The organism is Mesorhizobium sp. M0808, from assembly GCF_040320025.1.
Lineage (GTDB): Bacteria > Pseudomonadota > Alphaproteobacteria > Rhizobiales > Rhizobiaceae > Mesorhizobium.
The window spans coordinates 7501-63308 of sequence record NZ_JAMYOX010000003.1 but is presented as its reverse complement, the minus strand read 5'-3'; the positions used below and the strand labels follow the sequence as shown (position 1 = coordinate 63308).

Annotated in this window: 55 protein-coding genes and 1 tRNA gene (2 of these 56 only partly in view); 34 read left to right on the top strand and 22 right to left on the bottom strand. The window is 63.7% G+C overall.

What is annotated here, in order from left to right:
• On the bottom strand, positions 1-478 hold the 5' portion of the coding sequence (gene gluQRS / locus NKI25_RS05965; protein ID WP_352593921.1) for a tRNA glutamyl-Q(34) synthetase GluQRS. 398 nt of this gene lie to the left of the window's left edge; 478 of the gene's 876 nt are visible here — the first part of the coding sequence; the start codon lies at positions 476-478; its stop codon lies off the left edge, out of view.
• Positions 479-600: 122 nt separating this feature from the next.
• On the opposite strand from gluQRS, the gene NKI25_RS05960 reads away from it, so the two are divergent.
• Complete coding sequence (locus tag NKI25_RS05960; protein WP_352634004.1) at positions 601-1242, top strand: DNA-3-methyladenine glycosylase family protein; 642 nt, start codon at positions 601-603, stop codon at positions 1240-1242.
• A gap of 129 nt (positions 1243-1371) precedes the next feature.
• Positions 1372-1929 (top strand): HNH endonuclease, encoded by a 558-nt coding sequence (locus tag NKI25_RS05955; RefSeq protein WP_023677956.1) that lies wholly within the window; start codon positions 1372-1374, stop codon positions 1927-1929.
• A gap of 151 nt (positions 1930-2080) precedes the next feature.
• Here NKI25_RS05955 and NKI25_RS05950 read toward each other — a convergent pair whose 3' ends face one another.
• The gene (locus tag NKI25_RS05950) at positions 2081-2599 is read right to left on the bottom strand and encodes a disulfide bond formation protein B (RefSeq protein WP_023677957.1); all 519 of its coding nucleotides are present in this window, start codon (positions 2597-2599) and stop codon (positions 2081-2083) included.
• Between the two features lie 29 nt (positions 2600-2628).
• Positions 2629-3216 carry a YqaA family protein gene (locus NKI25_RS05945; RefSeq protein WP_023677958.1) on the bottom strand — a complete coding sequence of 196 codons (588 nt, stop codon included), beginning with the start codon at positions 3214-3216 and terminating at the stop codon, positions 2629-2631.
• 373 nt (positions 3217-3589) lie between these two features.
• Between NKI25_RS05945 and NKI25_RS05940 the strand changes: the two genes are divergently transcribed.
• The 4 genes from NKI25_RS05940 (at position 3590) to NKI25_RS05925 (ending at position 6600) form a co-directional block, all read left to right on the top strand.
• On the top strand, positions 3590-5449 hold the full coding sequence (locus NKI25_RS05940) for an ABC transporter ATP-binding protein (protein WP_352634002.1): 1860 nt from the start codon (positions 3590-3592) through the stop codon (positions 5447-5449).
• A 127-nt stretch (positions 5450-5576) separates the two neighbouring features.
• A complete protein-coding gene (locus tag NKI25_RS05935) occupies positions 5577-6083 on the top strand; it encodes a hypothetical protein (RefSeq protein WP_352998254.1) in 507 nt (168 codons plus the stop codon).
• The gene (locus NKI25_RS05930) at positions 6049-6357 is read left to right on the top strand and encodes a CPBP family glutamic-type intramembrane protease (RefSeq protein ID WP_352998253.1); all 309 of its coding nucleotides are present in this window, start codon (positions 6049-6051) and stop codon (positions 6355-6357) included. The genes NKI25_RS05935 and NKI25_RS05930 overlap by 35 nt, the downstream gene beginning before the upstream one ends.
• A gap of 158 nt (positions 6358-6515) precedes the next feature.
• A tRNA-Leu gene (locus NKI25_RS05925) sits at positions 6516-6600 on the top strand.
• A gap of 377 nt (positions 6601-6977) precedes the next feature.
• Here NKI25_RS05925 and NKI25_RS05920 read toward each other — a convergent pair.
• Positions 6978-7409 carry a winged helix-turn-helix transcriptional regulator gene (locus NKI25_RS05920; RefSeq protein WP_352646639.1) on the bottom strand — a complete coding sequence of 144 codons (432 nt, stop codon included), beginning with the start codon at positions 7407-7409 and terminating at the stop codon, positions 6978-6980.
• 150 nt (positions 7410-7559) lie between these two features.
• On the opposite strand from NKI25_RS05920, the gene NKI25_RS05915 reads away from it, so the two are divergent.
• Together NKI25_RS05915 and NKI25_RS05910 are read left to right on the top strand one after the other, a co-directional pair.
• Entirely contained in the window at positions 7560-8378 is an 819-nt protein-coding gene (locus NKI25_RS05915; protein ID WP_352998252.1) for an antibiotic biosynthesis monooxygenase, read from the top strand.
• A 150-nt stretch (positions 8379-8528) separates the two neighbouring features.
• The gene (locus NKI25_RS05910) at positions 8529-9266 is read left to right on the top strand and encodes an SDR family NAD(P)-dependent oxidoreductase (protein ID WP_352998251.1); all 738 of its coding nucleotides are present in this window, start codon (positions 8529-8531) and stop codon (positions 9264-9266) included.
• 94 nt (positions 9267-9360) lie between these two features.
• Here the strand turns inward: NKI25_RS05910 and NKI25_RS05905 are convergent, their stop codons facing one another.
• The 8 genes from NKI25_RS05905 to NKI25_RS05870 form a co-directional block, all read right to left on the bottom strand.
• On the bottom strand, positions 9361-9567 hold the full coding sequence (locus tag NKI25_RS05905; protein ID WP_352998250.1) for a sugar phosphorylase: 207 nt from the start codon (positions 9565-9567) through the stop codon (positions 9361-9363).
• Between the two features lie 182 nt (positions 9568-9749).
• Positions 9750-10226: a hypothetical protein gene (locus tag NKI25_RS05900; RefSeq protein ID WP_352621674.1), complete on the bottom strand. Its 477-nt coding sequence runs from the start codon at positions 10224-10226 to the stop codon at positions 9750-9752.
• Between the two features lie 204 nt (positions 10227-10430).
• Positions 10431-11039: a hypothetical protein gene (locus NKI25_RS05895; protein WP_023677966.1), complete on the bottom strand. Its 609-nt coding sequence runs from the start codon at positions 11037-11039 to the stop codon at positions 10431-10433.
• A gap of 209 nt (positions 11040-11248) precedes the next feature.
• Positions 11249-12529 carry a GNAT family N-acetyltransferase gene (locus NKI25_RS05890; RefSeq protein WP_023677967.1) on the bottom strand — a complete coding sequence of 427 codons (1281 nt, stop codon included), beginning with the start codon at positions 12527-12529 and terminating at the stop codon, positions 11249-11251.
• Positions 12529-13929, bottom strand: coding sequence for a lipopolysaccharide biosynthesis protein (locus NKI25_RS05885; protein ID WP_023677968.1), 1401 nt, complete (start codon positions 13927-13929; stop codon positions 12529-12531). The genes NKI25_RS05890 and NKI25_RS05885 overlap by 1 nt, the downstream gene beginning before the upstream one ends.
• A gap of 397 nt (positions 13930-14326) precedes the next feature.
• Positions 14327-14827 carry a hypothetical protein gene (locus NKI25_RS05880; RefSeq protein WP_352619584.1) on the bottom strand — a complete coding sequence of 167 codons (501 nt, stop codon included), beginning with the start codon at positions 14825-14827 and terminating at the stop codon, positions 14327-14329.
• Between the two features lie 162 nt (positions 14828-14989).
• Positions 14990-15211 (bottom strand): hypothetical protein, encoded by a 222-nt coding sequence (locus NKI25_RS05875; RefSeq protein WP_051406161.1) that lies wholly within the window; start codon positions 15209-15211, stop codon positions 14990-14992.
• Positions 15212-15278: 67 nt separating this feature from the next.
• On the bottom strand, positions 15279-15551 hold the full coding sequence (locus tag NKI25_RS05870) for a DUF4242 domain-containing protein (RefSeq protein WP_023677971.1): 273 nt from the start codon (positions 15549-15551) through the stop codon (positions 15279-15281).
• Positions 15552-15750: 199 nt separating this feature from the next.
• On the opposite strand from NKI25_RS05870, the gene NKI25_RS05865 reads away from it, so the two are divergent.
• Positions 15751-18348, top strand: coding sequence for a helix-turn-helix transcriptional regulator (locus tag NKI25_RS05865; protein ID WP_352998249.1), 2598 nt, complete (start codon positions 15751-15753; stop codon positions 18346-18348).
• A 233-nt stretch (positions 18349-18581) separates the two neighbouring features.
• Here NKI25_RS05865 and secA read toward each other — a convergent pair whose 3' ends face one another.
• Positions 18582-21314 (bottom strand): preprotein translocase subunit SecA, encoded by a 2733-nt coding sequence (secA, locus tag NKI25_RS05860; protein WP_352998248.1) that lies wholly within the window; start codon positions 21312-21314, stop codon positions 18582-18584.
• Between the two features lie 253 nt (positions 21315-21567).
• On the opposite strand from secA, the gene NKI25_RS05855 reads away from it, so the two are divergent.
• The gene (locus NKI25_RS05855; protein WP_352998247.1) at positions 21568-22485 is read left to right on the top strand and encodes a peptidylprolyl isomerase; all 918 of its coding nucleotides are present in this window, start codon (positions 21568-21570) and stop codon (positions 22483-22485) included.
• Between the two features lie 43 nt (positions 22486-22528).
• On the opposite strand, the gene NKI25_RS05850 is transcribed toward NKI25_RS05855, so the two are convergent.
• Positions 22529-23185 carry a TetR/AcrR family transcriptional regulator gene (locus tag NKI25_RS05850; RefSeq protein ID WP_352998246.1) on the bottom strand — a complete coding sequence of 219 codons (657 nt, stop codon included), beginning with the start codon at positions 23183-23185 and terminating at the stop codon, positions 22529-22531.
• 110 nt (positions 23186-23295) lie between these two features.
• Here NKI25_RS05850 and NKI25_RS05845 point away from each other — a divergent pair, with 110 nt between their 5' ends.
• Complete coding sequence (locus NKI25_RS05845; RefSeq protein WP_352998245.1) at positions 23296-23532, top strand: putative antibiotic biosynthesis monooxygenase; 237 nt, start codon at positions 23296-23298, stop codon at positions 23530-23532.
• Between the two features lie 3 nt (positions 23533-23535).
• Here the strand turns inward: NKI25_RS05845 and NKI25_RS05840 are convergent, their stop codons facing one another.
• Positions 23536-24762 carry a caspase family protein gene (locus NKI25_RS05840; RefSeq protein ID WP_352998244.1) on the bottom strand — a complete coding sequence of 409 codons (1227 nt, stop codon included), beginning with the start codon at positions 24760-24762 and terminating at the stop codon, positions 23536-23538.
• A 179-nt stretch (positions 24763-24941) separates the two neighbouring features.
• On the opposite strand from NKI25_RS05840, the gene argJ reads away from it, so the two are divergent.
• The 5 genes from argJ to NKI25_RS05815 all read left to right on the top strand — a co-directional run bounded on the left by argJ (position 24942) and on the right by NKI25_RS05815 (position 28120).
• Entirely contained in the window at positions 24942-26183 is a 1242-nt protein-coding gene (gene argJ / locus NKI25_RS05835) for a bifunctional glutamate N-acetyltransferase/amino-acid acetyltransferase ArgJ (RefSeq protein WP_352998243.1), read from the top strand.
• The gene (locus tag NKI25_RS05830; RefSeq protein WP_352682992.1) at positions 26183-26962 is read left to right on the top strand and encodes a GNAT family N-acetyltransferase; all 780 of its coding nucleotides are present in this window, start codon (positions 26183-26185) and stop codon (positions 26960-26962) included. The genes argJ and NKI25_RS05830 overlap by 1 nt, the downstream gene beginning before the upstream one ends.
• Complete coding sequence (locus tag NKI25_RS05825) at positions 26959-27381, top strand: (deoxy)nucleoside triphosphate pyrophosphohydrolase (RefSeq protein WP_023677979.1); 423 nt, start codon at positions 26959-26961, stop codon at positions 27379-27381. Before NKI25_RS05830 ends, NKI25_RS05825 begins: the two co-directional genes overlap by 4 nt.
• A gap of 127 nt (positions 27382-27508) precedes the next feature.
• The gene (locus tag NKI25_RS05820; RefSeq protein WP_023677980.1) at positions 27509-27814 is read left to right on the top strand and encodes a hypothetical protein; all 306 of its coding nucleotides are present in this window, start codon (positions 27509-27511) and stop codon (positions 27812-27814) included.
• Positions 27815-27940: 126 nt separating this feature from the next.
• Positions 27941-28120 (top strand): Flp family type IVb pilin, encoded by a 180-nt coding sequence (locus NKI25_RS05815; protein WP_023677981.1) that lies wholly within the window; start codon positions 27941-27943, stop codon positions 28118-28120.
• A 50-nt stretch (positions 28121-28170) separates the two neighbouring features.
• On the opposite strand, the gene NKI25_RS05810 is transcribed toward NKI25_RS05815, so the two are convergent.
• Entirely contained in the window at positions 28171-29043 is an 873-nt protein-coding gene (locus tag NKI25_RS05810) for a methyltransferase domain-containing protein (RefSeq protein ID WP_352998242.1), read from the bottom strand.
• Between the two features lie 54 nt (positions 29044-29097).
• On the opposite strand from NKI25_RS05810, the gene NKI25_RS05805 reads away from it, so the two are divergent.
• Genes NKI25_RS05805 through NKI25_RS05785 form a run of 5 tightly spaced genes read left to right on the top strand, consistent with a single transcriptional unit; the run spans position 29098 to position 32355 of the window.
• Positions 29098-29898, top strand: a complete 801-nt coding sequence (locus tag NKI25_RS05805) for a ComF family protein (protein ID WP_352998241.1) — start codon at positions 29098-29100, stop codon at positions 29896-29898.
• A gap of 37 nt (positions 29899-29935) precedes the next feature.
• Positions 29936-30205 carry a glutaredoxin 3 gene (grxC, locus tag NKI25_RS05800; RefSeq protein WP_352577153.1) on the top strand — a complete coding sequence of 90 codons (270 nt, stop codon included), beginning with the start codon at positions 29936-29938 and terminating at the stop codon, positions 30203-30205.
• Between the two features lie 10 nt (positions 30206-30215).
• Positions 30216-31082 carry a carbon-nitrogen hydrolase family protein gene (locus tag NKI25_RS05795; RefSeq protein ID WP_352577151.1) on the top strand — a complete coding sequence of 289 codons (867 nt, stop codon included), beginning with the start codon at positions 30216-30218 and terminating at the stop codon, positions 31080-31082.
• Positions 31079-31504: a DUF1178 family protein gene (locus tag NKI25_RS05790; protein ID WP_352577149.1), complete on the top strand. Its 426-nt coding sequence runs from the start codon at positions 31079-31081 to the stop codon at positions 31502-31504. Before NKI25_RS05795 ends, NKI25_RS05790 begins: the two co-directional genes overlap by 4 nt.
• Positions 31505-31512: 8 nt before the next feature.
• On the top strand, positions 31513-32355 hold the full coding sequence (locus tag NKI25_RS05785) for a hypothetical protein (RefSeq protein ID WP_352998240.1): 843 nt from the start codon (positions 31513-31515) through the stop codon (positions 32353-32355).
• On the opposite strand, the gene NKI25_RS05780 is transcribed toward NKI25_RS05785, so the two are convergent.
• Positions 32287-33087 carry an SDR family NAD(P)-dependent oxidoreductase gene (locus tag NKI25_RS05780; protein ID WP_352577145.1) on the bottom strand — a complete coding sequence of 267 codons (801 nt, stop codon included), beginning with the start codon at positions 33085-33087 and terminating at the stop codon, positions 32287-32289. The genes NKI25_RS05785 and NKI25_RS05780 overlap by 69 nt on opposite strands.
• A 180-nt stretch (positions 33088-33267) precedes the next feature.
• Between NKI25_RS05780 and NKI25_RS05775 the strand changes: the two genes are divergently transcribed.
• Together NKI25_RS05775 and NKI25_RS05770 are read left to right on the top strand one after the other, a co-directional pair.
• Positions 33268-34488, top strand: coding sequence for a helix-turn-helix domain-containing protein (locus NKI25_RS05775; protein ID WP_352998239.1), 1221 nt, complete (start codon positions 33268-33270; stop codon positions 34486-34488).
• 9 nt (positions 34489-34497) lie between these two features.
• On the top strand, positions 34498-35151 hold the full coding sequence (locus NKI25_RS05770; RefSeq protein WP_023675144.1) for a Vgb family protein: 654 nt from the start codon (positions 34498-34500) through the stop codon (positions 35149-35151).
• Positions 35152-35213: 62 nt separating this feature from the next.
• On the opposite strand, the gene NKI25_RS05765 is transcribed toward NKI25_RS05770, so the two are convergent.
• Positions 35214-36707, bottom strand: coding sequence for an FAD-dependent monooxygenase (locus NKI25_RS05765; RefSeq protein ID WP_023675145.1), 1494 nt, complete (start codon positions 36705-36707; stop codon positions 35214-35216).
• A gap of 69 nt (positions 36708-36776) precedes the next feature.
• Positions 36777-37262: a MarR family winged helix-turn-helix transcriptional regulator gene (locus NKI25_RS05760; RefSeq protein ID WP_023675146.1), complete on the bottom strand. Its 486-nt coding sequence runs from the start codon at positions 37260-37262 to the stop codon at positions 36777-36779.
• Between the two features lie 101 nt (positions 37263-37363).
• Here NKI25_RS05760 and NKI25_RS05755 point away from each other — a divergent pair, with 101 nt between their 5' ends.
• Positions 37364-38254, top strand: a complete 891-nt coding sequence (locus tag NKI25_RS05755) for a DMT family transporter (RefSeq protein ID WP_023675147.1) — start codon at positions 37364-37366, stop codon at positions 38252-38254.
• 19 nt (positions 38255-38273) lie between these two features.
• Here the strand turns inward: NKI25_RS05755 and ubiG are convergent, their stop codons facing one another.
• Complete coding sequence (ubiG, locus tag NKI25_RS05750; RefSeq protein WP_254816707.1) at positions 38274-39023, bottom strand: bifunctional 2-polyprenyl-6-hydroxyphenol methylase/3-demethylubiquinol 3-O-methyltransferase UbiG; 750 nt, start codon at positions 39021-39023, stop codon at positions 38274-38276.
• 214 nt (positions 39024-39237) lie between these two features.
• Here ubiG and NKI25_RS05745 point away from each other — a divergent pair, with 214 nt between their 5' ends.
• The 9 genes from NKI25_RS05745 (at position 39238) to NKI25_RS05705 (ending at position 52039) form a co-directional block, all read left to right on the top strand.
• A complete protein-coding gene (locus NKI25_RS05745) occupies positions 39238-39807 on the top strand; it encodes a putative glycolipid-binding domain-containing protein (RefSeq protein ID WP_352594824.1) in 570 nt (189 codons plus the stop codon).
• Between the two features lie 198 nt (positions 39808-40005).
• Positions 40006-41259 (top strand): aspartate kinase, encoded by a 1254-nt coding sequence (locus tag NKI25_RS05740; RefSeq protein WP_352998238.1) that lies wholly within the window; start codon positions 40006-40008, stop codon positions 41257-41259.
• 181 nt (positions 41260-41440) lie between these two features.
• On the top strand, positions 41441-43711 hold the full coding sequence (gene ptsP, locus NKI25_RS05735) for a phosphoenolpyruvate--protein phosphotransferase (protein WP_352594827.1): 2271 nt from the start codon (positions 41441-41443) through the stop codon (positions 43709-43711).
• 8 nt (positions 43712-43719) lie between these two features.
• A complete protein-coding gene (gene prfA / locus NKI25_RS05730) occupies positions 43720-44799 on the top strand; it encodes a peptide chain release factor 1 (protein WP_352594829.1) in 1080 nt (359 codons plus the stop codon).
• Complete coding sequence (prmC, locus tag NKI25_RS05725) at positions 44792-45670, top strand: peptide chain release factor N(5)-glutamine methyltransferase (protein ID WP_352998237.1); 879 nt, start codon at positions 44792-44794, stop codon at positions 45668-45670. The genes prfA and prmC overlap by 8 nt, the downstream gene beginning before the upstream one ends.
• Positions 45671-46001: 331 nt before the next feature.
• Positions 46002-46964 (top strand): DUF4167 domain-containing protein, encoded by a 963-nt coding sequence (locus tag NKI25_RS05720; RefSeq protein ID WP_352570513.1) that lies wholly within the window; start codon positions 46002-46004, stop codon positions 46962-46964.
• Positions 46965-47202: 238 nt separating this feature from the next.
• Entirely contained in the window at positions 47203-49809 is a 2607-nt protein-coding gene (gene clpB / locus NKI25_RS05715; protein WP_352646612.1) for an ATP-dependent chaperone ClpB, read from the top strand.
• Between the two features lie 145 nt (positions 49810-49954).
• On the top strand, positions 49955-50320 hold the full coding sequence (locus NKI25_RS05710; RefSeq protein WP_352998236.1) for an MmcQ/YjbR family DNA-binding protein: 366 nt from the start codon (positions 49955-49957) through the stop codon (positions 50318-50320).
• A 237-nt stretch (positions 50321-50557) separates the two neighbouring features.
• The gene (locus tag NKI25_RS05705) at positions 50558-52039 is read left to right on the top strand and encodes a L,D-transpeptidase family protein (protein ID WP_352577123.1); all 1482 of its coding nucleotides are present in this window, start codon (positions 50558-50560) and stop codon (positions 52037-52039) included.
• A 21-nt stretch (positions 52040-52060) separates the two neighbouring features.
• On the opposite strand, the gene NKI25_RS05700 is transcribed toward NKI25_RS05705, so the two are convergent.
• A complete protein-coding gene (locus NKI25_RS05700; protein ID WP_352998235.1) occupies positions 52061-52693 on the bottom strand; it encodes a TMEM175 family protein in 633 nt (210 codons plus the stop codon).
• Between the two features lie 168 nt (positions 52694-52861).
• On the opposite strand from NKI25_RS05700, the gene NKI25_RS05695 reads away from it, so the two are divergent.
• On the top strand, positions 52862-54427 hold the full coding sequence (locus NKI25_RS05695) for an MFS transporter (RefSeq protein ID WP_352998234.1): 1566 nt from the start codon (positions 52862-52864) through the stop codon (positions 54425-54427).
• Between the two features lie 17 nt (positions 54428-54444).
• On the opposite strand, the gene NKI25_RS05690 is transcribed toward NKI25_RS05695, so the two are convergent.
• Positions 54445-55808, bottom strand: the 3' portion of a protein-coding gene (locus tag NKI25_RS05690; protein ID WP_352998233.1) for a M23 family metallopeptidase. Its footprint extends 595 nt past the window's final position; 1364 of the gene's 1959 nt are visible here — the last part of the coding sequence; its start codon lies beyond the right edge, outside the window; the stop codon is at positions 54445-54447.

The window sequence follows — 55808 nt, the reverse complement described above, 5'->3', positions numbered from 1 at the left end:
CATCGACGTCCAGCCGCCAGGCAAATGGCACATTTTCGGCGACGCGCCGCTTGCGTTCGCTCGCCGTCAACGCCTTGTCGGCGGCGGGATAGAGCGGCACGCCGTCCGGGTCGCGAGGCCAGTCGCGGCCGCGCTTTTCGCTGTCGGCGATGAAGGCGCGGATCTCACTTCTGCTCATGAAGGCCGGATAGACAAGCTCCGCTTCGATCAGCCGCTCGAGCATCGCCCGATATTCGGCAAAATGCTCGGACTGGCGGCGCACCGGTTCCTCCCAGCCAAGCCCCAGCCATTTCAGGTCGCGAAAAATGCCTGCCTCGAATTCCGGCGTGCAGCGCGTCGTGTCGATATCCTCGATGCGCAGCAGCAGGCGTCCGCCCGCCGCCTTTGCCAATTTCTGATTGAGCAGCGCCGAATAGGCATGGCCGAGATGCAGTTCGCCGTTCGGGCTCGGCGCGAAGCGGAATGTCAGCAGTGTCATTGTCCGGCGGCAATCGGGTTGTGTGGCGCTTTCGCCAATTGCTACTTTGCGCCGGTGGCGTCGTGCGTCCAGAGGGACACGTGACGAAGCGTGCGGCACTTTTGATTTTGGAACAAGCAGACATGCAACGCATCGCCAGTCTCGACGACATTGCGCAAGGGCTGGATAGGCTATGCTTACTCGACCCACGCCTGGAAAAAGTGCGCGGCATGGCCGGCGAGGTGCCGCTCAGGCTGTCGGAGCCGGGGTTCAGGAGCCTTGCCTCGATCGTCGTTTCACAACAAGTGTCCCGCGCGAGCGCCGATGCCATCTTCGGCCGGCTGACGAGACTGCTCGATCCGCTGACGCCGCAGGCGATACTTGCCGCCGACGAGGCGATCTTTCGCGAGGCCGGGCTGTCGCGGCCCAAGCAGCGCGGCCTGGTTGCCGTCGCCCGGGCGCTGGCCGAGGGACTCGACCTCGATCACCTGTGCCGGCTCGATGCAAGCGAGGCGATCGCGGCCATGACCAAGGTGCCGGGCATCGGCTCGTGGACGGCTGAAGTCTACCTTTTGTTTGCCGCCGGACACCCAGATATCTTTCCGGCGCGCGACGTTGCATTGCAGAGCGCGGTCGGCCATGCACTCGGCATCGACCCGCGTCCGCCGGAGAAAATGCTGATCCGGCTTGCCGAATCATGGAGCCCGTGGCGCGGCGTCGCATCGCGGCTTTTCTGGGCTTATTATCGCGAATTGAAGGGCAGGGATGCCGCGCCTCCGGCCTGAATCCGCAAAAAAGCATTGAAATCATGCGTTTTTGAGACCCGGCATGATCGACAATCCGCTTCACATCCCTGTCATGTCGGGCTTACAGTATCCGCGTCGACCGGTTCTAGGGTGAAGGAGGTCAACGACGTGACGGTTGCCGTATCTCCGGATGGGCTTCCAGCGCTGGTGCTGAATGCGGATTACCGTCCGCTCAGCTATTACCCCCTGTCGCTCTGGTCCTGGCAGGATGCCATCAAGGCGGTGTTCCTCGAGAGGGTGAACATCGTCGCCGAATACGAACACGCCGTCTCTTCACCGACCTTTTCGATGAAGCTGCCGAGCGTCGTCAGCCTGAAGGCTTACGTGAAGCCGTCGAGGCATCCGGCGTTTACCCGTTTCAACGTCTTCCTGCGTGACCGTTTCCAATGCCAATATTGCGGCACGCCGGACGATCTGACGTTCGACCATGTCATTCCTCGCCATCGCGGCGGCGCCACGACCTGGGAGAATGTCGTCGCTGCCTGCTCGCCCTGCAATCTGAGGAAGGGCGGCATGATGCCGGCCCACGCCAAGATGTGGCCGCTGCAGAAGCCCTACCAGCCGACGGTGCATGATTTGCATAATAACGGCCGGCTGTTCCCGCCCAACCATCTACACGAAAGCTGGATGGATTATCTGTACTGGGATGTCGAACTTGAGCCGTGAGATCATCCGATAATTCGGGAGGCTGGCCGTCTGAAGCGATTGTCTGCGCTTCCGATGCTCACGGACCAATGTCCGCTCCGCTTCGGTTCTCGACAATCACTCCACCCGACTCAGCCTGCCGAATTCTTGGATGATCTCGTGTCGCGCTAAATCAGTCGCGGGCAAAGGCGCCGCGGAAGGCGACGACTGCCAGGACAAAGCTGGCGATGGCGTTCCAGCCGGCCAGCGACAGGCCGAGGATGCGGAGCGCCGCCTTGTCGCAGGAGGGCGGGACGAATTTGTCGAGCGCATCGAGCACGCCCTTGCCGCCGGTGTCCACCGGCCCGGCGGCTGCGGTGCAATCGGTCGGGCCTGGCCACCACGCCCATTCGACGCCGGAGTGATAAACGCCGAGATAGACGCCGTAGAGCATCAGCAGGCCGCCAACAGCCAGCAGGCCACGGCTTACCCAGGCTGGCGCGTGAAGAGCCGACGCAAGCACCGCCAGCAGCATCAAGGGCACGCCGACGTAGTAAGGCGTGCGCTGCTCGAGGCAGAGCTTGCAGGGGATATAGCCGCCGAGATACTGGAAGGCCAGCGCCGAGCCGACCGTGGCGGCCATGGCGACAGCGAGAAACAGGGCGGTGCGCAGCCGCTGGCGTCCGGTATCGGCATTCACGGTCGCTGTCATCGGACTCAGTCCATTCGGTTCGATGTCGTTCAGACGGCGTATTTGACGACGATATAGAGCAAAATCAGGGCAGCGGCGGCGGCGCCTGCAATCTGGCCAAGGCGCTTTTCGATGAAGTGGCGGATCGGCTCGCCATAGCGGCGCAAGAGCCAGGCGAGAAACAGGAAGCGAGCACCGCGCGCCACGATTGCCAGCACGATGAACAGCAGCAAAGGAACACCGATGACGCCCGACAGGATCGTCACAACCTTGATCGGCGGCAGATGGGCGAGGCCGGAGGTGACCAGCATCAGGATGATGAAGCCGACACCCGATGAGACGCGCATCGCTTCGAACTCGTCATATTTGCCATAAAATTCGAGGATCGGCCGCGCCACCGCATCATAGGCATAATGGCCGATGAACCAGCCGGCGATGCCGCCCAGCACCGAGGCGACGGTGGCGACCAGCGCGTAACGATAGGCGCGATCCGGCCGTGACAGCGCCATCGGCAGATAGAGGACGTCGGCCGGCACCAGGAACACCGAGCTCTCGACGAAGGCGATGAAGGCCAGCCACCATTCGGCGGATTTGCTCGCCGCCAGCGACAAGGTCCAGTCGTAAAGTCCGCGAAGCATCGGCACTCCTAATGCACGCCCAAACCAGAAGCGGTCTTGGGATCACGACATGTACAAACAAGACTTGGAAGCGCCCCGCATCAACCTCGTCGGACAAGGTGCGCTTCAATGACATGCGCCGCCTGTCTAGAAAGATTTTCCGCGCTGCACAATGGCAGCTGCTTCACGAAATCGAAAGGCTGAGGCTTGAGCGAGCCCAGATGTCGGGATTTGGCCAGTTGACGAGCAAGCCATGGCGTCGAACACTTGCCCGCTGAAGTGCGTCAAGGCAGTTTCCAATTACATCGTGGGTTTTCCGGTCGAACACGATCCGTGTTTAAATACCGGCGATTCCTGTCGCATCCTCTCTCCCTGCTTCGCCCTTTGCGCCGCCATGTCGTTGTCTGATTTCATTTATCGCCCCTTTGAGAAGCTCATCCGTCCGCTGGATATTCCACCCGCGCCGCTGCCTGCGAGCGGGCCGTTTGCACTGCTCCTGCATTTTGCGCGGATGTTCCGCGGCACCCTTGCGGCCATTACCGTCCTGATGATGGCGGTCGAGGGGATCAACCTTGCGACGATTTGGGGGGCCTCGTTCGTCGTCGATGGGGTGAGCGCGAAGGGCGCGGCGGTTTTCCTGCAGGAGGACTGGCCGACGCTGGTCGTGCTCGGCGTGCTGGTTTTCCCCGTGCTGCCGTTGCTCATCTTCGTGGGCAATGCGCTGAACTCGCAGACGGTGGCCGTATGCATGCCGGCGGCGATGCAGTGGCAGGGCCACAAGGCGGTGGAACGTCAGGATCTTGCCTTCTTCCACGACCTCTTCGCAGGTCAGGTGGCGTCGCGCATTTCGCAAGTCGCATCCGCCGTGCAGCAGCAGATCGTCGTGGCCTTCTACAGAATACCGCTGTTTCTGGTGCAACTCGTCGGGTCGCTCGTTCTGCTTGGCGCGTTGTCCTGGCCGCTGGCGCTTCCGGTTTTCCTCTGGATCTCCGCCAACATCGCCATTGCGGTGGTGGCGGTACCCCAATATTCCGAGCGGTCGCGCCGCTCGGCGCGGGGGCGAAGCCTCGTGGTCGGCGCCATGACCGACCTCTACAGCAACATTCAGATGGTCAAGCTGTTTGCGGCGGAAGACAGCGAGGCGGGCGCGATGCGGACCGTGATGGAAAACGCCATCGAGACCCAGCAGCGCGAAAGGCGCATCTATCTGACGACCGATATGGGCGTCGTCCTGCTCAACGTTGCCCTCTTTCTCACCAACGTTGCCATAGGGCTCTGGGGATTTGTCGCCGGCTTCGTCACGGTTGGTCAGTTCGCCGCTTCGATCGCCATCGTGCAGCGGCTCAATGCCAACTCCCGTGCCTTCCTGCAGATGGGCCAGCAGATTTTCCAGGCGGTGGGCACGATCCGCGACGCAATGCCGGTCGTGACGACGCCGCCGACCATAAAAGACGCGCCGAACGCCAAGCCGCTCGACGTCACGGCCGGCGAAGTCGAGTTCAAGAACATCCAGTTCGAATACCGCGAGGGGCAACGGGTGATCGAAGACCTGTCTCTCACCGTGCGCGCCGGCGAGAAGGTCGGGCTCGTCGGCCTCTCCGGGGCCGGCAAGTCGACCCTTGTCAGCCTGCTCCTGAGGTTCTTCGAGCTGAAGGGCGGCGCGATCCTGATCGATGGGCAGGATCTCCGCAGCGTGACCCAGGCCAGCCTTCGGGAGAGCATCGGCGTCGTCACCCAGGACGTCTCACTGCTGCATCGCTCCGTCGGCGACAACATCCGTTATGGCCGGCCCGATGCCCCGCCGGAGGCGTTGGAGCGCGCCGCGATGCTGGCCGAGGCCGACGGCTTCATCGCCGATCTCAGAGATGGCGAAGGCCGCACCGGCTACGACGCTTTCGTCGGCGACCGCGGGGTGAAACTTTCCGGCGGCCAGCGTCAGCGCGTCGCGATCGCCCGGGTGTTGCTCAAGGACGCGCCAATCCTGGTTCTCGATGAGGCGACGTCCGCATTGGACAGCGAGGCCGAGGCGGCGGTCCAGGACAAGCTCGCTCTTCTGATGGAAGGCAAAACTGTGATCGCCATCGCCCATCGCCTGTCGACGATTGCCAGGATGGACCGGATCGTCGTCCTCGACAAAGGCCGCATCGTCGAGGAGGGAAAACCATCGGCGCTGCTGGAGCGCGACGGGCTCTATGCCCGACTGTGGAAGCTTCAGACCGGCGGCTATATTGCCGACGCCCTCGAGGAGATGTGAGCCGCCCTCGGTGATGATGTTTTTGCTCATGGCCGGCTCGATACATTCTGCTTTCACTCCGGAAACCGGACTTGGCTGAACTCGTTTCCACCATAACGTTCGGAAGCCGATCCCAACTTCATCGATCATGAGCGAAGCCATAATCCCGAACTCCCGTGCCGCCATTCTCGAGCGGCGATCTGCCGGCGCGCTGACATGGTCCGGCCCCGCCCTGATGTTGTTCGCGCGGTCGGCTTTCGCTGTTGCCGCGCAGGGCCTGGTTGCGGCCGTGTACGCTGCGCACGGTTCGGCGACGCCCTGGCGCGACGCAGGGGCTTGGCTGCCGGTATACGGCAGCTTGATCGACGCGGGCTGCCTTGGACTCCTTTGGTGCCTTGCGCGGCGCGAGGGCATCACGTTGCTCGATTTGGTCGGTTTCGATCGCCACCGCTTGGGGCGCGATCTGTTGTTGGGCGTTGCGCTCATCCTCCCGAGCCTCGTTTTCATCTACGTTGGGATCACCGCCAGCAGCCTGTTGGTCTATGGCAACCCTGACGCACCGCAAATATACGGACCTTTGCCGCTCTTGCCTGCGCTCTACGGGGTGCTGATCTCTTCCGTTGGTCTGGGGCATTACGGAGCAGACCACCTATAACGGCTATCTTCTGCCGCGTTTCCAAGTCTTGTCGGGAAGCACGGGATTTGCCGTTGCCGTCGTAGCGTTTTCCTGGTCGTTTCAGCATGCGGTGATGCCGCTGACGTTCGACCCGCATTTCATGCTCTACCGGCTCTTGGCACCCATCGCGCATTCGACATTCATCACCCTCGTGTACCTGCGCGTGCGCCGCATCCTGCCGCTGGCGACGGCGCATTGGCTCATGGATGGGGCGTCGGTATTCATCGGCATTCTGTGGCCGCTGTTGCGGTAGAAGGGTTCAAACGGGACGAGATGCCCGCTATCGATCGAAGCGCCGTATCACGAAAACCGAAAGGCTGGGCTCGAGCTAGATGGGATCTCGGGAATTGGCCAGTTGACGAACAGGCCTCCAACCGTATAGTCCGCGCCCATCCAGGCCGCCCGGCCTGAGCCCCTATGGCGGAATTGGTAGACGCGCTCGACTCAAAATCGAGTTCCGCAAGGAGTGCTGGTTCGATCCCGGCTAGGGGCACCACTTTTTAAATTCCCACCCACTTCTTATTGAACCTAATGGCGTGGATGGGATCGTCCAGCGACGCGCCCGACCGTGGCCGAATGATTGCACCTTGCCTGCTGCCGCGAGCTGCTCGAGCTTCCGCTGAACGGTGCGCGGACCAGCCCCAAGCGCAATTTGGCGTTCCTCACCGCACGCGATCAGGCGTGCCGCGGTCCCGCAAAAAGACGTTGCCGCAAAGTCGATCGCTGCCCGACGGACATGTTTCCTCCCGCGAACTACCCACCAGACCCGGCCCACAGATGCAACCTTGGGAGGTGAGATATGCGGTAACATTATGGCACGATGCGAAACAGCTTCGTCTTGGATCGTGCTGCGGGCCGGAGCCGCCGCCGTGCCTAGCGCAGGGCGGCCACGACGTCGGCGAAGTCGGCCCGCTTGCCATTGCCGGCGCGACGCAATTGCACCTCGACGGGCTTGCCGTCGGATTGGTCGCAGTAGACGATGGGTCCGGGCCGCACCCATTTGTCGCCCCACTCGGTCAGCGCGATAATGACCGTTTTGAATTCCAGCCCCTTCCGGGTCAGGACGTAGTCGGCCTGCTCGCCGGCGGCACCCGGGCGACGGTCCATCAGGCCGGCCTCGACGAAATCCTCGAGGCGCTTGGTCAGGATGTTGGTGGCGATCCCCAGGCTCTTCTGGAATTGCGAAAAGCGCGTGCAGCCGCCGAATATCGCGTCGCGCAGGATCAACAGGCTCCAGCGCTCGCCGACCAGTTCCAGGGCCCGTGAGGCCGAGCAGTTTTGTTTTTCATAGAGACGACCAAGCATGGTGTGAACATACCCTATTGACTTGCATCATGCAAGTATGCATTGTACTTGCATGATGCAAGCGACAGAGGTCGAGAGAGCGTCGCTCCACTTCATCGCCCGAGATTTCGGGTGTCCATCAACCAATCAGATCTAGACAGGAGATATGTTATGAAAAAGGAAGAAGATTACACGACGTCATTCGTCGTTAAGCAAAGCCCCGAAGAGGTTTTTGCCGCGGTTGTCAATCCGCGCGCCTGGTGGTCCGAAGATATCGACGGCGATACCAACAAGCTCGGTGCGATATTCTACTATCATTTCAAGGATATCCCCCGCGGCACGTTCAAGGTCACGGAGCTTGTGCCCGGCAAGAAGGTCGTCTGGCACGTCGTTCTGAACTACTTCAACTTCGTCAAGGATGCGACCGAGTGGACCGGCACGGACGTGGTCTTCGAGATCGCGCCGACCGAAAAGGGGACCGAGCTGCGTTTCACCCATGTCGGGCTGAAGCCGAGTGAAGAATGCTACGATGTCTGCCATGACTCGTGGCGCTTCTATGTCGCGAGTCTTCGCGACCTGATTTCGACGGGCAAGGGGCAACCCAACAAGGGCGAAGACAACGCCAACCCAACGGTCGTGCCGCAAAGCGAGGATACCCGCACCGCCGAGCGCAAGGCGGCAGGCGATGGCGCCGGGATGATCGTCATGACGACGGCAGCGGCGAAGCCCGGCATCGAAAGCAAGGTGCGGAATGCCCTGCGGGACGTGGCGGGGGCGGCCCGCAAGCAAAGCGGTTGCATCGACTATAGCGTCTTTCGCTCGGAGGCCGAGCCCAACGTTACCATCTGCGTCGAGCGCTGGGCATCGAAGCAGGAGCGCGACGCTTTTCTACGCTCGGCGGACGCGAAGAATTTCGTTTCGGCCATAAGCGGCGCCTTCCTGGAGCGGCCTTCGCCGATCTCCTACACGACATTGGAAGTCGGGTCCTAGTTGCAAGGGTTCGCCCGGCGATAGCGCCGGCTGCCCTGGAGCAATGCAACGGGGGAGACGGCGTCCAAGCGTGGGAACAGAAAATCATAGCCTACTTGCATGATGCAAGAACGAATGGCTTGCATTCATGCAAGAGGAGGAGAGATCGCCGTGCCGAAATCGATGGAAGTCACAAACAAAGCCGTTCTCGTGACCGGGGCCAATCGCGGCCTCGGCAAGGCGCTGGTCGAGGAAATATTGAGGCGGGGTGCCAAGCGCGTCTATGCCGGCGCGCGCAAACCGCTCGCCCACGTGGATCGGCGCGTCACGCCGCTGATCCTGGACGTGACCGATGCGGTGCAGATTGGGGCGGCTGTCGAGCGGATCGGGTCTCTCGATATCCTCATCAACAACGCCGGCATCGGGCTCTACGACGATCTTGGCGATCGTGCTGCGCTCGAGCGACACCTCGCCGTCAACCTGCTCGGCTTGCATGGCGTAACCCACGCATTCCTGCCGCTGCTCACGCATTCGCGCGGCGCCGTGGTCAACATCCTGTCGGAAGCGGCTCTCGTTCCGTTCCCGATTATTCCGTCTTACTCACTGTCGAAGGCCGCTGCGTTTTCCATGACGCAATCGCTGCGTGCTCTCGCCGGCGCTCGTGGCGTGAGCGTTCATGCAGTCCTGTCCGGTCCCATAGACACCGACATGAGCAGAGACGCCGATATACCGAAGAGCTCCGCGGAGAGCGTCGCGAAAGGCATCCTGGACGGCATGGCGCGAGGGGAAGAGGAAATCTTCCCTGATCCAAAATCGGCATCCATGGCCGAGAGCTGGCGCGGCAGCGCGTTCAAAGCGCTCGAACGCCAAATGGCGGCTTTCGTCCAAGCCATGCCCACCAAGCCATAGGCGACCGCCGCCATCGATACGCTGCCAGCATTCGCAATTCAGCACCCCACAGTGGGGCGAACATCATGCTGTTGAACGCAACCTTCCCCGGTTTTCACCAGCGGATCACGATGACTTTCTCGGTCCCGTTGGCGAGTTCGACAGCTTCGGTGCCATCTGGTTTGCGGCTTTGGATTCTGGCGCTCCCGACAGCTTCGATGCCAACAACGTTGACTGCAAAGGCTTCATCGATTTCGGCGGCACAGACCAAGGTGTCCGGCGGCAGGTCCTTTACTTGATCCAACAACTCGCGAAGCTTCATGATCGAATCTCCTTGGCGATAGCAGGAATGAGCAGCACGCTTTCGCCGCACATTCGGAACCATGTCCCTTGAGAAAGGTTCCCGATGAGGTGGAGATGCCGCAGAATGGGACGAGCGCGGCGATCCGCCCGTCGCGATGATGTGAACGCGCCGTGCCAAGCATCTGTCTCAAATCCCTGTCCCTAATGCTGCCGGCGCAATTCCTTGTTGATCATGCCGCCCATCGCTAGACCGACCGCCATCACCGCAAAAGTCGCCGCGATAGATCGCTTCGGCAGCACCGTCTCCCAACCTGGCGTCAACCGCTTCGGCACGAAGCCATAATCTGTTGCCGCGGCAATGGCCGCTGCCGCCAACGCATCGCGAAATATCAGAAGCGACGGACGCGGCGGCCTCGAGGCGAGCCATAGTTCGAAGAGGAATGCCCAGAAGATGGAGGAAGCGTGATGCGTGCCATAGCCGACGAGCGTGTGCGCTACGTCACCGCGCCGCACGGACGCGGCCTGTTCGCCGTAGAGCCAGTGGCTGGTCGCATTCGTGGGCTGCAGGGCGCCTTTGCCTTCCCGCCTTGCAAGCAGGGCCAGCGCAGCTGTCGTGGCGAAGCTGACGATCGTACCCGAAACGGCTGCGGACAATCCTGTCTGGATCAGACTTTTCACTTGGTCCTCCGTCGTTTCGCGGTCGGCTCCTTGGAACGCCTTTGTGAATTCGCGGCAGTGTCGTGATTGCCAAAACGGCAAACGAGTCCGAAGTTCCGGGCACGGACTTTTGGTTGGACGTTATCCCAGGAGCGTCCTCCGGGATAACGCCTTTGAGGTCCGGCTGCCTTTCCTGGTAGGCTCGGATCGTAGCCTGAGCCGCTATTACATCGGCCCCGGCACCATCTTGGTCGGCTGCTCAGGCATCGGAAACGGATAGTTGTCGCATTTCACGTCCGGGTTCGTCGGGCTGAACATTCCGAGCGGGTTGTCCTTGAACAGCCAGGCGTGAAGGTCGTAGTGGTGGAATTCCTTCGGGATGAGCGGATAATGCCCCTCCATCGGCCCCTGGAATGTCTGGCCGAAGAGCTTCGGCGGCTCCTTTGTGTCCGGCGTCAAGGGCACGAGCCATTCCGCGCCGACCAGGCGCAATTCGCCGCCGACCGGCTCATAGATCAGCACATTGGGGCGCGTCGGATCCGCCGTCGGGCCGACAGTCGTGACGTTGACGAAATGGATGCCCATCGCGCCCTTCGGGTAGTCCATCGCCCCCTCTACCTTTTCGCCGCTGTAGAAGACGCATCCTACCGTCGATAGATAAAGCTCGCGAATGGCAACCTTGTAGTCTTCATACCTGGACAGCGATTTACGCAGGGCATCGATCTCGGCTTTGTCGGGTTCGGCCGCCCGAGGAGTGGCGGCGTTCAGACACGCGCCAACGAGACCTGCCAAGGTGAGGATACCGACACGCCTGAGGTGAGTTGTTTTCATCATGCATTCCTCCCAGATTTTTTCTTCTGGCCGTGCAGGACCGAGGCGGCAGTGGTGCTGGACGCGCGGCCGTAATTGATCGCCTCATCCCGGTTGGGACTGCGTCGATGCTAATCCTTTCCGCTGATCGGGAGAATTAACCCTGACGACCTAGGCCCGAGCGAGCCGACGGTGCAGAGACGGACGGTCGGGCCCACTTTGGACCCGATACTCTACCGCCGGCGCAGCAGGCTCCTCATCCGGTTGCGCAGCAGGCGCGCCATGTTGCGGGTCTCGCGATAGAGGTGAAGCTGCGAGGCCGCCTGGCGGGCGGGGCGGTCGGCGTCCGGCGTCAGCCCGATCACCAGCGTGCCCATCGGCTTGCGTTCGCTCCACAGCCGGCTCATCACCGGATGGTCGGGCACCGCGCAGGAATCGGTCATCATGATGTTGGGGTCGTCGAGATGCTGCCTGGTCACCTCGATCATCAGCAGCGTGCCCGGCGAATAGGCAGCGAGCGTCTCGTCATAGGCGGTCTTCCAGGTGTAGGCGACGCCCGCCTCGACGAAGACGACCAGGCAGGCGATGGTGCGGCCGTCGAGCGTCAGCGAATGGATGCGGCAGAGATCCTGCTCGGCCAGCCGGTGCACCGCTTCGCGGGCGAAGGCGGCGCGGTAGCGGTCGATCGCCATGGCGGTGCGCTCGCGGCCTTTCCAGCCGGCTGCCTCCAAAGTCAGGAAATTTTCGATGGCATGGCGGATCTCGTCCGGCCCGCGCGCCACGACATGCTCCAGCCGGCCGAGGTCGGCGAGGCGGCGCTTCAGGCGGCGGAACTCGCGATAATGGTGCGCGCGCAGCGAAGCCTTCAGATACTCCTCGCCGTCGAGCTCGCTTTCGAGCACCGGGCGGTCGGCCTTGCCGGTGGTGACCAGCGTCAGGCCGCGCGTCTCGGCGACGCTGGCGAGCAGGCTCGCCACCGGGCCGTCCAGCCTTATGTCGGGCAGCACGAAGACTTTCGGCAGCTTGAGATGCGGCCTGGACAGCATCGCGAAGAAATCCTCGATGACGCCGATCGGATCGTCGCGGTCGACCAGGGGCGTGCCGATCGGGCCGAACGGGCTCGACCAGGTGCGCATGACGGGAACCCCGAGCGGCACCACCGGTCGCTCGACCGAGAACGGCACCAGCAGGCGCAGCCGGTTGCGATACTGGTCACCGTCCCGGATGACGGCCAGCCGCACCTCGCGGTCCTCGAGCCTGGGCATGGCCGGCGCCAGGAAGCGCGGATTGAAGAAGACGTTGGGCTCGATCGTGCGGGTACAGAGATAGTCGAGCTCCTCGACCAGGTCGAAGCCGGCGGAGGCCGGATAGATGGCAAGCTTGCGCTCGGGCCGGTTGTTGGCGAGGATCTCGACATGGGCGGGATCGGCTTCGCGGGCAAGCCCGGCAAGGCCGGACACCATGGCGCCGGCCGGGCCGCCGCTGGTTTCCTCGAGCAAGGGGACGGCAGCCATCAGGCAGCTCCTTTGGCGGGCACGAAAATGACCATGGCGATGCCGAGCTTGCGCCAGACCGTAAAGGACAGCGCGCCGGCCTCGAAGATCATGGCGAAGACAGTGGCCATCGCCGCGCCCCACAGACCGAAGAGCGGGATCAGCACGACGCTAAGCGCGATGTTGAAGGCCAGCGTCATGGCATAGACGGCGGCACAGATGTTCTGGTTGCCGCTCATGGTGAGCAGGCTTTCGCAAGGGCCGACGGCGGCCCGCGCGACGACGCCGAACACCAGCAGGAACAGCAGCGGATAGCCGGCGGAAAATTCCGGGCCGAACAGGGTCAGCATCGGCTCGCCCAGGGCCAGCACGAGCAGCGCCATCGCCAGCGACGGCCAGAAGGTCCACGACACGGTTTCGCGGGCGAAGGCGGCGAGCTTTTGAGGCTCGCCATGGGTGAACTGCGCATAGCGCTGGGCGACGCCGGCCTTGACCGCGAAATAGACGAAATGCACCAGCGCCAGCGTCTTGACGGTGGCGAAATAGACGGCGACGTCGTTGGGATCGAGATAGGCGCCGACCATCAGCACGTCGGCATTGGTGAGCAGGAAGAAGAAGCTCTCGACCAGGAAGATCGGCAGCGAGACGATGAACCATTGGCCGAAATGCAGCTTCATCGGCCCGGCGGGGATTCTTTTGTCGATGCGCGAGGTGACGCCGACGAGCTGACCGAGCGTGGTGGCGTAGGTGGCGGCGATCGCGGCGAAGATCGCCGTTCTGGCGTCCGGCGCGTAGCCCGCCAGCAGCATCAGCGCCATGAACGCCAGGATCAGCAGCGGCCGCACCAGGAATGTCGGCGACAGCGCAAACAGCGCCCAGGAATTGGCCCGCGCCAGCCCTTGCAGCAGGTCGGACATGGCGATCATCGGCAGGCAGATGATGCCGAGGATGAACGGCACGACATAATAGTTCTCGATAAAGGGCGACAGTAGCCAGACGCCGAGCGCGCCGAGGCCGGCGATCACCGTCGAGGCAATCAGCACGAACAGCCGGCTGGCCCGCACGATGCCGCGCAATTCGGCCATCATGCCGCGCTCGCGATATTCGGGAATGAAGCGGATGATCGAGGTGTGGAAGCCGAGGCAGGCGAGATTGCCGACGATGACCATCGTCACCCACACGAGCACGAAAATGCCGTATTCGAACGACCCCATCCAGCGCGCCATCAAAACCTGACTGACGAAGGCGATGACGGCGCTGACGATGCGGACCGAAAAGGCGATCAGCGACATGCGGCCGGCCTCGCCGCGCGCGCCGGCGCTGAACAGGACGGCATCGATCAGGCCAAGCAGCGGCGTGATGCGCAGCGCAAGGCGCTGCGGCAGGAACCGCCCGGCTGTCGTCGCCGCGGAAAAGCGCACCCCGATCACACTCCGTTTTCCGCCATTTTACAGGGGCTTGGTGTAGCGGAGACACATTAAGAAACGGTTGGGTGGGAGTGGAGGCGGGGCGATGGAACGCCGGCCATCGACCTTATCGACGGCGAGACCTGCTGAAGGAGCAGAAGATCGGCGTGCGGGTGAAGATGGTCGAGGAAGTGAGCGTAGATGACGTGGCGTTTGCGGAATTTTAGCTGGTCACGCCGGCGGGACAGCGCCCCCCTCTGGCCTGCCGGCCATCTCCCCCTCAGGTGGGGAGATTGGCTAGTCGCCAAAGACCGGCGCTGCCCTCATCCGGCCCCTCGGGCCACCTTCTCCCCGTAGAACGGAGAGAAGCAAGGCGCATTATTCGGCGCGTCGAACCCGGACCGATCCTCGCCTACATACCCTTCATCGCATCGCAGGACACGTTCGGGTTCATGTCCGCGAACGCGCCGGTCGGGTTGCCCTTCCAGGCCCAGACATGCAGCTCGTAGAACGGGCCGAGGCCATAGCGGTTGGGCGCGCTGTTGAAGTTGAACAGATGTCCATCGAGCGAGGCCGGGCCTTTCGACGTGATGTATTCGACCGCGATCAGTTTTAGCGTGCCGTCGGCCATCGGCTCGTACATGACGGCTTCAGGCTTGGCGACATCGACCGCGTCGTCCTTGAGGTAGCCGGGATTGACGTAGTGGATGCCCATGGCGCCGCCGGTGATGCCGCTGGCGCAAGGAATGGGCGCATAGCCCTCGGCGGTCGCCGCCGCCACATTCTCGAAGCGGCTGTTGGCCGCGCGTACCATGTCGGCCAGCGGATTGCCGTCCTTTGCCTGGGCCGCGGTGGCGGCGATCGACAGGATGGCCAGGGCGGCAAGGCGCCCGGTGCAAAGATTGATGTTCATGTTCTCTCCGGTTGTTTGAGGACGCGCACCGATCGGGTCTGCTCAACGCTGCGGCGTCCGTTGGAATTTTGCGAAACAGGTCGCTCGTCCTGTTTTCATGTCGGCCGCAATGATGCGGCCGGTTGCACGCCTTGTTTCAGCCCGTCCAAACGGCGCGGCGTACTAATGGTCCCACCAATAATATTCCCAGTATTCGCGCCGCTGCTCGCGGTCGGGCAGTCCCATGTCCTGCCTCAGATAATCGTCTTGCGGGGGCAGCCGGCGCCGCCTGCCCAGCAGACGCGAAGGCAGCGCCGCCGCGATCCGCCATAGACGGCCAAGCAGGGAACCGCCGGGGTTTCCCACGACAGGCGCCGGTTCGCCGACCGGCATGCCATCAGGCATGTCGCAATTGCCGCGAAGGGCAGTTTGATGCTCATCCTTTTGTCCGCCACTTGGGGTTTGCCTGCCATCAACGGTAAAAGTAGGGGTCAAGAACCCGCACCTCCGTGATCTTGTCGACAGGCAGCGAATTCTTCTGGGCGGTGCTGCGGATCGCCTCGGGCGAGGGCGCGTCGTAGATGCAGAAGCTGCGCTTCTTGTCCGGCGACACGTAGGACTGCAGCCAGGTAACGCCCTTTTCGGCATTGCGCATGACGACACCGCCCAGCGCGTCGGCGCCGGCTTCGTTCATCGGCACGTTGAGGCCGTCCGGGAATGTGCGTTCAATCAGATAGCGAGGCATCGAAGCCTTCCTTTCTCCAGTGGGTCACGCCCGGTTTGAGCGCGGCTCGACATTGATCACGCCCGGCCAGAGCGCACATCGGAACCTTTCCCCATTTTTGGCGGGACGATTCCCTATGTTGGCAGCGTTATGGACGGGAGATATGTTGGCGGGTCCATCGCGGGTCCGCCTTTTCGGCGAACTCGATCTCCGTGAGCGAATGATGCTTCTGGAACGGCAGACACAGCTGGAGCGACTCGACGGGCTGCTGGCCGATGCCGGGCGCGGCCGTGGCTGCGTCGCGGTGCTTGCTGGCGAGGCCGGGGCCGGCAAGACCGCGCTTGTCGAGGCCTTCATCGACCGGACTGTGCAAGCCACGCGCATATTCCGCAGTGCCTGCGAGGATCTGTCGATACCCGATCCGCTCGGGCCGCTCTACGATCTGGCGCGGGACGCGCAATGGGCGCTGCCGCAGGCGATCGATCATCGGCAAGGACAGAGGCTGCCGCTGTTTTCGGATGCACTCGAAATCTTCGAGACGAAGGCGCAGCCGACCCTGTTGGTGATCGAGGACTTGCACTGGGCCGATGATGCGACGCTCGATTTCGTCCGCTTTCTCGGCCGGCGCATCGCCAGCAGGCATCTCTTGCTGCTGCTGACGGCGCGCACCGATCGCAGCGAGGGACAGATGCGGGTGCGCCGCGCGCTCGGCGAGATACCGGCAGGCAGCGTCGCGCGCATCGACGTGCCGCTGCTCAGCGAGTCGGCGGTGCTGTCGCTGGCCGAGGCGGCGGGGCGTGATGGCGATGCCATCTACCGGGCGACGGCGGGCAACGCCTTTTTCGTCACCGAACTGTTGTGCAGCGGATGCGAGGAAAAAACGGCGCTGCCGGCAAGCGTGCGCGACGCGGTTCTGGCGCGCGCCGAGCGCCTGTCGGCCGGCGCCCGCTCGATGCTCGACGCGGTGTCGGTGTTCCCACGCCGGGCCGACGCCTGGGCGTTGCAAGGCCTGTGCGGCGTCGCCAGTGCCGGCCAGCTTGCCGAATGCGTCGCCAACGGCTTGCTGGAGGATCTGGGCGATGGCTATGCGTTCCGCCACGAGATCGCCCGCCGCGCCATCGAGGCGATGTTGACGACGAGCCACAGGCGGCAGTTCAACCAGCGCGCGCTGGCTGCCCTGCTCGAAAACAGTGAGGTCTCCACCGGCCGCCTCGTGCATCACGCGGTGGAGGCGCACAATCTGCAGGCAGTGCGCGAACTGGCCCCGGTTGCGGCGCGCGAGGCCTCCCGCGTCGGCGCCCATCGCGATGCGGCCGGCTTCTATGAAGCCGTGTTGCGGCAGGCCGACAGCCTGCCGGTGGAGGAGCGCACGGCGCTCTATGAGAAATATGCCTTCGAGTGCCACCTCATCGGCAAGATCGACGAGGCCATCGCCGCGCAGGACCAGGCGCGCCGGCTGCATCAGGCCCAGGGGAATACGGCGAAGGAAGGGGATTGCCTCAGATGGCTGTCGCGCTTTGCCTACCTGCTTGGCGACCGCATGGCTGCCGATGCCCTTGGCGAGCAGGCGGTTCAGCTGCTGGAGACCGCGCCGGCCGGGCCGGAACTCGCCATGGCCTATTCCAACCTCTCGCAACTGGCGATGCTGGCCGAAAGGCTCGACGACACGCTGCGGCTCGGCAACAAGGCGATTGCGCTCGCCGAACAACTGAACCGGCCCGACATCGTCTGCCACGCCCTCAACAATGTCGGCAGCGCCGAGCAGTGGCTGGATCTGGCAAACGGACGGCTGCACCTTGCCCGCAGCCTGGAGATCGCGCTGGAGCAGAATTTTCAGGAACATGCGGCGCGCGCCTTCACCAACAGCGCCTGCAGCGAGATGAACCAGCTCGGCTTCGCTGACGCGCGGTCGTTCCTCGATCGCGGCATCAACTATTGCGTCGAAAACGACCTCGTCACCTGGCGCGACTATATGCGCGGCGTGCTGGCGCAGCTGCTGCTGCGCCGGGGGCAATGGGAAGAGGCTGCCGCCGAGGCACTCGAGGTGATCGCCAACGAGCAGGCGACGATGCTGGTCCGCCATCCCGCCGTGGTGGCGATGGCAAAGCTGCGCGTGCGGCGCGGCGATCCTTCCGCCGAGCCGCTGCTTGCCGAAATGGCGCGGTTCCTCGAAAAGGGATCGGAATTGCAGCGGCTGGCGCCCTATGCGGCACTGATGGCCGAGCGGGCATGGCTTGGCCAGGGCGACCGGGAGGAGGCGTTCGGCCTGATCGCGCTGGCCGAGAGCCTGTCGACGACACGGGCGGTCTTCGGCGAGCTGGCGATGTGGCGGCAGAAGCTGGCGCCGGACTTCGATCCCGGCGACACCATCGGCATGGCTGCGCCCTACCGGCTGTTGCTCGCCGGCGACTGGCAGGCGGCGGCAGAACTATGGGCCGAGATGAACGCGCCCTACGAACGCGGGCTGGCGTTGGCAGAGGGTAACGAGACCGCGCAGCGCCTGGCGCTGGAGATTTTCGAAAGCATCGGCGCCAGGCCGGTCGCCGTTCACCTGCGCGATATCATGCGCCGCAACGGCGTCAACGGCATCGCAAGGGGGCCGCGCCGAACCACGCGCGCCAATCGCGCCGGCCTGACCCGGCGCCAGATGGAGGTGCTGCAACTGATCGAGCGCGGCTTCTCCAACAAGCGGATCGCCGAGCAGCTGACAATTTCGCCGAAGACGGTCGATCACCACGTTTCGGCGGTTCTGGGCAAGCTGGACGCGGTTTCGCGGGGTGAGGCGACGGCCGCGGCACGCGATTCAGGGCTGATTTGAGAAGCGAATAAATCAAAGGCCGGCGACCCTTCGCGCCCCCCTCTGGCCTGCCGGCCATCTCCCCCACGAGGGGGGAGATTGGCAGTTTCGCCGCTTGCGACTTTTTCTTCAACCTTGGTGATTGGCGAAGACCAATGTGACGTCCGATCTCCCCCCAAATGGGGGAGATGTCCGGCAGGACAGAGGGGGGCGCTGTCCCGCAGAGCTACCAAATGAGCCGAAATCGCGGTGCCTTACGCGAACGCCCCATGGCAATGCTTGTATTTCTTGCCCGAACCACAGGGGCAAGCCTCGTTGCGGCCGACCTTGCCCCAGGTCGCCGGGTTCTTCGGGTCACGGTCTTCGGGGGCGACGATGGCGTTGGTCTCCTGGCGGACCAGGACGGCCGTCTCGCCGCCTTCGAAATCGTCCTCGCCGGTGAAGCCGTCGATATGGCTGCCGAACATGTCGGGGGCTTCGGGCGGCGGCGCATCGGCCGCCTGGCGGACCAGCTCGACGCGCATCAGCTGCGCGGTGACGGCCTGGCGCAGATTGCCCAGCATCGCCTGGAACAGTTCGAACGCTTCGCCCTTGTACTCCTGCAGCGGATCGCGCTGCGCATAGCCGCGGAAGCCGACGACCGAGCGCAGATGGTCGAGATTGACGATGTGCTCGCGCCACAGATGGTCGAGCGTCTGCAGCACCACCGAGCGCTCGACATAGGTCATCACGTCGGGGCCGAAGCGCTCGGCGCGTTCCTTGGCGGCGGCCTCGGCGGCCTGGCTGACGCGCTCGCGGATGTCGTCCTCGGCGATGCCTTCTTCCTTGACCCAGTTCTCGACCGGCAGATCGAGATTGAGGAATTCGGCGATCTCGGCCTTGAGGCCGGCGACGTTCCACTGCTCGGCATAGGCGTTTTCGGGAATATTCTTGGCGACGATCTCCTCGATGACGCCTTCGCGCATCTCGGTGATGGTCTCGGACAGGCCCTCGCCGTCCATCAGCTCGATGCGCTGTTCGAACACCACCTTGCGCTGGTCGTTCGAGACGTCGTCATATTTCAACAGGTTCTTGCGGATGTCGAAGTTGCGCGCCTCGACCTTCTTCTGCGCCTTTTCCAGCGCCTTGTTGATCCACGGATGGATGATCGCCTCGTCTTCCTTGAGGCCGAGCTTCTGCAGCATGCCGTCCATGCGCTCGGAACCGAAGATGCGCATCAGATCATCCTGCAGCGACAGGAAGAATTTCGAGCGGCCGGGATCGCCCTGGCGGCCCGAGCGGCCGCGCAACTGATTGTCGATGCGGCGCGATTCATGGCGTTCGGTGGCCAGCACGTAGAGGCCGCCGGCGGCGAGCGCCTTTTCCTTCAGCCGGGCGATGTCGTCGCGGATTTCCTTTTCCCTGGCCCCGCGCTCGGGGCCGGCCGGCATGTCGCCAAGCTCGTCGGCGATGCGCATGTCGGCATTGCCGCCGAGCTGGATGTCGGTGCCGCGGCCGGCCATGTTGGTGGCAATGGTGATGGCGCCGGGCTTGCCGGCCTGGGCGACGATCGCCGCCTCGCGCTCGTGGTGGCGGGCGTTCAGCACCTCGAAATCCTTGAAACCTTCCTTGCGCAGGCGTTCGGCCAGCTGCTCGGACTTCTCGATGGAAGTCGTGCCGACCAGCGTCGGCTGGCTCTTGGCGCGGGCTTCCTTGATCTCCTTGACGATCGCCTTGTATTTCTCCTCGACCGTCCGGTAGACCTCGTCGTCTTCGTCAATGCGGATGACCGGCAGGTTGGTCGGGATCTCGGTGACGTCGAGATTGTAGATGTTGGCGAATTCCTCGGCCTCGGTCAGCGCCGTGCCGGTCATGCCGGCGAGCTTCTTGTAGAGGCGGAAATAGTTCTGGAAGGTGACCGAGGCGAGCGTCTGGTTCTCCGGCTGGATCGCCACATGCTCCTTGGCTTCGAGCGCCTGGTGCAGGCCCTCCGAATAGCGGCGGCCGGGCATCATGCGGCCGGTGAACTCGTCGATGATGACGATCTCGCCGTTGCGCACGATATAGTCCTTGTCCCGCTGGAACAGCCGGTGCGCCTTCAGCGCGTTGTTGACGTGGTGGACGATGGCGACGTTCTCGACGTCGTAGAGCGACTCGCCCTTGAGCAGGCCGGCATCGCGCAGCATGTTCTCCAGCTTCTCGGTGCCTTCCTCGGTGAAGATCGAGGTCTTCTGCTTCTCGTCGATCTCGTAGTCCTGCGGCTGCAGCTGGATGATGAAGGTGTCGATGGTGTTGTACATTTCCGAACGGTCCTCGAGCGGACCGGAAATGATCAGCGGCGTGCGGGCTTCGTCGACCAGGATGGAATCGACCTCGTCGACGATGGCGTAGCTGTGGCCGCGCTGCACCATCTGGGCGCGCTCGTATTTCATGTTGTCGCGCAGATAGTCGAAGCCGAGCTCGTTGTTGGTGGCGTAGGTGACGTCGGCGGCGTAGGCGACGCGGCGCTCCTCGTCGGACAGGCCATGGACGATGACGCCGACCTTGAGGCCGAGGAATTTGTAGACGCGGCCCATCCATTCGGAGTCGCGCGTGGCCAGATAGTCGTTGACGGTGACGACATGCACGCCGTTGCCGGCGAGCGCGTTGAGGTAGACCGGCAACGTCGCCACCAGCGTCTTGCCTTCGCCGGTGCGCATCTCGGCGATGCCGCCATTGTGCAGCACCATGCCGCCGATCAGCTGCACGTCGAACGGCCGCATGCCGAGCACGCGGCGGGCGGCCTCACGCACGGTGGCGAAGGCCGGCACCAGGAGGTCGTCGAGACTGGCGCCGTTGGCGATGTCCTGGCGGAATTTGTCGGTGCGGGCCTGAAGCTCGGCGTCGGAAAGCGCCCGCATCTCGTTTTCCATGGCATTGATCGCCTCGACGCGCGGCCGGGTCGATTTGACCCGACGATCGTTGGAGGAGCCGAAAACCTTACGGGCGAGACCGCCGAGACTGACCATCCAATGGCCCTTTCGATAGCATTCCAAGTCATTGCGACGGGCGCCGGCCGGCCCCCATCAACTCCACGTGAACGCGGACAAACGCAAAAAGCGCCCGGAAAACGGTTCTGGACGCAAAGTCGTTGGACAGATAAGAGGGGGCTCATTCGATGTCAACGCCGCGCTCGCCCTGTCGACCGCGCCAAATTCCGCCACAATCCTGCTGGTCTGGAAGCCATTCCGCTCTAGCTACCCCGCTTTGGAGATAATCGTAATGTCAGTATTGTTCCGCCGCGCGTCGCTCGCCAGCCTTGGTCTGGCATTCGGGCTATCGGCCCTCTCGCTGTCGCCGCTGATGGCGCAGGAAGCCGCCCCTGCCCAGCCGGCGGCACCCGCTCCGGCGGCCAAGCCGGTCGATCCGAACGCCGTGGTCGCCACCATCAACGGCCAGACGCTGACCGAGGCAGACCTTGGGCTTGCCGAGGGCGAGCTGTCGCAGCAGTTCGCGCAGCTTCCGCCGGAGCAGCGCCGCGCCGCGGCGCTTTCGGCGGCGATCGAAATCCGTGTGATGGCGGCTCAGGCGGTGACCACCGGCCTCGACAAGGATCCCGACTTCCAGCGCCGCATGGCCTTCCTGCAGCAGCGCGCGCTGCATGGCGAAATGGTCGAGAAGGGCGTCGTCGACAAGGTTACCGATGCCGAGGTCCGCGCCCGCTACGACCAGGAAATCGCCAACACGCCGCCCAGCAATGAGGTGCACGCCCGTCACATCCTCGTGAAGACGAAGGAAGAGGCAGACGCCATCATCAAGCAGCTCGACGGCGGCGCCGACTTCCAGAAGCTTGCCAACGAGCACACCAGCGATCCGAGCGGCAAGACCAGCGGCGGCGATCTCGGCTGGTTCGGACCTGGCCAGATGGTGCCGGAATTCGACAAGGCGGTGTTTGCGCTGGCGGTCGGCAAATATACCGAGCAGCCGGTGCAGTCGCAGTTCGGCTGGCACGTCATCAAGGTCGAGGACAAGCGCACCAAGCAGCCGCCGGCCTTCGACCAGGTCAAGGACCAGGCGCGCCAGGCGGTCATCCGCGACAAGTATTTCGCGCTGGTCAAGTCGCTGCGCGCCAACGCCAAGGTCGACATTCCCGATGCGAACCTGAAGAAGACGGTCGACGCGCTGGAAAGCGCCAAATAGGCCAGATTGAGCTATGACAGGGCGCGCTGCCGCCCTGTTGCTTCTATTTGGGGGCGCGACCGATGATGCGTCGACGCCGCCGCCGGACCGGCGTGGCGTCGCCGGCATCCTCAGCGACGATGCCTTTCAAGACATAGCCGACCGCCCTGCGCAGCGTCGCTTCGTCCTCGTCCAGGCGGTTCGTCAGAAGATGCGTCCAGGCGAACGAGGCGATCAGGTCGGCGACGACAGTGGCATCGACGTCGGCAGCTATCTCTCCCTTTGCCTTGGCGCGTTCGACCATCTGGCCGGTGTGGACACGACGCCCTCTTGCGTATTCGGCGAGGGCGGCGGCCGCGTTTTCGTCCGACTGCGCCTCGGCAATCAGCGATCGGAACACGCTGCCCGACGATGTGTCGCGCCAGTGCGCGAACAAGCTCTTCAGGAAGCCGACGAGATCCTCCGCAAGGTTCCCGGTATCGGGATTGTCGACGCGCTTTTGCCGCTGGTAAACGTCGAGCAGCAAGGCGGCCTTGCTTGGCCACCAGCGATAGATCGTCGGTTTTCCGGCGCGTGCGCGGCGCGCCACCGCCTCGATCGAGAAGCCGGAATAGCCGGCTTCGACCAGTACCGCCTCGGCGGCATCGAGAATGGCATCGGCGCTTTCGGGGCTGCGCCGTGCGCCGGCCGACTTGCGCCCGGGATCGGTGGTCTCGCCCATCTCTTCTTCCTTACCCGCGGTTTCAGCAGCCATCATATACAACTGTTGACGAAACGGAACGATCCGTTTTTATATGTTACGGAACGTTCCGTAACGATAAGGAGAGTTTGATGCACTCGACCGCCGTGACCCGCTTTTCGCGCCTGCGCTTCGCCCTGCTGGTGCTGCTCGGCGTGTATCCGCTGATCACTGCCATTTTGTACGTGGTTTTTCCGCTGACGCAGGAATGGCAAATCTGGCAGCGTACGCTGGTCATCGCGCCGCTGATGGTCTCGATCATGATCTGGGGACTGATTCCGGGCGTGCAGCGGGCGTTTCGCGGGTTCATCAACCCAGCGGTCCGCTGATGTTCATTCCAGCGCTTGCGACGTTTCCGACGCAACGCGCCACGCGCCATCGGCCAGCACGAGTTCCAGCGTCACCCGCGCCTTGCCGGTCAGGCGCTGCGCCGATTTGTTCTTCGGCACATAGTCGTAGCGCATGGCGAAAACCACGTCGGCACGGTCCTGGCCGTGCGGCGTCACCTCAAGGCTGCCGGGCTCGAGACCGAACGACCACGATGCCCATTGCGCGAACCAGTCGGTCTTGACCTTGACGATCGCCTCGCTGTCGTAACGCGTGCCGTAGATGGTGGCCGACGAACCGTAAAGCCGCTTGACGGTTTCGCGCATTCTCCTGGCGTCAGGCGCCAGATAGTCCTCGCGCAGGAACTTTTCGATGGCGCTCTTGTCGCCGACGGAGCGTTCGAGCGCAGCCACCTGCGAAGCGGGAGCCGGGCTGACGGCCGGTTTCGGTTGCTGGGCAGTGTCTCCGCCCGGCACGAACTCGAAACGCTCGAGCAGCGATCCCTGCTCCCAGGGACGCTGCGCCTCGCGCGTTGCGGAAACGACGTCGCGGCGCACCGCGATCATCATGTCGCTGATGCTCTGTCCGGGCTCGGCCATATGCCGCAAAAGTGCCGCCGCAAAGGGCGAGTTGCGCCCCGTCCCGTCCATTGCGACAGCGCCGGGCGCCGTCGAGAAGGCGATGAACGAGCCGCGCGTCGACTCGAACTGGGCAAGGCCGGCGAGAGCCGTCGCCGAGCGCGTCGTGGCGCTGCGGCTGAGACTTCGGGCAAACGGGTTGTTGCGGCAGGCATCGAGGAAGACCAGGCTGACCTTGGTCTGCTGCTCCATGATGTCGAGAACCTCGTCGATCGGCACCGCCTCGAGCCGCAGCTTGACCGGCATGTCCAGCCTGGCGTCGACCGGCACGATGAAGTTGCGCCCGTCGACCTGCAGGCCGTGGCCGGCATAGTAGAACAGCCCGGCACCGGCGCCTTGCAGCGCATCGGAGAATTCGCCGATCTTGCGTTCGAGCTCGCGCTTGCCGAGATCGTTGCCTTCGATCACCTCGAAGCCGATGGCGCGCAGCTTGTCGGCGATGTCGAGCGCATCGTTGACGGGATTGGCCAGCGTGCCGGCTTCGGCGTAGCTGCCGTTGCCGACCACAAGCGCCACGCGCCGCGCCGTCTGCGCATCGGCCCGCAGCAGCAGAAAGCCCAGAAACGCCAGTGCCAAGACCACAAGCCTGCCCATGGGGCAGGATCATAGTGCTATCGGTCGCAGCGACGCCAACAAATTTGCAACAGCCTGCTTGCGGCCGCGGCAGGTGTCAGGCTTCCGGCACCCGTAACGGCTGTGAAACGCCTTGCGCCGGCGCATGCTATCGGGCAAACCGGCGTTCCTTTCGCGATTTTTCCCGCCCGGGGTCTTCCATGTCCACACAGGTTTCGCCGCTCGCGCCGAAGAAATATGCCAAGATGCCGGCCATCGAGGGTGTGCGCATCGCCACCGCCGAGGCCGGCATAAAATACAAGAACCGCACCGACCTGCTGGCCATGGTGTTCGACGCCGGCACCACCGTCGCCGGCGTGTTCACCAAGTCGAAATGCCCGTCGGCGCCGGTCGACTTCTGCCGGCAGAACCTCACGGCGGGCAAGGCGCGCGTGCTGGTCGTCAATTCCGGCAACGCCAATGCCTTTACCGGCCAGAAGGGCCGCGCCTCGACCGCACTCACGGGCGAGGTGGCGGCGAAGGCGGCCGACTGCACAGCGGGCGAGGTGTTCCTGGCCTCGACCGGCGTGATCGGCGAACCGCTCGACGCCGGCAAGTTCAGCCATCTGCTGGCCGGTCTGGTCAAGGACGGCAAGCCGGAATTGTGGACCGAAGCCGCCAAGGCGATCATGACCACCGACACCTATCCCAAACTGGCGACCGCGACGGTCAAGCTCGGCGATGCCGACGTCACCATCAACGGTATCGCCAAGGGCGCCGGGATGATCGCGCCCGACATGGCGACGATGCTTTCCTTCATCGCCACCGATGCGCCGATCGCAGCACCCGTGCTGCAGGACCTCCTGTCGCGCGGTACGGCCAAGACCTTCAACGCGGTTACCGTCGATAGTGACACCTCGACCAGCGACACGCTGCTGATGTTCGCCACGGGTGCTGCCGCCAGGCGCGGCGCGCCGGCAATTTCCGACCCCAAGGATGCGCGCCTCGGCGCCTTCCGCCGTGCCCTCGGCAAGGTGCTGAAATCGCTGGCACTGCAGGTGGTGCGCGACGGCGAGGGCGCCCGCAAGCAGGTCGAGGTCACCGTCACCGGGGCCAAATCGGCCCGCTCGGCCAAGCGCATCGCGCTGTCGATCGCCAATTCGCCGCTGGTCAAGACGGCAGTCGCCGGCGAGGACGCCAATTGGGGCCGCGTCGTCATGGCCGTCGGCAAGGCCGGCGAACCGGCCGACCGCGACCTTCTGTCGATCTGGTTCGGCGACAACCGCCTGGCCTATCAGGGCGAGCGCGACGCCGCCTATTCCGAGGAGGCGACTTCGGCGTATATGAAGCGCGACGAGATCCGCATCCGCGCCGATATCGGCATCGGCCGCGGCAAGGCGACGGTGTGGACCTGCGATCTCACCAAGGAATATGTCGCCATAAACGGCGATTATCGGAGCTGATGGCGTTGGCTTCCAGACATCCGGCAAGCGTGTTGGCGATCGTGCGCCGCTATGAGGCGGCCGGCTTTCGCGCCTGGCCGGCGGCCGCCGTCCATTATGACGGCACCTGGGTGGTTCGGCTGACGGCCGGCCACCCGGCCAAGCGGCTGAACTCGGTCAATCCGCTCGATCCGGGCGACATCCAGCACATTGCCGAGCGCATCGGCCGTGCCAGCCGCCGCTTCGACGCCTATGGCAGGCCGCTGACCTTTCGCATCTCGCCGCTGTCGGGGCCGGATCTTTCGAAGTACCTCGACGGCGAAGGCTGGAGCATATTCGCGGAGTCGCTGGTCATGCGGCTGCCGCTGGCGGACGCCGCGCTCGACGACGCCATGGACCAGATTCCGTTGAAGGACATCAGCCGTTTCATCGGCGCGGCGCTCAAGGTGAGCGGCTCGGATGTGTCGCTGCGGCCGGGCCTGTCGGAGATCATCGGCGCCATCCAGCCGGAGGCCGGGCTGTTTGCGCTGGAGGCCGGCAGCGAACCGCTGGCAACGTTGATCTGCGTGCATGACGGCGACCTTGCCGGCCTGTTCGAGATCGCCACCGACAGGTCGGTGCGCAACCAGGGCCATGGCCGCCATCTCATCCGGTCGGCGCTGAAATGGGCGCGGCTGCGCGGGGCGCGGGAAGCCTGGCTGCAGGTCGAGGCGGACAACGCGCCGGCGCTGGCGCTCTACCGTTCGCTCGGATTCGACGAAGTCTATCGCTATCGCTATCGCCGGCCACCCGGCGCATGAGCGGCTTGGATACGATCGGCAAACGCCTGCTCCTGGTCGCGGCCTGCGCGCTGGTCGATGCCGACGGGCGCGTGCTTTTGGCGCAGCGGCCCGAAGGCAAGCAACTCGCCGGCCTGTGGGAGTTTCCGGGCGGCAAGGTCGAGCCCGGTGAGACGCCGGAACAATGCCTGATCCGCGAATTGTACGAGGAGATCGGCATCGAAACCGACATCCCTTGCCTGGCGCCACTCACCTTCGCCAGCCATTCCTACGATGATTTTCACCTGCTGATGCCGCTATTCGTCTGCCGTCGATTCCGCGGCATTGCCCAGCCGAAGGAAGGCCAGGTGCTGAAATGGGTGCGGCCGCGCCAGATGCGCGATTTTCCAATGCCGCCGGCCGATGCCCCGCTGATCCAGTTCCTCATCGATCTGCTGTAACGGCCGACCTGCCGTAAATCGGGCAGCGCTGCAACGCGCTGGCAGCAGCGTTAATGAAAGATTTATCTGACCGTGAAAAATTGACGCTAGGCGGTTACGCCGATTCCACCGCTGGGGAGCGATTTGCATGAGCCTTGAAAAGGACTGGGACTCGCCTTGGCCCGACCGCCTTCCTGGCGCCGCCAATGCCGGCATGGGAATATTGCGCATCGCCCTCTTGTTCGGCTCGGCCGCGGTGGCTCTGGCCTTGATCGCGACGCCCTACCTCGACAGCCGGACCCGCTCGCAGTTTGCCCGCGACGGGCTTGATACGATGAGCACCGGCTCGATCGGCCAGCGCGATAGCTATACGCTACGCAAGAGCGTGCTGCAGCCGCTGCCCAGTTCGGTCTGCGTTATACGGGCCGATGGCAGAAGCAGCGGCGACTGCTGACTCCTCAACAGATCTCTAGGATTCGGCTGTTTCCTAGAATGCAGCTGGTTCACCGCGCGTTAAGCCTGTCGCATTAACCTTTCTTAACGGGTCGGCGCTAGGTTCGGGCAAGAGGGATAGGCGCCCATGAAAATGTTGCTGCAACGATTTTTAGAAGACGAGAGGGGTGCGACGGCTATCGAATATGGTTTGATCGTCGCCGTTCTGTCGCTTGCCATTGTCGCTGGTATTGGCCAGGCTGCCGGCGCCATCCAGTGGTTGTTCAGCGACAACAGCAGCAAGCTTGCCAACGCTTTTGCACAGTGACCCGCTTAGCTTTTGCGTGGGATACGCTTAGCTTTTGCGCAAGGATCCGCTCAGGGGCCGCCGGGGTTTTCCAGGATTGTCTTCAGCGATATTTTTGCGGAGCCCGGCTTCAGCGGCTTTTGCTGAGAGGCATCGGGCGCCCAGCCTGACATCCAGACCACCGAGAAACTCGCCCTGACGCGGCCATCGGAATCCGAAAACCGCTCCGCATAGATTTCGGCGGCGCGCGCGAACAGCGCTCGCGTGCCCGGCCGCCTGCTGCGGTCGACAAGCGCGCTGGTCTCGCCCATGGCGCGCAGGTCGGCGACCAGGCCAAATAGCGAATCGTAGCGCACCGTGATCGTGTCGACGTCGGCAACCGGCAGTGCCAGGCCGGCGCGTTGCAGCAGCGCGCCGGCGTCGCGGACGTCGGTGAACGGGATCACACGCGGGCTGGCGCCGCAATAGAGCTCGGTCTCGGCGGCAAGCAGGCTTTCGCGCAGTTCGGAGAGCGTGCCTGTGCCGGCGAAGGCGCCGAGGAAAAGCCCGTCCGGCTTTAGCGCCCGGCGGACCTGCACCAGCATGCCAGGAATGTCGTTCATCGCCTGCAGCGACAGCAGCGAGACTGCGAGGTCGAGGCTTTCCGGCTCGAATGGCACGGTTTCCAACGGTGCCAACAGTCCTGGCTGGCCACCCAGGAAAGCGGCGTCGGCCTCGACGCGCACGTTTTCCGTCACCTTGCCGCTTTCGGCGAGCACCTCTGCTGCTGCCGGCGTCTGGCAAAACAATGAGGCCGCCTTGCCGAACCTGCGTTCGACGGCGCCGAGCCGGTCGGCAAGATCCTCGGCCGCCCGCCGCATGAGGAAATCCGCGCCGGCGATGGGATGGGCCATTGCCCGGCGCTTGCGCGCCAGCCAGAGCGAGGTGTCAATTACAGGCTGCAATGGGCAGGTCCTTGTGCTTCGCTCTCTGATATAGTGATGCGGAGGACCAACCACGTGGCCGATCCCATGCCAGAGATCAAGCGTATTGCGATCAAGAGCATTGCCCGCAAGGCATTGGGCTGGCCAGCGCGCCTCTTGTTCCCGCCGGTCTGTGCCGGCTGCCGCCGCCATGTCTCGCAGCCCGGCGTGTTGTGCGGCGCCTGCTGGCCGAAACTCAGGCTGCTGGAACGGCCATGGTGCCCGGTGATGGGCACGCCGTTCACCCACAATATGGGTGAAGGGTTCCTTTCGGCGGAGGCGATAGCCGACCCGCCGCCGTTCGAGCGCGCGCGGGCGGCGGTCGCCTATTCCGGCGTTGCCCGCCAGATGGTGCAAGGGTTGAAATACCAGGACCGCACCGATCTGGCGCCGTGGATGGCGCGCTGGATGCTTCGCGCCGGTGCCGAGCTCATCGCCGAGGCCGACGTGGTCGTGCCGGTGCCGCTGCACTGGCGGCGTTTCTTCAGGCGGCAGTTCAACCAGTCGGCGGAACTGGCGCGGGCGGTGGCGCAGCTCGGGGAGCGGCCCTTCGCGCCATCAGCCATCAGGCGCGTCAAACTCACGCGCCAGCAGGTCGGGCTTGAGCGGCGGGAACGCGAGGAAAATGTTCGCGCCGCATTCAAAGTGCCTGATGAGGCGGAGATCGAAATCGCCGGCCGCCGGGTGCTGTTGATCGACGATGTCTACACCACCGGCGCCACCGTCCGCGCGGTCGCCAGGGCATTGAAGAAGGGCGGTGCCGGCGCGGTCGACGTACTGACCTTCGCGCGTGTGCTGCCGGGGGACTTTCGGGCCGACGAATCGGCGCCTATATAGCCTAGATGACAGCGGAACGAGGCAGGGTTGCTGACCGATGGTCGATGTGACGATCTACACGCGGATGATGTGCGGCTATTGCACCGCGGCCAAGCGGCTGCTCGACAGGAAGGGTGTCGCCTATACCGAGCACGACGCCTCCTTCTCGCCGGAACTGCGCCGGGAAATGATTTCCCGGGCCCACGGCCGTTCCACCTTTCCGCAGATATTCATCGGCGACACGCATGTCGGCGGCTCCGACGATCTCCACGAATTGGAGGCGGAAGGACGGCTGGACAGATTGCTCGCCAACGGCTCGACCAGATAAGGACATGACGATGGGTGCTTTCAAGGCGGCGGCGATCCAGATGCGTTCGGGAACCAGCCCGGAGCGCAATGCGGTCGATCTGGAACGGCTGGTGCGCGAGGCGGCAGGCCTTGGCGCGAGCTACATCCAGACCCCGGAAATGACCGGCGCGCTGATCCGCGACAGCCAGGCGCGAGCCGCTTCCTTCACCTCCGAAGACAAGGACATCGTCGTCTCGACGTCACGGAGGCTGGCCAAGGAGCTCGGCATCTTCCTGCATATCGGCTCGACCGCCATTCTGCGCGCCGACGGCAAGCTTGCCAACCGCGCCCTTCTGTTCGGGCCGGACGGCGCCACGATTGCCACCTACGACAAGATCCACATGTTCGACGTCGATCTCGACGAAGGCGAGAGCTGGCGCGAATCCGCCGCCTATGAGCCAGGCACCGAGGCTGTCGTCACCGAAATCGAGGGCGCGAAGCTAGGCTTTGCCGTCTGCTACGATCTACGCTTTCCGCGGCTGTTCCGTGCCGAGGCGCTGGCCGGCGCCGATCTGCTTTCGGTGCCCGCAGCCTTCACCCGCCAGACCGGAGAAGCGCACTGGCACGTGCTGCTCAGGGCGCGTGCCATCGAGAACGGCGCCTATGTCGTTGCCGCCGCGCAAGGCGGCGTGCACGAAGACGGCCGCGAAACCTATGGCCATTCGCTGATCGTCGATCCCTGGGGCCGCGTCATCGCCGAGGCGGCGCATGACGAGCCGGCGGTGATCGTCGCCGAGATCGACCCGGCGCAGTCCGTCGCCGCGCGCAAGAAGATACCGAACCTCAAGAACGCACGCGATTTTGCGGTAAACGCCGGTTCGGCGGAGGCAATGCCGCTCAGGGGTGCGGCCTCTTGATCCGCTTTTCCCTGATCTGCGAGCACGAGCACGAATTCGAGGCCTGGTTCCGCAGCAACGACGATTTCGACACACAGAAGAGGCGCGGTTTCGTCGATTGCCCGGCCTGCGGCTCGCACAAGGTCGAGAAGGCGCTGATGGCGCCTGCCGTCTCCACCGGGCGCAAGCGCGAAAGCATCGCGCTGGCCATGGGCGAGGCGCAGAAGCAGGCGCTGGCGCAGCTCAAGGCCATGGCCGACAAGGTGCGCGAGAATGCCGACTATGTCGGCGACAAATTCGCCGAGGAAGCGCGCAAGATCCATTTCGGTGAAAGCGATCCGCGCGGCATCTATGGCGAGGCGACGCTGGACGAGGCCAAGAGCCTGGCCGAAGACGGCGTCGAGTTCATGCCTATTCCAAGTTTCCCCGACGACCGCAACTGAGGAAAGTCTTGCCCCATCCGGAGAAGACTGAAAAGCGGCGTGGTTCAGAGATAGTGATCCGTGTTTTCAGCTGGTTGGCTATAAGGTCGATCGACAAGAGAACGATCGATGGGTTGCCAGTTTTCTATAATGGCGAGAGCGGTGGGAAAGATGCCGATAAGGTTGCCGCCGCGCTGCGATTGATTCAAGAATTTGACCCTGTTCGATACAGCCGTCTGGTCCGCGATCTCAAACGGATCTGGATCACAATCAATCCAGGTGCCGCTGCGCAATTTGTGAAATCGACTTCGACTTGCGAGCTTGATCGGCGATTTGTTCTAGGCGAGCACACGCTGACCGACCAGATCGCCAGCGCGATAGTGCATGAGGCGACGCATGCGCGTCTCCATCAGCGAGGCATTGGCTATGAGGAGGAATTGCGCCACCGGGTGGAGTGGGTTTGCATGAGACGTGAACTGGCTTTTGCGGCGAAACTGCCGGACGGGGCGAGTATTCGTCAATGGGTCGAAGCTCGACAAACGGAACCCTCGGATTTTTCCAATGTAGCGATGAATGGTAGGCAAATTGATAGCGCGCGTGATGCCTTGCTCCATCTCAATGCTCCAGGTTGGCTGGCAGACTTGATCGTCTTTTTCGCACGGGGCGATATCAGAGGCGTATCAGGCGACGAGAAGCTGAAGCGCATTTCGACAAGCGAAAATGATGCTCCGTTGTCGCTTGTGGGGAATTCGCTTCCGCCCAGAGCGGCGATGCCGCCGCCCCCTGCACAAGCGTCCGCAATTTCAGGCCGAGCAGCAAGGATGGGCCTCGCGGGCAATCGTTTCGCTGCTTCTCTCATGCCCACTGCCTGACGGGCTTGCTTCACTTGACGGGCTTGCTTCCGCATAGGCTGCAAACTGGCGTTCAAGCGCCTTGACTGCACTGCTGCGCCAGCCTTCCGCCAGGGATTCCGACATGGGATCGGGGAAGATTTCCTCTTCGCCGTTCTCCACTCCGTCCAGGATCGCCCGCGCGACAGACTCCGGAGAGGCCTTCGCGATGTCCAGGCCCCGTGTCATGTCCGTGTCCACCGGGCCGGGAAGGACCCTGTGGACGCTGACACCCCGTCCGGCCAAAAGGGTGCGCAACGACTGCGACAGTGAGAACGAGGCCGCCTTCGAGATCGAGTAAGCCGGACTGAACGGCACGGCGGCAATCGAGGCCAGCGACAGAATGTTGACGATGGCTCCCCGCGACCGGGCCAGCAACGGCAGCAGAGCCTGGGTAACGTCGTACGAGCCGAAGAGGTTTACGGCGAGCTGTTGTTCGAGCACACGACGGTCGCTGAGGTCATCGAAGGGCGATACGCCGGCGTTGTTGATGAGGATATCGAGAGCATCGATCTTCTCGACCGCCTCCCGGATCTGCGCAGCGTTGGTCACATCCATGGTCAGGGACGTCACACGCCGGTCCGGGTGGGCCATGGCTTGGCGGGTTGCGGCGAAGACGCGCTTTACGCCTCTGCTCAGGGCTTCCTCGACCAGTGCCCGACCGATGCCCCGATTGGCTCCAGTCACCAGGATGGTTGTACCTTCGATCTTCATTGCGTCTCTCCTAGTGCTTATCGTTGTGTTCGAGCCCAGTGCACAATCTAGCCGCGACTCAAGGTTGGCGCGCCGCAACTCAGGTTGGCTACAGTCGCCGTTGTCGATACGACTGGTTGGTGAGATGGACTTAGCGCCGGATGTCGAAGCCATGGGAGTGACAAGTGTGACGGGATTCCGATGGACTCGCTGATCACGGCCGCGGCGCATGCGCTTGCGGCGGGCGATCCGCTCGGCGCCTTGAAGCGGGTTGCGCTGCGCGACGATGCGCCGGCACTGGCGTTGCGCGGTATCGCGATGGCGCAGCTTGGCGACCTGGTTCGGGCGAAGGTTCTTCTCAAGAGGGCGGCGCGCGCATTCAGCCCGAGGGAGGCCGTGGCCCGCGCGCGGTGTATCGTCGCCGAGGCCGAGATCGCGCTCGTCTCGCGCGACCTTACCTGGCCGGCCAAGGCACTCGACGCCGCACGGGCGACGCTTGAAAAGCATGGCGACCGCGTCAACGCCGCGCATGCGCGCAACCTCGACGTTCGGCGCCTGCTGCTGATCGGCCATCTCGACGAAGCCGAGCGCAGGCTGGACGGCTTCGATCCCTCGCCGCTGCCGCCGGCATCGCGGGCCGCCCACGAGCTGGCTGTCGCCGGCATCGCCATCCGCCGCTTGCGGACCGGCCCTGCGCGCGCCGCGCTTGGCCTGGCGGCGCGGGCGGCGCGCGCGTCCGGCATCCCCGCGCTGATCGCGGAGGTGGAGAGCGCATCGCTGGTGCTGGACACGCCGGGCGCACGCCTTGTCGCGCGTGGCGGGGAACGGCCCCTCCTGCTCGATGAAGTCGAAGCGCTCCTGGCGTCGGGGGCGCTCGTGGTGGATGCATGCCGCAATGTCGTGCGGGTCGCAGACAACGTCGTCTCGCTGGCGACCCGCCCGGTGCTGTTCGCGCTGGCCCGCGCGCTGGCCGAAGCCTGGCCGGCTGACGTGGCAAGAAGTATGCTTATTGCGCGCGCTTTCCGCGGAAAGGACGCGGACGAATCACATCGCGCACGGTTACGGGTCGAAGTCGGGCGGCTTCGCGCGGAGCTTCGGAGTTTGGCGGATGTGAGCGCGACGAAGCGGGGCTTTGCGCTGGCCCCGCGCCGCGCAGGTGAGGTCGTCGTGCTGGCGCCACCCGTCGAAGAAGAGCATGCCGCCGTGCTCGCCTTTCTCGCCGACGGCGAGTCTTGGTCGAGTTCGGCCCTGTCGATTGTGCTGGGAGCCAGTTCGCGTACCGTGCAGCGAGCGCTCGAGCAACTCGCCCTGGCCGGCAAGGTGCAGTCGTTCGGCCGCGGACGGGCGCGTCGCTGGATGACCCCACCGCTGACGGGTTTCCCGACAATCTTGTTACTCCCCGGCCCACTGCCGGGCTACTAGGATGGAATCATGGAACGATCCGCAGCCGAAATCCTTCGAGAATATGGACCCTTTCCGGGTGTCGACCACGTAGACGGCGTTACCTTCGACGGTGAGCATGTCTGGTTTGCCTCAGGCGACAGATTGAACGCCTTCGATCCGGCAAGCGGCAAAGTGGTGCGCTCGATCGATGTCGCGGCACACGCCGGAACGGCCTTCGACGGCCAGCATCTCTATCAGATCGCCGAGGATCGTATCCAGAAGATCGATCCGAAGAATGGCCACGTCCTGGCGACGATCCCGGCGCCCGGCAATGGCGGTGATTCCGGGCTCGCCTGGGCCGAAGGAACACTCTGGGTCGGGCAGCATCGGGGCCGAAAGATTCATCAGGTCGATCCCGAGACAGGGGCAATCCTTCGCACCATCGTTTCCAACCGCGTCGTCACCGGCGTCAGCTGGGTCGACGGCGAGCTGTGGCATGGCACCTGGGAGGGCGAGGAGAGCGATGTCAGACGGATCGATCCTGAAACGGGAAAGGTCCTTGAGAAGCTCGATATGCCGCCGGGAACAGGCGTGTCGGGGCTCGAATCCGATGGCGGCGACCAGTTTTTCTGTGGCGGCGGAAACAGCGGCAAGATCAGAGCTGTTCGCCGGCCCAAACGAGGCTCGGCGACCAGAATCTGAGTTTTTGCCCTCCGTAGCCGTTTGATTTCGGGACCATTCGAGCTAACTGGTTTTTGCGGTTTTTAGCCCGGTGGTCCGAACCAGGTGTTCATCGCGTCTTGAAGACCATCCTGCGTCCTGTCGCCTACCCAAGCAACATATCCATCGGGTCGGATTAAAACTGCGGTTGGAGCGGAGACCAAACCTAGCGCAGGCAACTCCCATGGATCGTCCCATTTGGCGTAAACCAACTTAATGCGGTCTGACCACGGCTTGATGTCGAGGCTGCCCGGCGCGTCGAGATTCAAGAGCACTGGCCGCGCTTTTTGGAGGAGCGCAAATACGCGCATGGGACCATCAGGCGTGGCCAGGTCGAGGTCAGGAATGCGGCGGCCGACCAGCGGATGCCCCTGGCCGAGGTCGTAATGGATACCAAGTCCGGACATCTCGGCAGCGATCCGTTTGCGAGGCTCCTCCATCCCAAGGAGCTCTGATACGATTTCACGCAAGGCTTCAGTGCGATCATCAGTACGTTGCAATGCGACCTGTGCCATTGTCGTACGCAACACGCGGGCCGCAACCGGATGCCGCTCGATGTGATAAGTGTCGAGCAAGCGTTCAGGCGATGTTCCTTTCACCACTTGGGCCAACTTCCAACCGAGGTTCACCGCATCCTGCACACCGATATTGAGGCCTTGTCCGCCCACCGGGGAATGCACATGGGCGGCATCGCCCGCTAGGAGAACCCGGCCCTTGCGGTAAGCCGCCGCCTGCCGCGACATGTCCGTGAACCTGGAAATCCAGGTTGGGCTATGGATTCCGTAATCTGTTCCGCATGCGGCGACGAGCGCTTCGCGGAGATCGCGCAGCGTGGGCTCGGTCGTGGCGCCGACATTCTTTTCAGTGACCATGACGCCTATGGGACCTTTATCGGCAAAGACGACCTTGCCGTCACGAATTTCGTACTCTTCCCTGCCGAAGGCATGGATGCCAAGTGCGGTGCGATGAATGCCCAGTGGCGGCTCCTCCGCCATCTCGGCCTCGGCGAGGATGCTGCTGGTCGTCGCATCCCATCCTCGAAACTCAATGCCAGCAGCTTTGCGGACCAGACTGCGGCCTCCATCACACCCGACGAGATAGCTTGCCCGCAGCGACGCACCATCGGACAGTTCGATGGTGACGCCGGCGTCGTCCTGCACGAAACACGTTAATTCACGGGCGCGATAGATCGGCACTGCCAGCTCGCTGACCCATCCAGCGAGAATGCGCTCAATGTGTTTCTGTCTCAGCGCCAGCCCGTAGTTGTGGCGGGTCGGAAAATCGCTGATGTCTAAACGCATCGCCGCGAATCCCGTGACTTGGGCTATTTGTCCTTCGGCGAGGAACCGGTCCGCGATGCCGCGCTGATCGAAAACTTCGAGAGTGCGTGAACTCAGACCTCCAGCACGCGAACCGGCAAGCTCTTGGTTCGGGCGGCGTTCGACAATGGCTACGTCGATGCCTGCCAACGCCAACTCGCCTGCCAGGGTTAGGCCCGTCGGACCTCCTCCGGCAATCACGACTGCATGTTCTGTCATCGGCAAACTCCTCTGGCAGTTACGACTCCCAATGCAATGATCGCAGAGTCCCAGTGGTTGCCGTTTGGGTTAGTTCAGGCTCGCTATCAATTTTTCGAGCAGGCGAGCGAGCATGATCTGCTCCGGGCGTACTAACCCAGAAAGTATCTGGTGCTCGTTGGCGACGTGAGCGGTAACCGCCTCGTCAATCAACGCCAGACCCTTTTTTGTCAGCTGCACGACAATGCCGCGGCGATCGTCGGGGTGCGGCCCGCGCTTGATCAGGCCGGATTTCTCGAGCCGATCGAGGCGGTTGGTCATCGCGCCCGACGTCACCATCGTCGCCTCGTAGAGAGCCGTCGGCGTCAGCGCGTATGGCGGCCCGGAACGACGCAGCGTCGCCAGCACATCGAATTCTCCGGATTGCAGCCCGTAACTTGCAAACAGCGGCGCCAGCCGCTCTCGTGCGATCAGCGAGGCGGCCTCATTCAACCGTCCGAGCACCGCCATCGGCGAGACATCGAGATCCGGCCGTTCCTTTTTCCATTGCCCGATCGCTTTTGCTGCGCGATCCATGTCTCTCACCGTTATGTATCTTGACGTGAAGAATCTTTACCTTATCTTACCTCAGCTTGCGATATTGGCCAAGTGCCGCGAACGGGCGACGGGACGGTGCGATGAAATTTCTCTGGGACTCGGCGCTTGGCCTTCTGGTTGTCACCGGTGGACTGCTCGGCCTGACGCTGCCGTTCGGCAAGATCGCGACGGCGGCCGGCGTGGCCGCCATGGTCTGGGCCTTCGTCATCTCGCTTGGTGCCGGCGGCGTGCTTTTGTGCGCATTGCTGCTCAACGGGAAGCGCATGCGGCTTACGCCGCACAGGCTGCGCTATTTCTTCGTCACCGCGGCCGTCTCATATGCAATCCCCAATCTGCTGATGTTTTCAGCCATTCCGCATCTGGGCGCCGGCTACAGCGGCATCATGTTCACGCTGTCGCCGGTCGTCACGCTGGTGTTCTCGATGCTGCTCGGCGTCAGGCGCCCGACCATGCTGGGCATCGTCGGCATAGTCGTCGGTTTCGTCGGCGCAGTCATGGTGGCGGTGACGCGCGGCGAAGCGGGCCAGCCGGCCGAATTTTTCTGGGTTGCGATGGGCCTGCTCATCCCGGTCAGCCTCGCCGCCGGCAACATTTACCGTACCGTCGACTGGCCCGAAGGCACCGGCCCGATCGAGCTCGCCGTCGGCAGCCATCTGGCAGCAGCCTTGATGCTGGTTGCCGGCATTCTGGTCCTGCTTGGCGGCAATGCATTCGGCTCGCTCGGCGGCGTGCCGCTGGTCGCTGCGGCACAGGTGGCATCAGCCTCGGCGATGTTCGCCTTCTTCTTCCGCCTGCAAGCGGTCGGCGGCCCGGTCTATCTCAGCCAGATCGGCTACGTCGCGGCGGCGGTCGGGCTGTTTGCCGGGACCCTCTTCCTCGGCGAGCGCTATCAACTGCTGACCTGGGCCGGTGCCGTCACCATCAGCGCCGGCGTGTTCATCACCACCAAGGCGCAAAGCCAGAGGCCATAGGGGCCAGAAGGCGTAAGCTTCAGACGGATGCCTTCTCCGCCAGCACCATGTAGTTGACGTCCATGTCCTTCGAGCGCTGCCAGCGGTCGGCGAGCGGGTTGTAGGTGACGCCGGTGCGGTCGATGACGGTCAGGCCGGCGCCGGCAAGCGCCTTTTCCAGTTCCTCGGGGCGCACCAGCTTGCCGAACTGGTGGGTGCCGCGTGGCAGCCAACGCAGCACATATTCGGCGCCGATGATGGCCAGGCCCAGGGCCTTCAGCGTGCGGTTGATGGTGGCGACGAACATGATGCCGCCAGGCTTGACCATCTCGCCGCATTTGGCCAGGAACAGATCGACATCGGCGACATGCTCGACCACTTCCATGTTGAGGATGACGTCGAATTTTTCGCCGGCATCGGCAAGATCTTCCGCGGTCGTGGCGCGATAATCCACGCTCACGCCGACTTCCGCCGCATGCAGCTTGGCCACTTCGATGTTGGTGGCGGAGGCATCGGCGCCGACCACTTCGGCGCCAAGCCGCGCCATCGGCTCGCACAAAAGCCCGCCGCCGCAGCCGATGTCAAGGAAGCGCAGGCCTTCGAACGGCCGTGCCGCACGCGGATCGCGGCCGAAGCGGGCCGCCACCTGGTCGCGGATATAGGCAAGCCGGATCGGGTTGAACTTGTGCAACGGGCGGAACTTGCCGTTCGGGTTCCACCATTCGGCGGCAAGGGCGGAAAAGCGTTCCACCTCTCCGGCATCGATCGTCGATCGTCGGGGCTCTGGCATGGCGTGGTCTCCTCGGACGCTAGGAAGTCGGGCGCGAGGCTGCGAATGTCAAGGCGCGAAATTCACCGCCGGCGGTGCGATGCGCGCGATGCCTTCCGGCGCCGCCTTTTGCCGGCTGCATTTGTGTCAGCACGTGTCAGTTGATGGTGTGCCGGAAGGAAACGCCTAGGCTTTGGCGGACGAAGCAGAGACATCGGGTTCGGAGGAGTGCGCAATGATGCGAGCGGTTGCTTCCATTCTTTGGCGCCGGCTTGACCAGGAAGGCCACGACGCTTGCCTTCTGTCGGAATCGGGCTCTGGGTGGAACCTCAGGGGACAGGCGCTTTTCGTCCAGGACGGCGAGCCGTGCAGCATCGCCTACGAGGCGGACTGCGACGCCGATTGGCATACACGATCGGCGCGCGCCGACGGCTTTCTCGGCACGCAAGAGCTGCATTACAGGATCGACCGGCTGACCGAGCGCCAATGGACGCTGAACGGCGAGCATCAAGCGGAAGTCGACGGTCTCATCGATGTCGATCTCGGCTTCACGCCCGCAACGAACCTTTTGGCGCTTCGCCGTTTTGCCCTCGATGTCGGCACGGCGACGCCCGCCCCGGCGGCCTATCTGACATTTCCCGAACTCAGGCTCGTTCGCCTCGAGCAAACCTATCAGCGCGTCGATGCTGCACATTACGCCTATGCCGCCCCGATGTTCGGCTACCACGAGACACTGGAGGTCTCGCCGCTCGGTTTCGTCCTCGATTATCCGCGCCTGTGGAGAGCCACGGCACAGCTGGGCTGAAGCGAGCGGCATTTGCCAAGAGGCAGTGCAGGCGTGACGCTGTGCTCGTGTGTCGCCTGGCCGGCAGCGGCGGCACGCCTTGCGAAACCGCAATCATTTGGCTAAGGAGGCCGCGCATCGAGCGCCCGGCCACAGCTTGGCGCATTTTTCCGCTTTTCGGCCTTCGGTCCGGCATCCAGTCAAAGGCATTTCGCTTCTATGGCGCGCATCGTGATGAAATTCGGCGGAACCTCCGTCGCCGACATCGCCCGCATCCGCAATGTGGCGCGTCATGTCAAACGCGAGGTCGACGCCGGCCATGAGGTCGCCGTCGTGGTCTCGGCGATGGCCGGCAAGACCAACGAGCTCGTGCAATGGACGCGCGAGGCCTCGCCGATGCACGATGCGCGTGAATATGACGCCGTCGTCGCCGCCGGCGAGCAGGTCACCGCCGGCTTGCTGGCGATCGCGCTGCAGAATATCGGCGTGCATGCCCGTTCCTGGCAGGGCTGGCAGATCCCGATCAAGACCGACAACGCGCATGGCGCGGCGCGCATTCTCGATATCGACGGCGGATTCCTGATCAAGCGCTTCGGCGAAGGCCAGGTGGCGGTGGTCGCCGGTTTCCAAGGCATCGGGCCGGACAACCGGATCGCAACGCTCGGCCGCGGCGGTTCCGATACCAGCGCAGTCGCCATCGCGGCAGCGGTCAAGGCCGACCGCTGCGATATCTACACCGACGTCGACGGGGTCTATACGACCGATCCGCGCATCGAGCCGAAGGCGCGGCGGCTGGCCAAGATTTCGTTCGAGGAAATGCTCGAAATGGCCTCGCTCGGCGCCAAGGTCCTGCAGGTGCGCTCGGTCGAGCTTGCCATGGTGCACAGGGTGCGTACTTTCGTGCGGTCGTCCTTCGACGATCCCGACGCACCAGGAATGGGGGATTTGCTTAATCCGCCGGGAACGCTTATTTGCGACGAGGAAGAGATCGTGGAACAGCAGGTCGTCACCGGAATTGCCTACGCCAAGGACGAGGCGCAGATTTCGTTGCGCCGCGTCGGCGATCGGCCGGGCGTCGCCGCCGGCATTTTCGGGCCGCTGGCCGAGGCCAACATCAATGTCGACATGATCGTCCAGAATATCTCCGAGGACGGCAAGTTCACTGACATGACCTTCACCGTGCCATCCGGCGACGTCGACAAGGCGCTCGCCGTGCTCGAGCGGCTGAAGGCGACGATCGGCTACGACGTGGTGCAGTCGGAAGCCGGCATGTCGAAGGTCTCGGTCATCGGCATCGGCATGCGCAGCCATGCCGGCGTCGCCGCTACCGCCTTCAAGGCGCTTGCCGACCGCGCGATCAACATCCGCGCCATCACGACGTCCGAAATCAAGATTTCGATCCTGATCGACGGTCCCTATACGGAACTAGCAGTTCGCACTTTGCATTCCGTGTACGGTCTGGATAAGCAGTAGCGGACTGCATCGGCCCGAAAATCGGAATCGATTTTCGGAAGGCAGGATGCAGCGGATCGAAAATCTTGGAGCGGTCTTTATGCGTCCAATTGGACGATGGCGCTCTAATTGAGTTGTTGCGTTTGTGCCGCTGTGCAGGGCAACCTGCACCGGTTGAAACGCTATTGGAGAAGAAGCCGCGATGCGTGATTCGGCCAGTGGCCCGCGCGTTTTGCTGAAACGGCTCCGCGAGCTCATGCAAGAGCCGCTGGAGCCGCAGGAGCGGCTTGACCGAATCGTGCGCGACATCGCCTCCAACATGGTTGCCGAGGTTTGCTCGCTCTATGTGCTGCGCGCCGATTCGGTGCTCGAACTCTACGCCACCGAAGGCCTGAACCCGAACGCCGTCCACCTGGCGCAGCTCAGGCTGGGGCAAGGCCTGGTCGGCACGATCGCGGCCTCGGCGCGGCCGCTCAACCTCTCCAACGCACAGGAGCATCCTGCCTTCGCCTACCTGCCGGAGACAGGGGAAGAGATATACAATTCCTTCCTCGGCGTGCCGGTGCTGCGGGCAGGGCGGACACTCGGCGTCCTGGTCGTGCAGAACAAGACCATGCGCCATTATCGCGACGACGAGGTCGAGGCGCTGGAAACGACGGCGATGGTGATCGCCGAGATGATCGCCACCGGCGATCTGGAGCGGCTGACAAGGCCCGGCCTAGAGCTCGATCTGCGCCGCCCGGTAAGCTTTACCGGCCTGTCCTTCAACGAAGGCGTCGGGCTCGGCCATGTGGTGCTGCACGAGCCGCGCATCGTCGTCACCAATCTTTTCAACGAGGACAGCGAGGAAGAGGTCAGGCGGCTCGACGCCTCCCTCGGCTCGCTCCGGCTCTCCATCGACGACATGCTGGAGCGCCGCGACGTCGCCTTCGAGGGCGAGCATCGCCAGGTGCTCGAAGCCTATCGCATGTTCGCCAACGACCGCGGCTGGGTGCGCCGGCTCGAGGAGGCGATCCGCAACGGCCTGACGGCCGAAGCGGCGGTCGAAAAGGTGCAGAGCGACATGCGTGCCCGCATGCTGCACATGACCGATCCGTATCTGCGCGAACGGATGAGCGATTTCGACGATCTCGCCAATCGGCTGCTGCGGCAGCTGATGGGGCGCGGACCGGAGGACGTCGCGGCCTCGCTGCCCAAGGACGCCATCATCGTCGCCCGCTCCATGGGTGCTGCGGAGCTGCTCGATTATCCCAGGGACAAGCTGCGCGGGCTGGTGCTGGAGGACGGCGCCGCGACCAGCCATGTCGTCATCGTGGCGCGGGCCATGGGCATACCGGTCGCCGGCCAGATGAAGGGCGCCGTTTCCATGGCGGAAAACGGCGATGCCATCATCGTCGACGGCGAGGAAGGCGCGATCCATCTGCGCCCGCAGCCCGACCTCGAGGCGGCCTATGCCGAGAAAGTGCGTTTCCGGGCGCGGCGGCAGGAGGTCTACCGCGAGCTTCGCAAGAAGCCGTCGGTGACTAAGGACGGTGTCCAGGTCGACCTTCTGATGAATGCCGGGCTGGCGGTCGACCTGCCGCAACTGGCCGAAGCGGGCGCGGCCGGCATCGGCCTGTTCCGCACCGAGCTGCAATTCATGGTCGCCTCGACCTTTCCGCGCGCGGAAGCCCAGGAGCGCTTGTACCGTGACGTGCTCGAGGCGGCGCGCGACAAGCCGGTGACGTTCCGCACCATCGATATTGGCGGCGACAAGGTGCTGCCCTATTTCAAGGGCTCGATCCAGGAGGAGAACCCGGCGCTCGGCTGGCGCGCCATCCGCCTGACGCTCGACCGGCCTGGCCTGCTGCGCACCCAGATCCGCGCGCTGCTCAAGGCGTGCGGCGGGCGCGAACTGAAGCTGATGCTGCCAATGGTGACGGAACTCGGTGAGATCGCGCAGGCGCGCGAGATCATCGATCGCGAGGTCCGGCATTTGTCGCGCTTTGCCCATCATTTGCCGACCAGCCTTAAGGTGGGGGCGATGCTGGAGGTGCCGTCGCTGCTGTTCCAGCTCGACGAGTTGATGAAGGCGGTCGATTTCGTCTCGGTCGGCTCGAACGACCTGTTCCAGTTCGTCATGGCGGTGGACCGTGGCAATACCCAATTGTCCGACCGCTTCGACCCGCTGTCGACGCCGTTCCTGCGTGTTTTGAGGCAAATTGCCGATGCCGGGGCTCGCAACCAGACGCCGGTGACCCTGTGCGGCGAACTTGCCGGCAAGCCGATCTCGGCGATGGCGCTGATCGGCCTTGGCTATCGCTCGATCTCGATGTCGCCGGCATCGATCGGCCCGGTCAAGGCGATGCTGACGGAACTGCCGCTCAGCGAGTTGGAAGCGTTCTTCGACGACAATCTGATGGCGCCGGCGCATGGCCTGCCGATGCGGGCGCTGCTGCAAGCCTTTGCCGACGACCGCTCGATACCGCTGTAGACTTCGCCATGATCAACCTGCCCCGCGACCGTATGGATCAAGTCGTCAAGCGTTTCGACATGCTCGAAGCGCAGATGTCGGCCGGGCCAGCGCCGGACGCCTATGTCAGGATGGCCTCCGAATATGCCGACATCCAGGAGATGGTGGCAAAGATCAGGGCACTGCGCGCCGCGGAGCACGAACAGGGCGATCTGGAGGCGATGCTCGCCGACAAGGGCACCGACGCCGAGATGCGGGCCTTGGCCGAGGCCGACCTGCCGGAGGTCAAGCATCGCATCGAGGCGCTGCAGAAGGACATCCAGATCCTGCTCTTGCCCAAGGATGCCGCCGACGACAAGAACGCCATCCTCGAGATCCGCGCCGGCACCGGCGGCGACGAGGCGGCGCTTTTCGCCGGCGACCTGTTTCGCATGTACGAGCGCTATGCCGCGGCGCATGGCTGGCGTTTCGAGACGGTGTCGGCCAGCGAGGGTGAGGTCGGCGGCTACAAGGAAATCATCGCGACCGTTTCGGGCAAGGGCGTCTTTGCCCATCTGAAGTTCGAATCCGGCGTGCACCGGGTGCAGCGCGTGCCGACGACCGAGGCGGGCGGACGCATTCATACCTCGGCGGCGACGGTCGCGGTGCTGCCGGAAGCCGAAGAGGTCGACATCGAGATCAGGGCCGATGACATCCGCATCGACACGATGCGCGCCTCGGGTTCCGGCGGCCAGCACGTCAACACCACCGATTCGGCCGTGCGCATCACCCATCTGCCGACCGGCATCATGGTGGTGCAGGCGGAAAAGTCGCAGCACCAGAACCGGGCGAAGGCCATGCAGATCTTGCGCGCCAGGCTCTACGACCTCGAGCGCAGCAAGGCGGACGAGGAACGTTCCGAATCGCGCAAGTCGCAGGTCGGCTCGGGCGACCGCTCGGAACGCATCCGCACCTATAATTTTCCGCAGGGTCGCGTCACCGATCATCGTATCAACCTGACGCTCTATAAGCTCGACCGGGTGATGATGGGCGAACTCGACGAGATCATCGACGCGCTGATAGCCGATCACCAGTCGAAGCTGCTCGCCGATATCGGCATCGATGGCTGACAGCCTGCCCGCCACGCTGGCGCCGCTGCTGCGGGAGGCGCGAAACCGGCTCGCCGCAGCCGGGATCGCGGATCCGGCGCTCGATGCCAGGCTGATCGTCGAGCATTTTTCCGGCACCAGTCGCACGCAGGCCATCGCCGATCCCGGGCGCGCTGTCGATACGGACGTGACGGCGGTAATCGAAGCCGCCTTGCGGCGGCGCATCGCCGGCGAGCCGGTACACCGGATCCTTGGCTACCGCGAATTCTACGGCTTGCGCCTTTCGCTTTCGCCGCAAACGCTGGAGCCGCGGCCGGATACCGAAACGCTGGTCGAGGCTATACTGCCCTTCGTCAAGGCAATGGCGGCACGCGAGGGCGGCTGCCGCATCCTCGATCTAGGGACCGGTACCGGTGCCATCGCGCTGGCGCTGCTCAGCGCCGTTCCGGCCGCGACCGCCACCGGCGTTGACATTTCGCAGGAGGCGCTGGCCACAGCCATGCGTAATGCCGGGGAATTGGGGCTCGTCGGCCGGTTCACGCCGGTCAAATCCGACTGGTTTGAAAAAGTTTCTGGCCTGTACCATGTAATTGTCGCAAACCCTCCCTATATACCCTTAGACGACATTGGAAATCTGCAGGACGAGGTCCGCGGTTTCGATCCACGCCAGGCCCTCGATGGCGGCGTGGACGGTCTGAGCCCCTACAGGAAGATCGCCGCGGGAGCGGCAGCGTATTTGGAACTCCAAGGCAGGATTGCGGTCGAGATCGGCCATACGCAGCACCAACAGGTTACGGAGATATTCTCCGCGGCCGGGTACCGTTCGGTCGGGGTGTTTCGTGATCTCGGCGGAAACGACAGAGTTCTTGTGTTCGAACGGTGGAAGCCGTGATGCAGTGCGAAAAAAGCGCTTGGCAATACCGGGGAATGCGGCTAGGGTCGCGTTAACCGGATGAGACGAAGCAGGCAGTGCTCTTAGCGATTCGGTTTTCCTTGGAAATAGCTGCCTTCTTGCGCAAACGACGCCCAAGCTTCGTGCGGGAATCGTCCGGCAAGTGAAGTAACCGGAACAGGATGGCACGTGGCGCCAACGCAATTGATGCGGGCGAACGCCGGTGAAGGAACGAAACGGCTGGCCGTATGAGCGCCTCCGTTCGTGAAGAGTTTTTCGAAAATTTCAAAGTGAAGAGAGTCTAATGAGGCCACAACAGCAAAACAGGCGCATGCGCGGTCGCAACAACAGTGGCGGCGGCGGCAACAACAATAACAACAACAATCGTAAGGGGCCGAATCCCCTGACGCGTAACTATGAGAGCAACGGCCCGGACGTGAAGATCCGCGGATCGGCTCAGCAGATTGCCGAGAAGTACGCAACCCTTGCCCGTGACGCGCAAAGCTCCGGCGACCGGGTGATGGCGGAAAACTATCTCCAGCATGCAGAGCACTATAACCGCATCATCGCAGCCGCTCAGGCGCAGATGCCGATCCAGAACGCCCAGCAGAATCGCGACGATTTCGACGATGACGGCGACGAGGATCGCGACGAGTTCGACAATGCCGGCAACAACAATGCCAACGAGACGTCGGGTTCGGCGGTCAATCACGGGGCCGGCCCGCAGCCGGTCATCGATGGCACGCCGGCCGAGCTGGCGCTGAACCAGGAAAACAGCCGCGACAATCGGGGCGGCCGCGATAACCGTGACGGACGCGACAACAATGGCGGACGCCACCGCGACCGTCGCCCCAATGGCGGTTACGGCCAGAACGGCCAGCGCGGCGAGTATGGCGCGCGCGGCGAGCAGCAGGGTGGACAGCGCGTCGAACAGCCACGGCGCGACGAGACGCCGGCGCAGGCGGAGCCCGTGCCGGCCGCTGAGCCGGTCTTTGTGAGCGAGCCCGCACCGCAATTCGAAAACCTTTCGCCAGCGGGTCTCGCCGCCCAGGCCGAGCTCAACGAAGCCGCGGCCGAAAACAGCCCGGCACGCCGCCCCAGGCGTCCGCGCCGTCCGCGGCTCGATGTCGAACCGGCAAATGGCGGCAACGACAACGCCGGCCGTGACAGTGCCGAGACAAGCAGTGCCGAGACAAGCAATGCCGAGACTGGCAATACCGACGCTGGCAATGTCGATGCAGCGCCGGCTGAAGGCCCCGGCGGTCAAGCTGTGATCGCAGACGTCGAGAATTGATCGGAAAAACGTTCAGCCGATCTTAGCGCATCCTTTACCCTGGACGGCGGAGAGAAATCTCCGCCGTTTTTGTTTTGCGCGCTCGGAATATTATGCATTCGCCAGTGTCGAGGCGTCTTGAGGGTCTGTGGTTTGCGTCCCATATCTTGCGTGAACAGGACCCGGCTCGAACGGGCGGGTCCGTCACCGCAATCTGATCCGGTGCCGCGAAGCGGGCCGGTGACGGAAGGAGACAGGCATGAATCTTGAAAAATATTCCGAGCGCGTGCGCGGCTTTATCCAGTCCGCGCAAACCATGGCGCTTTCCCGCAATCACCAGCAATTCACCCCCGAGCATATCCTCAAGGTCCTTGTCGATGACGACGAGGGCCTGGCTGCGTCGCTGATCGAGCGCGCCGGCGGCAATGTCCGTGACGTCAAGCTCGGCGTCGAAACGGCACTGGAGGCAATGCCCAAGGTCGAGGGCGGCAATGGCCAGCTCTATCTGGCGCAGCCGCTGGCAAAGGTGTTTTCGACCGCCGAGGAACTGGCCAAGAAGGCCAGTGACAGCTTCGTTACCGTCGAACGGCTATTGCAGGCGCTGGCCATGGAAAAATCGGCCAAGACCGCCGACATCCTGTCCAAGGCGGGTGTCACGCCGCAGGCGCTGAACCAGGTCATCAACGACGTACGCAAAGGTCGCACTGCCGATTCGGCGAGCGCCGAGCAGGGCTACGACGCGCTGAAGAAATACGCGCGCGACCTGACGGCGGACGCCCGCGCGGGCAAGCTCGATCCGGTCATCGGCCGCGACGACGAAATCCGCCGCACCATCCAGGTGCTGTCGCGCCGCACCAAGAACAACCCAGTGCTGATCGGCGAACCCGGCGTCGGCAAGACGGCGATCGCCGAAGGGCTGGCGCTGCGCATCGTCAATGGCGATGTGCCGGAATCGCTCAAGGACAAGCAGCTGATGGCGCTCGACATGGGGTCGCTGATCGCCGGCGCCAAATACCGCGGCGAGTTCGAGGAGCGGCTGAAGGCGGTGCTTTCCGAAGTCACGTCTGCCGCCGGCGGCATCATTCTGTTCATCGACGAGATGCACACGCTTGTCGGTGCCGGCAAGGCGGATGGCGCCATGGACGCGTCGAACCTGCTGAAGCCGGCGCTCGCCCGCGGCGAACTGCACTGCGTCGGCGCCACCACGCTCGACGAGTACCGCAAGCATGTCGAGAAGGATGCGGCCCTTGCCCGCCGCTTCCAGCCGGTCTTCGTCAATGAGCCGACGGTCGAAGACACCGTCTCGATCCTGCGCGGCCTGAAAGAGAAATACGAGCAGCACCACAAGGTGCGCATCTCGGATTCGGCGCTGGTCGCGGCCGCTACACTGTCAAACCGTTACATCGCCGACCGCTTCCTGCCGGACAAGGCGATCGATCTCGTCGACGAGGCCGCGTCGCGGCTCCGCATGCAGGTCGATTCGAAGCCCGAGGCGCTGGACGAGATCGATCGCCGCATCATGCAGCTCAAGATCGAGCGCGAGGCGCTGAAGGTCGAGAAGGACGATGCCTCGAAGGACCGGCTCGCCCGGCTTGAGAAGGAACTCTCGAACCTGGAGGAGGAATCGACCGAGCTGACCTCGAAATGGCAGGCCGAGAAGCAGAAGCTCGGGCTTGCCGCCGACCTCAAGAAGCAGCTCGACGAGGCGCGCAACGAACTTGCCATTGCCCAGCGCAAGGGCGAATTCCAGCGCGCCGGCGAACTTGCCTATGGCAAGATCCCGGAACTCGAAAAGCAGCTGAAGCAGGCCGAAGCCAGGGATGGCAAGGCCGGCATGGTCGAAGAAGTGGTCGGCCCCGATCATGTCGCCCATATCGTCTCGCGCTGGACGGGGATCCCGGTCGACAAGATGCTGGAAGGCGAGCGCGACAAGCTGTTGCGCATGGAAGACGAGATCGGCAAGCGCGTCGTCGGCCAGGGCGAGGCGGTGCAGGCAGTGTCGAAAGCGGTGCGCCGTGCGCGCGCCGGCCTGCAGGACCCGAACCGGCCGCTCGGCTCGTTCATGTTCCTCGGACCGACGGGCGTCGGCAAGACCGAATTGACCAAGGCGCTGGCCAGCTTCCTGTTCGACGACGAGAGCGCCATGGTGCGCATCGACATGTCGGAGTTCATGGAGAAGCACTCGGTCGCCCGGCTGATCGGCGCGCCTCCCGGCTATGTCGGCTACGAGGAAGGCGGCGCGCTGACCGAAGCGGTGCGGCGCCGGCCCTATCAGGTCGTGCTGTTCGACGAGATCGAGAAGGCGCATCCTGATGTCTTCAACGTGCTGCTGCAGGTGCTCGACGACGGCCGGCTGACCGATGGGCAGGGCCGCACGGTCGATTTCCGCAACACGCTGATCATCATGACATCGAACCTCGGCGGCGAATATCTGGTCAATCTCGGCGAGGACCAGGATGTCGACGTCGTGCGCGACGAGGTGATGAATGTCGTCAGGGCTTCGTTCCGGCCGGAATTCCTCAACCGCATCGACGAGGTAATCCTGTTCCACCGGCTGCGCCGGCAGGATATGGGTCGTATCGTCGAGATCCAGCTCAAGCGCCTGGAAAACCTGCTTGTCGACCGCAAGATCGCGCTTTCGCTCGATCAGGAGGCGATCGACTGGCTAGCGGCCAAGGGTTACGACCCGGCCTATGGCGCGCGGCCGCTGAAGCGGGTGATGCAGAAGGAATTGCAGGACCCGCTGGCGGAAAAGATCCTGCTCGGCGAGATCCTCGACGGCTCGACCGTCAAGGTCACCGCTGGGTCCGACCGCTTGAACTTCCGCTCGAAGCCGGCAGTCGTGGCAACCGAAGCGGCCGCCTGAGCTCAAGCCAAGAGCCTGTTCCATCCCGATCGAATCGGGATGGAATTCCTATCTTCAATCTCGACCATGATCCTTTCCGAAAAACCGGCATACCCTTTTGTTACGCCGGCCTTCGGTTCATGGTCTGAAACTTGGTGGGGCGCAGATGACGTTGGACGACTACAATAGTTTCTGCGTCTCGCTGCCTTCGACGATCCATGTCGTGCAGTGGGGCGGCGCCCATGTCTGGAAGGTCGGCGGCAAGGTCTTCGCGATCGGCGGCTGGAGTGAGGGCAAGGAGCCGTTCGTTACCTTCAAATGCTCCGACATCGCCTATGACGTGCTGAGGGAGCAGCCGGGCCTTCGGCCCGCGCCCTATCTTGCCTCACGCGGCATGAAATGGATCCAGCGCCAGACCGGCGAAAGCATGGATGATGGCGCGCTGAAGGATTACCTGCGCGAAAGCCACCGTCTTGTCGTGCTGAAGCTGACGAAGCAGGCGCGCAAGGAATTGCGGCTCGCTGCCGGTTAATCGGTCAGAAATCCGCCATCTTCATGCCCGGTTCATATTGGAACCTTATCGTTGGCAACTGATTTGCTGGCGAAGGGGTTCGCCTACCACATCGGCCCGAAATCGAGTTTTGATTTTCGCAAAGCACGATGCGGAGATTTAAAGCGTTAGAGCGTCCTTTGCGCGTCGAAAAGACGCGCGGCGCTTTGAAGAGACAATGCCGGCGGCGGCAATTACGGACCGGAGAATTTGGCCATCATGTTGCGCACCATCTTCACCCTTTCAGCGCTTGCTGCCGGGCTGCTGGCGTCGAATGCGATGGCCTCGCCAATAGTGGATACCGCGCCACGGGTGGTTCGTGCCGCCAATGGCGGCGGCATTCTTGTCGCCCAGAACGGCAATCTCGATATCTACTACGATGCCAGGGGAAACCGCGTCATCGTCGATGCGGAGACCGGCAAGGTCATCGCCATCCAGCCGCCGCAGACCAGGCTCGACCGCCGCGCCTTGCGCCGCGAGCGCTTGCGCAACCTGGGACCGGTCGAGGACGACCCCTATTATCTCGACGACCCTGAGGACACGGCGCGGTTCCGCCGCAGGCAGATGGAAGACGAGGGCAGGGTCATCATACCGCCGGCTGACGAGTACGACCCCTATGGCGACAATTCGGTGGAAGCCTTCCCCGAAGCGCCACGGGATGACGGCTACGGCAACGGTTATCCGGAGGCAGCGCAGCCGGTAAAGCCGCGCACCATCGAGCGCCAGCCGCTCAACGAGGCCTCGATCGAGCCGGTCGAGCCGACGGTGCCGAACGAGCAGGCGGCCTTACCGCCAGACACAGCCCCGCCGCCAAGCACTGGCGGCAAGACGGCGGTCGACCCGTCGCTTGCGCTCGGCGCCCGCGAGGACGTGGCGGCACTGCAGGTGCTGCTCGACCGTGCCGGTGCATCGCCCGGCGTCATCGACGGACGCTTCGGCTCGAATGTCGACAAGGCACTCGCCGCCTATAACGAAATCACCGGCAGCAATCTGAAATCGACCGACGCGGTCGGCATCCAGGCGGCCCTGGCGCAATCCGGTGGCGATGCCTTCGCCTCCTACACGATCACGCCCGAGGATGCGGCCGGCCCCTATGTCGCCTCGATACCGGAGGACTACAGCCAAAAGGCCCAGCTCGATCGGATGGGCTACACGTCGGTACCCGAAGCGCTGGCCGAGCGCTTCCATATGGATGAAACCTATCTGAACAAGCTCAATCCGGACGCCAATTTCAATCGTCCGGGCACCATCATCAAGGTCGCCAATTTCGGCAGGCTGGTGGCGACGCCGGTGGCGCGCATCATCGCCGACAAGTCCAATAAGCAGGTCCGCGCCTATGATGCTGCGGGCAAGCTGGTCGCAGCCTATCCGGCGACTATCGGCTCGTCCGACACGCCGTCGCCGTCCGGCACGCATGCGGTGTCGCGTGTCGCATTGGACCCGAACTACACCTACAACCCGAACATCAATTTCAAGCAGGGCGAAAACGACAGGATCCTGACCATCCCGCCGGGGCCGAACGGCCCGGTCGGCTCGGTCTGGATTGCGCTGGACAAGCCGACCTACGGCATTCACGGCACGCCGGATCCGTCCAAGATCGGCAAGACCGAAAGCCATGGCTGCGTGCGGCTGACCAATTGGGACGCGCGCGAGCTTGCCAAGATCGTGACGCCCGGCGTTATCGTGGAGTTCGTCGACTAAAGCGCAACGCCTTCGCCCGAATCACCCGATGACCTTGCGCAGCAGTGGCGCGCGCAGCGCTGCGGCATAGATCAGCTGCACCACCAGGATGAAGCCGACGCTGAGCAACGGGCTGATCAGGCAGAGTGCAGCGCCGACGGCCCACAGGATCTGTGCCTTGACGATGCGCAGATAGACCGTTCGGGTGGTCTCCGCGTCGACACCTTCGGCCAGAAATCCGTTTTTGTCCGCGTAGCGCCAACTGGCGACCAGCGTCAGTCCGAGCATCAAAAGATTGAACCAGTAGACGAGCACCGCAGTCCTGAATTCGAGGAAGTCGGCGAGAAGGTCGGTCGAGAACGGCAGCAAGGCGATGAAGCCGAGGAAACAGAGGTTCAGCGTGGCAAGCCGCCGGTCGGATTTTGCAATCAGCCCGTGTTGCGCCTGCTGGCCGAACCAGAAGATGGTCAGCGTCAGGAAGCTGAGCGCATAGGTCAGGAAGCGCGGCGCCAGTGCTGTGATCGCTGTGATCAACTCGCGTTCGGAATGCACCGTTTCATGCGCCGGCACCCTGATCTCGAGAACGATCAGGGTGAGCGCGATGGCGAACACGCCGTCGGTGATGCCGACGACGCGCCCGCGTCCTTCCGCCGAGGGTTCGAGCGGTCGTTTCATGCGGTATTTCCCCCTTGCCTGTAGCGCTGCGAGAAGCTTAGCACGGCACTTGCCGTTTGCACCCTGAGCGGCGTGATCCTGCCTGTGTGGCCAGGTTGGGCCTGGTTTCAACGAGAACAGCGTGCTGGCCGGTTGTCGCCGGCGCGCCGGCGATCTAGGTAAGGCGGCATGCACACGCCAACCAAAGTCGGTACCGGCGCCGTTCCCCTGACCGGCTCACTTCCCGCCGATACGTTCTGTCCGCAGGCGCAGCGGCGGTTCGTGCTGATCGCCGCGATCCTGGCTTCTGCGCTCGGCTTCATCGACGGGTCGGTCCTGGCCATTGCGACGCCGGCGATCCGCGTCGACCTCGGCGCCAGCCTCGCCGAGGCACAATGGATTTCCAATGCCTACGCATTGACACTCTCAGCCCTCATTCTCGTCGGCGGCGCCGCCGGCGATCGCTTCGGCCTGCGCCACTCCTTCGTCGCCGGCATCGTCCTGTTCATTGCCGCCTCGCTTGCCTGCGCGCTGGCGCCTAACCCGACGGTGCTTATTGCGTTTCGGGCTATCCAGGGTGTCGGAGCGGCCATCATGGTGCCGGGCAGCCTGGCCATTATCGCCAAAGCCTATCCGAAAAAGGAACGCGGCCGGGCGATCGGCATCTGGGCCGCAGCATCAGCACTGACGACGGCGCTCGGCCCGGTGCTGGGCGGCTTCGTGCTGTCGGCGTTCGGCGACGGCATCTGGCGGGCGATCTTCGCCATCAATCTGCCGCTCGGCCTTATCTCGGTCTATCTTCTGCTGGCCAAGGTCCCTGCCGACGCGCCGGCGGAAAAGCGCGGCCTCGATCTCGGCGGCGCTGCACTCGCCATATTGGCGTTCGGAGCTCTCGCTTACGGTCTGACCTCGATGAGCGGCGACGGGGAGGGGCTGATGTCCGGCCCGAGTATTGCCGCCGGTGCGGTTTTGCTCGTCGTGTTCATCGTCTTCGAGCGCCGGCGGCGCGAGCCGATGATCGAGCTGTCGTTGTTTCGAATCGGCGCGTTCGCGGGCGCCAATGTGGCGACCTTCTTCCTTTATTTCGCGCTGTCGGCCAATCTGTTCTATCTGCCGATGCTCATGATCGCCGGATGGGGGCTGAGCGCGGCCGAGGTCGGTTTCATCTTCCTGCCGCTTTCGGCATTGATCGCAGTGTTGTCCGGACCGGTCGGCCAGTGGTCCGACCGCATCGGGCCTCGCTTTCCGATCGCCAGCGGCAGTCTGGTGGTGGCTGTTGCCTTTGCCGGACTTGCCCTGCTGGCCTATTGGGGCATCCACAATTTCTGGATCGGGGTATTCCCGCTGATGGCTCTGATGGGGTTCGGCATGGCGCTGGTGGTATCGCCGCTGTCGACCGCCGTCATGACGGCGGTCGAGGACAAGGATACGGGTGCGGCCTCGGGCATCAACAACGCCGTCTCGCGCATCGGCGGCCTGATTGCCGTGGCGGCGATGGGATCGCTGGCGGCCTGGGTCTATGCTGGCGTGCTCGGCACCGCTGCCGGCTCCGGCATTCCGGGTTTCGGCGAACCGCCGCCAGCCGGCCTGGCGCCCGGCCTCGATACGGCACGACTTGCCGCCAGCGACGCGGCATTCGCCGCCGTTGCCGCGGTGACCGCGCTGCTTTGCCTGTTTTCGGCAATCACCGCGTGGACGACGGTTTCCGGCGAGCGGCTGCCATGGGCGCGCGACACGGCGAATCAGCAGGGCTGACGACGAAAAACGTCGGCTCAGCCTTCGATCTTGGCGCTCGCGACCTTCAACTGATTGCTGTCTTCCTGCTTGAGCAGGTCGTCGATGCGTTCGCGCTCGCGCTTGAAGGCGACGAGGTCGTCGCCCTTCAGCGTCTTACCGACCGGTAGGCGGACGCGCATCGAATCGACCTTTGTGCCGTTGACGATCAGTTCGTAATGAAGATGCGGACCGGTCGAGAGGCCGGTTGAGCCGAGGTAGCCGATAACCTGACCCTGGCGAACGCGAACACCCGGCTCGACGCCTTTGGCAAAGGCGCTCTGGTGATTGTAGGACGTCTCGTAGCCATTGGCGTGACGCAAGATAATCTGCTTGCCATAGCCACCGGCCCAGCCGGCTTTTTCGACGACGCCGTTGCCCGCGGCAATGATCGGCGATCCCACGGGAGCTGCCCAGTCGGTGCCGGTGTGCATTTTCACATACCCCAAAATGGGGTGACGCCTGGCACCGAACCCGGACGTAAACCGGCCATTGGGCAAGGGATTGCGCAGCAGAAACTGCTCGGCGCTGCTGCCGTTTTCGTCGAAGTAGTCGGTGCTGCCGTCCTGCATCTGGAAACGGTAGAAATTTCGCGTCGTGCCGCCGAAAGTCGCGGAGACGTAAAGCAGCTCGGATTCGTCAGACGCCTGGTCGTCGCCATCGGGCTGCGAGAACAGCACCTCGATGCGGTCCGTGGGATTGAGGCGCGACTGAAAGTCGACACTGGATGCCAGCAACTTGATCAGCCGTTGCGTCATCGCCTTGGACATGCCGTAGGAATAGGCGGTGCGGTAGATGCCGTCATAGATGTTCGGCAGATTGCCGCGCACTGTGGGCGCAGGCGAATCGTCGAACGCCGTCAGCAATTCGGGATTTGGCTCCGGCTCCTGCGCCGGCACGTACTGGTCGTGGTCGTCGAGCGCGATGGTGACGATGTGCTGGGTCCTGTCGTACACGCTGGTGCGAACGATCTTGGCGGCGTCGCCATGGACCTCGAGCCCAACGCGCAGCACGGTTCCTGCCTTGAGGGCCGTGGCATTCAGCAATTTGGCGATCGCCTCGGCCATCCCGGTTGCGTCGTCACCGGTATAGCCCGAATCGGCGAAGGCCTCGGCAATGTCGAGATCCTTGGTGAAGGGGATGATTTCCTCGGCGAAGGCCGGCGCCTGATCGTCGACCGCGGCACGCGGCGACACCGAGACGTTTTCCGGGACGATCTTGACGTCATAGGAGCCGGCCATGCTCTCGGCGAAGCCGTCACCGAACCGCTGTGGGTCGACATAGTGCAGCGACGCGACCTGGACGGCGCCGTCGCTCAGATCGGTGCCGGCCTCGTGCACCACCTTTTCCACCTCGTCGGCCG

Coding starts and splice junctions, on each gene's coding strand:
- NKI25_RS05915 (WP_352998252.1), top strand. CDS start 7,560: ATGAAAAAGGAAGAAGATTACACGACGTCATTCGTCGTTAAGCAAAGC.
- grxC (WP_352577153.1), top strand. CDS start 29,936: ATGGTCGATGTGACGATCTACACGCGGATGATGTGCGGCTATTGCACC.
- NKI25_RS05815 (WP_023677981.1), top strand. CDS start 27,941: ATGAAAATGTTGCTGCAACGATTTTTAGAAGACGAGAGGGGTGCGACG.
- ubiG (WP_254816707.1), bottom strand. CDS start 39,023: ATGCCAGAGCCCCGACGATCGACGATCGATGCCGGAGAGGTGGAACGC.
- NKI25_RS05740 (WP_352998238.1), top strand. CDS start 40,006: ATGGCGCGCATCGTGATGAAATTCGGCGGAACCTCCGTCGCCGACATC.
- NKI25_RS05765 (WP_023675145.1), bottom strand. CDS start 36,707: ATGACAGAACATGCAGTCGTGATTGCCGGAGGAGGTCCGACGGGCCTA.
- NKI25_RS05870 (WP_023677971.1), bottom strand. CDS start 15,551: ATGCCTCGCTATCTGATTGAACGCACATTCCCGGACGGCCTCAACGTG.
- NKI25_RS05940 (WP_352634002.1), top strand. CDS start 3,590: ATGTCGTTGTCTGATTTCATTTATCGCCCCTTTGAGAAGCTCATCCGT.
- secA (WP_352998248.1), bottom strand. CDS start 21,314: ATGGTCAGTCTCGGCGGTCTCGCCCGTAAGGTTTTCGGCTCCTCCAAC.
- NKI25_RS05700 (WP_352998235.1), bottom strand. CDS start 52,693: ATGAAACGACCGCTCGAACCCTCGGCGGAAGGACGCGGGCGCGTCGTC.
- NKI25_RS05935 (WP_352998254.1), top strand. CDS start 5,577: ATGAGCGAAGCCATAATCCCGAACTCCCGTGCCGCCATTCTCGAGCGG.
- NKI25_RS05960 (WP_352634004.1), top strand. CDS start 601: ATGCAACGCATCGCCAGTCTCGACGACATTGCGCAAGGGCTGGATAGG.
- NKI25_RS05865 (WP_352998249.1), top strand. CDS start 15,751: ATGATGCTTCTGGAACGGCAGACACAGCTGGAGCGACTCGACGGGCTG.
- NKI25_RS05775 (WP_352998239.1), top strand. CDS start 33,268: ATGGACTCGCTGATCACGGCCGCGGCGCATGCGCTTGCGGCGGGCGAT.
- NKI25_RS05745 (WP_352594824.1), top strand. CDS start 39,238: ATGATGCGAGCGGTTGCTTCCATTCTTTGGCGCCGGCTTGACCAGGAA.
- NKI25_RS05945 (WP_023677958.1), bottom strand. CDS start 3,216: ATGCTTCGCGGACTTTACGACTGGACCTTGTCGCTGGCGGCGAGCAAA.
- prmC (WP_352998237.1), top strand. CDS start 44,792: ATGGCTGACAGCCTGCCCGCCACGCTGGCGCCGCTGCTGCGGGAGGCG.
- prfA (WP_352594829.1), top strand. CDS start 43,720: ATGATCAACCTGCCCCGCGACCGTATGGATCAAGTCGTCAAGCGTTTC.
- NKI25_RS05705 (WP_352577123.1), top strand. CDS start 50,558: ATGTTGCGCACCATCTTCACCCTTTCAGCGCTTGCTGCCGGGCTGCTG.
- NKI25_RS05845 (WP_352998245.1), top strand. CDS start 23,296: ATGCACTCGACCGCCGTGACCCGCTTTTCGCGCCTGCGCTTCGCCCTG.
- NKI25_RS05890 (WP_023677967.1), bottom strand. CDS start 12,529: ATGGCTGCCGTCCCCTTGCTCGAGGAAACCAGCGGCGGCCCGGCCGGC.
- NKI25_RS05855 (WP_352998247.1), top strand. CDS start 21,568: ATGTCAGTATTGTTCCGCCGCGCGTCGCTCGCCAGCCTTGGTCTGGCA.
- NKI25_RS05830 (WP_352682992.1), top strand. CDS start 26,183: ATGGCGTTGGCTTCCAGACATCCGGCAAGCGTGTTGGCGATCGTGCGC.
- NKI25_RS05795 (WP_352577151.1), top strand. CDS start 30,216: ATGGGTGCTTTCAAGGCGGCGGCGATCCAGATGCGTTCGGGAACCAGC.
- NKI25_RS05710 (WP_352998236.1), top strand. CDS start 49,955: ATGACGTTGGACGACTACAATAGTTTCTGCGTCTCGCTGCCTTCGACG.
- NKI25_RS05760 (WP_023675146.1), bottom strand. CDS start 37,262: ATGGATCGCGCAGCAAAAGCGATCGGGCAATGGAAAAAGGAACGGCCG.
- NKI25_RS05840 (WP_352998244.1), bottom strand. CDS start 24,762: ATGGGCAGGCTTGTGGTCTTGGCACTGGCGTTTCTGGGCTTTCTGCTG.
- NKI25_RS05780 (WP_352577145.1), bottom strand. CDS start 33,087: ATGAAGATCGAAGGTACAACCATCCTGGTGACTGGAGCCAATCGGGGC.
- NKI25_RS05905 (WP_352998250.1), bottom strand. CDS start 9,567: ATGAAGCTTCGCGAGTTGTTGGATCAAGTAAAGGACCTGCCGCCGGAC.
- NKI25_RS05880 (WP_352619584.1), bottom strand. CDS start 14,827: ATGAACATCAATCTTTGCACCGGGCGCCTTGCCGCCCTGGCCATCCTG.
- NKI25_RS05850 (WP_352998246.1), bottom strand. CDS start 23,185: ATGGGCGAGACCACCGATCCCGGGCGCAAGTCGGCCGGCGCACGGCGC.
- argJ (WP_352998243.1), top strand. CDS start 24,942: ATGTCCACACAGGTTTCGCCGCTCGCGCCGAAGAAATATGCCAAGATG.
- ptsP (WP_352594827.1), top strand. CDS start 41,441: ATGCGTGATTCGGCCAGTGGCCCGCGCGTTTTGCTGAAACGGCTCCGC.
- NKI25_RS05820 (WP_023677980.1), top strand. CDS start 27,509: ATGAGCCTTGAAAAGGACTGGGACTCGCCTTGGCCCGACCGCCTTCCT.
- NKI25_RS05770 (WP_023675144.1), top strand. CDS start 34,498: ATGGAACGATCCGCAGCCGAAATCCTTCGAGAATATGGACCCTTTCCG.
- NKI25_RS05755 (WP_023675147.1), top strand. CDS start 37,364: ATGAAATTTCTCTGGGACTCGGCGCTTGGCCTTCTGGTTGTCACCGGT.
- clpB (WP_352646612.1), top strand. CDS start 47,203: ATGAATCTTGAAAAATATTCCGAGCGCGTGCGCGGCTTTATCCAGTCC.
- NKI25_RS05720 (WP_352570513.1), top strand. CDS start 46,002: ATGCGCGGTCGCAACAACAGTGGCGGCGGCGGCAACAACAATAACAAC.
- NKI25_RS05875 (WP_051406161.1), bottom strand. CDS start 15,211: ATGCCTGATGGCATGCCGGTCGGCGAACCGGCGCCTGTCGTGGGAAAC.
- NKI25_RS05825 (WP_023677979.1), top strand. CDS start 26,959: ATGAGCGGCTTGGATACGATCGGCAAACGCCTGCTCCTGGTCGCGGCC.
- NKI25_RS05950 (WP_023677957.1), bottom strand. CDS start 2,599: ATGACAGCGACCGTGAATGCCGATACCGGACGCCAGCGGCTGCGCACC.
- NKI25_RS05895 (WP_023677966.1), bottom strand. CDS start 11,039: ATGATGAAAACAACTCACCTCAGGCGTGTCGGTATCCTCACCTTGGCA.
- NKI25_RS05695 (WP_352998234.1), top strand. CDS start 52,862: ATGCACACGCCAACCAAAGTCGGTACCGGCGCCGTTCCCCTGACCGGC.
- NKI25_RS05920 (WP_352646639.1), bottom strand. CDS start 7,409: ATGCTTGGTCGTCTCTATGAAAAACAAAACTGCTCGGCCTCACGGGCC.